Consider the following 57,671-nt stretch of genomic DNA (forward strand, 5'->3'; position numbering starts at 1 on the left):
TCATAAAATGAAGTTTGTTGTGTGGATCGACGATCAGCATGCCTTTTGGCTCTTGATCAATCATTTCACGAAAAAGACGCTGTTCAGCTGTCGCCTCTTTATATAAACGATACATTTGTTTTGCTTGATGAAATGCTTCTTTGACCGATTCACGACCTGATGTAATGAGCATACTCTGCATTCCCAGCTCTTTAGCCGCTTTATCTGTAATGACATCTCCAAGCACAACCTGTGTCCCTTGATCTTGTAATTGTTTTAAGAGATCCCATACCTCTTCCTCTTGCTGCACTGTGTAAATATCAATTTTAATCCCGTATAATTCCCCAATGGTGCGGACACCTTGAGTGATATTTTCAAAACCCACGACCGCTTTTTTACCTTGATAATCTTTTATCAGCGTTAAGGCACGAAGCAAGTCGTACCCTGACACAGGGATATCCACTACTGGGATGTTCACATGTTTTTGAATGAGCGCAGCTGTTCCGCCCCGGCTCATAATGATATCCACCCCTTGAGCTTCTGCTTGTTCTGCGAGAGCAACACCGGACCGAAGATCTCCAACCACAAGCTGGAATGTGATATTTTCTTCTTCTTTGGCAAGGTCGATTAACACATCTCCCAACCCTTTATACGGCGCAACACCTAACACTTTGATATTCATGAAAAGGACCCCCATTTTTTATCTCTTCATCATGAGACATACCTTGAGGGAGTCCAGCCGATAGAGAATGGGGACAACCCTCCAAACATCAATTATAAATGAAGCAAATGAGGGTTACAATTCACCGGAAGTTGGGCTCTCTTGCAGTTAAGAAGTACGATTGACCCATTCTTCTGTCACACACACATATTTGATCGCCTGCCGATAATACGTAAACGCAATATGCAGCTTCCCGTCTTTTCCTTCCGTGATGGATGGATAAGAATACTCTCGATTTAGTTTATCCTTTGAATTGTTTGTCATCGCATATCCATCACCCACTTCAAGGTTACGTCTGATAGGCCATGTATGACCATTATCCTCAGAGAGCGCCAAAGTCATTGGTGCACGCGGTGTTCCCCAAAACGCTGGACGTGCTTCTGTATCAACCGCCGTTCGCGTATCGCCTTCATCCTCAATTTCATCGTATAAAGAAGCTCTTCTTTCTGTTTGCTCATCCGCATTGATATGATTGTAGACAAGGGCAAGATGCCCATTTTGGAGCACTGTAAATTGAATGGATGAATTATTATTGGGCAGCTCCGTCGCCTTTGGCTCAGACCATGTCCGTCCATGATCGACGGAACGGCTGACATAAATCGAATCAGCAAACCGGCTTCTAAAGAGGGCTATGAGGGAGCCGTCTGCACACTTTCCAATATTCATATGAACACAGCCCGTGCTGTTTGGTACAATGACCTCATCCCATGTCTTTCCTTGGTCGGAGGAAATCTTCACAGCACTGACATCCCGGTTCCCTGTCCATTTGACGCCTGGAATGGTCTTACAATAGAAGACTGGCAGCAGCCAATCTTGATTATCCAGTACAACAATCGGCTGACGTATAAACGTACCCGGCTGTTCAAACAAAGTATCAATCTCACCCCATGTCTCACCTCTATCCTCTGATAGCCGGTATCTCACGATGGCCGTATCTTGATTCCCAGACAGCTGTGCGGTATACAGCAGCCATAGCCTGCCATTTTCCTCTTGAAACAGAACTGGATTTTGTTCAGAGCGTGCAGGATCGTTTGATAACTTCACTGCCTCTGTCCACTTGTTACTTCCCCGTTTGAGTCTCGACATATAGATTGAGATATCAGGTATTCCCTCCTGCGTTCCGCCAAACCAAACACATAAAACATCTCCATTATCCAGCTCAAGTAGATTGGCCGCATGATTTTGCACGCAGTCTGTTGGCAGAAAGGCTTCTTTTCTCTCTGTATCTTGTTCGTTTTGTCGCAAAATTCCATCTATTTTTATCACAGTCTCTTCATTTGTCATGACAATTCTCCTTTCAATGATTGATCCTTTTTAGCAGGCGGACTGAAAAGTCGATCGATTACCAGCACAAGGAAAGGAATGATAATGGCAATATACATATTATCGATTCCGAATGGATTATCGAGTAAATACCAAACCGTCGTGGTAACACCTGAAGCAGCAAGGCCAATGGTCGCCCCTCTATTTGAATTAAAGTATGGCAAGTAAAAGCCCATTGCTGCTACAACTGCGATAGATGTTCGAAGCGCCCTAGTAAAAAAGGAAAGGGACAGCAGCTCCGGCGCAAGTGCCACTCCGACAAGAGGCACAATTCCAACGAGTACAGCCACGTACCTCGTGATTTTCATTCTCTGCTCTGGTGTTGGTTTCATTTTCGGTACATAAAAATCATCCATAATTAAGGTTGTCGTCGCAAGTGCAACCGTCGACACACCGACAAAGATGGATGCCACAAGCGATGTTGCCACAATGGCACTCAAAATTGGATTCATATGCTGTAAAAAGACAGGGAAGGCATAAATAGGATCAATGTCTGGATACAAATAACGTGCAGCTATGCCGATCACACCAATCGCAATGGCGAGCGGCAAACAAAGCAGAGCTGCATAAAGTGTTGATTTCTTTGCCTCACGCTCACTTTTCGACGAGGTGATTGCTTGAATAATAAACTGCGTAGCAAAGATGGCACCCATGTTTCCTATAAACCAAGCTCCAATTGTCCCCCATCCAATTGTCCCGTCCCATGTAAAGAAATGATCAGGCATCGTTTGTTTCATCGGTTCAAAGCCTTTTGTTAAGTAAAGCGCTACCCCCAGTGTAATTAAAATCCCTGCATATTTCACGGTCGAATGAAGGATCGTGACCCATGCAACCCCTTTCATTCCTCCGAATGTAAAATAAAATGTACTCACAACGGCTGTAATGATCGCACAAGTCATTAAAGGAAGCCCTAAAATGGATGCAATAGCAGCTGACCCACTTAAATAGTTTCCTAGATTCACAAGCAGTAATGCAGCAATCATAATAACAGAAACAACTAGCTTCGTTGATTTTCCAAACTTCTGATCAATAATACCCGAAATGGTGTACTGCCCTGTTCGATAAAATTTGCCTACTAAGAAAAAGGAAAAGATAAAAAAGGCGATAGCGACGGTCACAATAGACCATGAAGCAGAAAGCCCATGCGTAAAGGCAGATTCTGCAGTTCCAACAGTGGATTTCGTTCCAATGAATTCACTCATGAGCAAAATACCGACTACAATGGCTGGAAGTGACTTAGCAGCATTGTTAAATTCTGAATTGGATTTACTGCGGAAACGCATCGTCAGCCAAGTCGTAAATAGTATATAGAGAATAATGACGATCAAAATAAATGTGATGACAGAACTGCTTAAGACATTCATTTAAAATCCCCCTTTGTGTGCAAGCCGTGTGAAGCAACTTCTCATGTCCCATCCCAATGAAGCGTTAAGCGTCAAGCAGTTTCATGTATACCTGTTCAATTTCGGAAACAGACATTGGCTTTGGATTGTTGTCCATTAATCTCTTCACCTCTGAAGCTGCTTGAGCAAGTGCCGGTACATCCTCCTTGGACACGCCAAAAGCTTTGAGCTGCTGTGGAATCTGTAAATCCGCTGTCCATTCCTCAATTCGATGAATCACACGCTCTGCAAGCTCCTGCTTTGTGTGATCTCCCGTAAGTCCTATTGCTCTTGCCACATGTTCAAGCCGATCAATGATATGATCTGCATTAAAAGCAGTGACATGCGGAAGCAGCATGGAATTAGCAACACCATGAGAAATCTTGTATTTCCCCCCTAATGGATAAGCCATGGCGTGAACAGCCGCAGTTCCGGCACTTGTGAGCGCCATTCCCCCATACATTGCCCCAACAAGCATATTTTCTCTTGCCTTCATATGATCCCCGTGATGATACGCTTCCTGAATACTTCCTGAAATCAGCCGCATCGATTCCAGTGCAAACATATCACTAAATGGATTGGCTTTATTTGAAATATAAGATTCAAGCGCATGCGTAAAAGCATCCATACCTGTGGCTGCGGTAATAGATTTCGGCAAGTTGAGAGTAAGTGCTGGATCTAAGATGACAAGGTCTGGCAAAAGATGCGGACTAACCATTCCAATTTTCAGTTCCTTTTCTGGAAAAGTCACAATTGCATTTGGTGTCACCTCAGATCCCGTACCAGAGGTTGTCGGAATTAGAATCGTTGGCACTCCTCTTTTTTCCACAAGATTTGTGCCAACGAGAGCAGAAATCGGCTGATCGTTTTTCTTAAGAACAGCTAGAATTTTTGCAGCATCAAGGACACTCCCGCCACCAATGCCAATAATGGCGTCATGCTCTCCTTTTAAAAAGGTGTGGAATACGTCCTCGATATTTTCTTCTGTTGGTTCAGGTTTGATTTCTGTACTTATCTCACTTGCTATCCCCTTTTTCGCAAGTTCTCTTTTGATGTGATCTGCATAACCAAGTGATACGATAGATGGCTGCGTTAATATAAAAATGGATGTGAGTCCGCTAAGCCCTAAACTATCTAATTTCTCCCCAAGAAGGTCTAAAGAACCTGCGCCAGATACAATGTGTGATGCCGTCTGAAAGTGATAATGCGTGATCGTCATCTCTTCACTACTCCTTTGCCGCTTTTCCTTGTTTGCGATAATGCTCAACCATTTGTGCCACAGCTTCCAATGCCTCACCTGACAGCTCTTTTACAGGGCTTTTGGGCGGGCCAACCGGAATTCCATAAAGCTCTGCTGCCTTTTTCAAAGGTGCTGGTAATGTCCCTAAACCGAATGTTGCTCTTAATGGCTGCAGCTGCTTCTGGAAGTGCTCACTTTCGTCAAGCTTCCCTTTTTGAAAAGATTCATAGAGTCCAACGACAGTTTCAGGAAGTACATTTGCAGTTGCTGCGACCGCTCCTGCTCCGCCGAGTTTCAAGGTATCTAAAATGAGTGAATCCGTACCTGCAAGGACAACAAAATCTTCATCTTTTGTGACATCCAGATATGCCTTGATGTTTTCAATGTCTCCACTGCTATCTTTAATGCCTAGCACATTCGGCAGTGCACTGAGCCGCGCAACCGTCTCTGGTGCTAGAGTTACCCCTGTTCTCGATGGAATGTTATAAAGCAGAATCGGAATATTCACATTTTCCGATATATGGCGAAAATGCTCATACAGTTCTTCTTGGGTTGGTGCAACAAAGTAAGGTGTAATGATAGACAGAACATCTACCCCTAGATCTGCCAGTTTGTTTGACAGCCTGATGGTTGCCTCCGTACTATTTTCACCTGCTCCAATGAATACCGGCACTCGTCTGCCAGCAGCCTTCACGACAGTTTCAGCAATTTGAAGCTTTTCTTCCTCTGAAAACAAATGAAACTCTCCATTTGTGCCTAAAGCAAAGATGCCGTGTACACCTGACTCGATCAAACGATTCACTAATTGCGTTGCCACTTCAGGATGAAAATGTTCTTCCTCAGTAAGCGGTGTCAAAATAGCTGGTATAATCCCTTGAATGTTCAAATGATCCTCCCTTTCCAACATGTTGCATTTTTAAACAAATCATATTTTAAGCGCTTTCATGTTATTTATTATAAAAGGATTATGATTTAATTAGCAACACTTTTTTTGATTTTTCACTATAATCCGTCCATTTCTTATAAAGCTGCTGATGTTTTCAACAAAAAAAGCGAACCATTTTGGTTCACTTTTGAATGGCATTCAACGTTTGAAGAATCCTTTGTACCTTATGTTCTAATCTTTCGTGTAAATGGTCAGCATCTTCCGTTTCTTGCGTATTGGGTGCAGCAATACAAAGATAATGGATTGGAATGCTTGTTTCTTGCTTGATGATGTGCATAAGCTGCCCCATAAGCTGAACAGCTGCGCCGTCTGCTAAAGATCGTTTCAGGATAAGCCAAATGGTCAACGCTTCCTGCTGAAGCATGCCGTAAAGAATCATATCGTCTTCGGCGTCTTCTGCGGCAAATTGTGCTAATCCGTTAGCTTGCTCGAAAAACAGCATATCTTCAGCTGACTCTAGCTGCTCATGAAGCGTCTTCGTCCCCGTTCCGATAGACCTTTTCCAAAAGAACCCGCCGTTTTTCTTATGGGAAGAAAGGGTGCGGAGAGGCTGATTAATGGAAAACGTCATTCCTTCTGAGCCATATGTCCTCCAGCCATCCGCTATGTTTACAATTGATGCTTTAGAAGGGGCTGCAGGCTCAATCATCAGCTGAGGGTTATCCCTAAATGGATGCTGGAGCGGTGTCACATTTGTTTCATACACACGGTTGATTCGTTCAGAGGTCAAGACGTGATGCGGCAGTCCTAACATGTCTGTCTTTCCTTCACGAAGCAGCAGCAGCCGATCACAATACAAACTAGCGATGTTCACATCATGGAATACGCCAATGACCGTTAACCTAGCGGAAGCAGTTTCTTCTTTAATTAAATCTAGCAAATCTTTTTGATAGGCTAAATCAAGGAAACTCGTTGGTTCATCCAGCAATAAATATTCAGGCTGCTGCGCCAATGCCTGTGCTAAATACACACGCTGCTGTTCTCCTCCGCTTAACTCATGGATGGATTGATTCTTAAACTGTGCAACACCCGTTTGTTCCATTACTTTGCTGACGACCTGCACATCTTCTTGCGTGACAGATTGCAGCCACCCTTTTTGATATGGATAACGGCCAAATTGGACGGTTTCTTCCACCGTAAATGAAAAAGCTTGGTCCGTTTTCTGCGGCAGAACTGCCATCTTTTGCGCAAGCACCTTTGGCTGATAGGATTGAATAAGGTGACCGCCAAGACGTACTTCACCGCTCATAGGCGCTAAAATCCCTGCCATCATTTTAAGAAGGGTCGTCTTACCGCTCCCGTTTGGACCGAGTATACCGAGAAATTCTCCTTGCTTTACTTCAAGATGAATGCCGCGAATGATCTCTTTCTCTCCATATCCACCTCTGATTTCCTTCACTTGAATCATACGTGCGACCCCCCTATATATTTACGAATGAGAATGATGCCAAATACAGGTGCACCAATTAACGCAGTAATGATGCCAATCGGTAATTCAGTCGGCTCAATGATGGTACGGGATAACACATCAGCTAATACAAGAAAGGAAGCACCGTTCAGCATAGACAAAGGCAGCAGATGCCGATGATCCGTGATAGTTAAGAGTCGGATAAAATGCGGAATCACAAGTCCTACAAAACCGATCGTCCCTGATACCGCTACTGCACTTCCGGTCAGGATCGAGCCCGCCAGCAGCACAATATATTTGCTCCTTTTCACATGTACGCCTAATAGCTTTGCCTTCTCCTCGCCATACGTCATCACATTCAAATCTCGCCCCATCAACATTAACGCAAAGGTCCCAATAAGAAAGAAAGGAAGAAAAAGCACAATATAACGCCAGCCCCTCATGGACACACTGCCAAGCAGCCAATGAATGATCTCTTTTAGATCATCACCTGTTAAAGCAATCATCAATGAAATGAGCGCACCCAAAAAAGAACTAAAAATCACTCCTGTCAAAATTAAAGAAGAGATGCTCATCCCCCGATGAACAAGACGCGCAAAAAACAGAACAAGACAGAGGGTCACAAGTGCTGTGATCATACTGAATAATGGCAGTGTGAAACTGCCAAAAAGCGGGAGCTGCAAGCTGAAAAACAGGGTCGCTACGGCTCCAACTGATGCCCCTTGAGATACCCCCAGCGTATAAGGGTCAGCGAGAGGATTTTTTAATAAACCTTGAAAAGCTGCACCAGATAACGCAAGTGCTGCTCCGACTAATGCCGCTAATATGACCCTTGGCAGCCGAATGTTCATCATAATATTGCGATCGATAGAATCAATGGTTCCAAACTGCACGCCGAATAATTCATGAACAAATATACGAAGAATAGAAGGAATGGGAATCCCTAAGCTTCCAAAGGAGATTCCCATTCCAATGCTCATCACAAGAAGTAAAACACTGAGTGTATATGTGATGGTCAATTTATTTGAACGTATCAGGATAGACGTTTTTCGCAAGAGCCTCGACTCCTTCAACCAATCGCGGTCCCGGTCTTGATGCGAGATCCGTATTCAATTGAAAGACTTGTTTTTCTTTCACTGCTTTCATTGCATTCCAGCCGTCTCTTTTTTTCAAATCAGCTAAGCTGGAACCATCAATTGTCACGATGACATCAGGATTTCGCTTGATGATCGATTCTTCCGTCATTTGCACCCAGCCAGTTTGATCGCCTGCAGCATTTTTGGCATGGATAACAGAAAGCATTTCATCCATAAATGTATTTTTACCAGTTGTATAGATTTCAGGTGCACCTGACACTTCGACAAAGACTGTTTTTTGCTTATCTTTCGAAATCCCCTCTGCTTGTTTCTTGATGTCATCCAGCTTTGTTTTCATTTCGTCTACAAGTTTTGTTGATGCTTCTTTCACGCCAGCTGCTTCACCGATCATATTGATTGATTTGTACACATCCTTAAAGGACGTTGCATCATTTACAGTCAGCACTTGGATCCCTGCATCTTCAAGCTGTTTAAATCCATTTTTTGATCCCATCTGAGATGCATGTGCTAAGACAAGATCTGGTTTTAAGGAAATGACCTTCTCGACATTGAATTCAAGTCCGCCAATTTTCTCTACCTTTTCGACTTCCTTTGGATAATTGTCAAAGTCTGATCGTCCAACCATTTTATCTCCAAGACCGAGTGCATAAGCAACCTCCGTATTACTTGGAATTAACGAAACAATTCGTTTAGGCTGTTCTTTGATTTCGACTGTTTTGCCAGCTGCATCTTTTATTGATACTGGAAATGCCGCAGTGGCCGTTTCTTTATTTTGTGACCCTTTTGCTTTGTGATCTGTCTCAGCGCCTGCACATCCTGCTAAAACACCCATCACAAGCAATAACGATAGCCAAATAGCTGTTAACTTTTTCATGAGTGAACCCCCTGTTTATGTACTGCTTAACGAAATCTCTTTCGTCAATTCTTTTCTAATTTCGGGAATATTATACTACAGTGCAGATAGGTTGTATATGTGATTTCTAAAAGCGTCTTTTCTGTTCATAAAACAAAAAAACAGCCTCTAAAAAGACTGTTTTTCACTCTTCAATAAATTGATTTGTTCTCCATTGATGACGACTTTCTGAAAAGCAGGAGAAACGGCATGCTCTAAAGATAAGGGATACGCCACATCATCTATGACACAATCTTTCATTTTAAAATGTGTCACAGGAGAATGTGCGTATGCGGCTATTTTCACACCATATCGTCCGCCGCTGCTTTTGAGTCCTTCTACTTCAATATGACGTACAACAGGACGGTGCGAACCAGCATCTCCTTCCTCATACATCATGTCGATACAGACCACTTCATGCTTTAGAGTTTTGACTGTATTGTTTTTAAAATAAATATGTTCAATGGTGCCGCCCCTGACAGAGTTGGTTTTAATACGCAGTGCGCGGTCAAGGTTCGGACTGTCCATGACATTATCTTCTGCATAAACATACTTTACCCCGCCAGAAATCTCGCTCCCAATCGTCACACCGCCGTGTCCATCCCGCATCTCATTTCTACGAATGACAATGTTTTCAGATGGAATCCCGATTCTCCGTCCATCCTCGTTTCTGCCCGATTTGATGGCAATACAATCATCTCCGTTATCAAAATAACAATCTTCAATGAGCACATTCCGGCAAGACTCCGGATTGACACCATCTGTGTTTGGTCCATGCCCAATGATTTTAACGCCGCGGACGATGACGTTATGACTTAACACAGGATGAATTTGCCACATCGGTGAATCCTTCACTGTCACTCCTTCGATTAGAACATGCTGACATTGGTATGGCTGAATAAAGCTCGACCTTAAATAATGACCTTCTCCAAATACCCTTTCTTCTACCGGTATTCTCTTTTCCGCCATTTCAAACAAAAGCTGGCGATCCCGATCCTGAGAGGGCTGGCCGTTTGTTCCATACTTCCAAGGCCACCAATGATGCTCATCCCCTCTGCCATCGAGCGTTCCGGCTCCCGTAATAGCGATGTTTTCTGCATGATGTGCATAAATGAGAGGTGAATAATTATAAAGTTCAACCCCTTCATATCTTGTCAGTACAAGAGGCAGGTAATCCTTTAGGTCTTGGCTGAATGTCACATAGGCTTTCTCATGCAGATGAAGTTCTACATTGCTTTTCAATTCTAAAGCACCTGTCATAAATGTCCCTGCTGGGATCAGCACCCGTCCCCCTTTCAACCGATGCGCATCATCAATGGCAGACTGAATGGCATTTGTAGAAAGCTCTTGCCCTTCCGCATCTGCTCCATAATGCACCACATTCAATTCACGTTCTGGGAACTGCGGTGCTTTTATCTGCTTTAGCACTTGATCGATTCCGTTTACTTTCTTATTTTTCTTTCCTTGCTTTGCTAAACGAGCAATTCCGACTCCCGTTAGTACCGTTCCTGCTGTGATATACATCAAATCCCGTTTTTTAGACACTTTCTCATCCCCCAGTCGCCTTAAAGTGTGACACCTGTTTTGAAAATAGCCAGCTCTCTAAAATTGTTTTTTTCATGATTTAACAGCTTGCCGCTCGCCACATCAATGACAGTTGAAATGAATTTTTCTAACACAACATCTTCCGGTACATCCTCAAGCAGTTCTCCGGCATTAAAGTCAATCCAGTGCTTTTTTGTTTCATATAAGGCTGTGTTGGTCGAGATCTTCATTGTTGGCACAAATGTACCAAAGGGTGTCCCCCTGCCTGTTGTAAAAAGCACCATTTGACAACCCGAAGCAGCAAGTGCAGATGAAGCAACCAAATCATTACCAGGTGCACTTAATAGGTTCAATCCCTTTTGTTTCAGCAGTTCTCCATATTTCAATACATCTTTAATATCAGAAGTACCTGCTTTTTGTGTACAGCCAAGAGATTTATCCTCTAATGTCGAAATTCCACCTGCTTTATTTCCCGGGGAAGGATTTTCATATACCGGCTGTCGATGATCCATGAAGTATTGTTTAAAGTCATTGATCATTTGCACAATATTGTCGAAAGTCGCTTCTGATGCTGCTCTCTCCATTAAAATCGTTTCTGCTCCAAACATTTCGGGCACTTCTGTCAGCACCGTCGTGCCGCCTTGAGCAACAATAAAATCGGACAGTCTGCCTAAAAGCGGATTTGCTGTAATACCAGAGAATCCATCTGATCCTCCGCACTTCAAGCCAATTTTCAGCTCAGATAACGGAATGTCTTCACGATGATCTTCTTTCGCCGCATCATAAATTTCCTTGAGTAAAGCGACTCCCGTTTCTATCTCATCTCCTACTTCTTGGCTTCTTAAAAATTTCACCCTCGTACGGTCATATTCACCTAAAGTGGACTGAAAATCCTCAATATCATTGTTTTCACAGCCAAGTCCAAGAACGAGTACTCCTCCAGCATTAGGGTGCTTCACCGCATTTTGTAAAATGGTTTTGGTATTTTCATGATCGTCCCCAAGCTGTGAGCAGCCATAATTATGCTTTAATACAAGGGCTGTTTCAAAAGGATGGATGTTTCCACCCATTTCAGCAGTGAATATTTGGATCATTTGATCGGCGATACCATTCACGCATCCAACGGTAGGAACAATCCAAAGCTCATTGCGGATTCCGCTTCCGCCATTTTTTCGTTTATAACCTTTAAATGTAAGATTCGTTTTTTCATAGGGGTTTTCTGATAATGAAGGCTGGTATTCGTATTCTAGCTTGCCAGATAGATTGGTTTTGATATTATGCGTATGCACCCATTCTCCAGCAGAAATGGCAGGCACTGCATGACCAATGGGATAGCCATATTTGATAATATTTTCTTTTTGCTTGATATCAGCCAATGCAAACTTATGACCTTTACCGACGGTCTCTTTTAAGATAATCGTATGTCCTTGATGCTGCAGCTCCTCTCCTTGCTCCAGTCCTTTTAAAGCAATACCGACATTATCTGAAGGGTGGATGACAATAAAGTCTTTCATGATTTCTCCCCCTGACTTTCATATTGATGAGGCATCATTCGATGAACAGCCGCTCTCATCCCATGCGTCTGTATCAGGGTAAGCTGATCAGCTACAGCTTGACTCAATCCATTTATATCCGTTAAATCTCTGCCCCATAATGACTCACATGAAAGAATTTTCGCTGCAACTCCTTCATTAGAATGATTTTCCTCTTCCCATGCTTCCTTCATGAGCGTTAGCACAGTTTCATCATCCTTTCCCCTTCCTGCATGTGCTCTGTAGAAATAAATGAGACTGCTAAGTGAAAACACAAGTTTCATTGGCAGCTGTTTCTTTTGCTCGACATAATCAAGCAATGACGGAAGATTACGGGTTCGGAATTTGGACACCCCATTCAGCGCAATATCCATCAATTGATGCTTTACAAATGGATTACAAAAACGATCCCAAACGGATTGTGTATAAAGAAGAAGCTCATCTTCGGGGAGTTCAAGCCCTGGAAGAACTTCCTCCTCCAGCATACGCCGGATGAACGGACCAACATGCTCATCACTCACAGCCTCTTTTACAGTTTCTAAACCGCATGAATAAGCAATCGGCACCATCGCTGTATGTGCACCATTTAAAATTCGTACCTTGCTCATACGATAAGGCGCAATATCCTCTACAAAAAGGACATTTAATCCTGCTTCTTGAAAGGGAAGCTCCTTTTGCACAAAGGCAGGCGCTTCAATGACAAAAAGATGATAATATTCTGCCGTGACAAGCAATTCGTCGATATACCCATCCTCCTTTTGTACAACTTCAGCCGCTTCCTTAGAGAATCCTGGGACAATCCGGTCGACAAGTGTATTACAAAACGTGTTGGCTTCCTTAATCCATGTAATAAACGCAGGCGGCAGTTCCCACTCAGCTGCCATACTGATCACATATTCCTTCAATCGATCACCATTTTGTTCAACCAATTCACAAGGCAGAATGATCAGTCCTTTCTGCTCATCTCCAGCAAATGTTTTAAACCGGTGATACAAGAACGCTGTCAGCTTTCCTGGAAAACCGGCTTGAGGCCGATCCTCCAAACGATCTTCTTTTCTAAACACAAGTCCTGCCTCTGTCGTGTTTGAAAAGACAAAGCGAAGATTCGGGTTTTCCGCTACGTGTAAAAACTCCTCGTAATCCGTATACGTACTAATTCCTCTGCTAATCGATTGGATGATCATACGTTCATTCATTTGTTGCTGGTCATGATATCCCTGAATACATAATGTGTACAAGCCATCTTGTTCATTTAAGGCTGCCACCGATCCTTTTCGGGGAGGAACAACAACCGCTTTTCCTTTAAAATCTGTGCAGTCGTTCAGCTTCTGAATGTGCCAATTGATAAATCCTCGCATAAAATTTCCTTCGCCAATCTGCAAAATCGTTTCCGGATACTCAGGCGCCGAGTATATGGCTTTTGATAATCGTTTCAAATGGATTCCCCTTTCCAAGCAATATGCACACGTGAACATTTTTCTAAGAAGGTGCTGATTACTGCACCTTTTTAACTGAATCTCTGATCATCAGCTCTGTGTGGACATACACTTTTTCCATATGATCCTCTTCTTGCTCTTCACCGTTTATTACTGAAAGGATAGCTTCTGCTCCAAGTGCACACATTTTTTCAATCGGTTTTTTCACCGTTGTCAATGCAGGTGTGGTATAGGACGAAAAAGCAATATCATCAAAACCAATAATAGAAATATCACCTGGACACGTTTTGCCTTTTGCAAATAATGCATTCATTGCACCAATCGCCATGTCATCGTTTGAGCAAAAAAGCGCTGTTGGCGGATCATCAAGGGCCAGCAGCGATTCCATTGATTCGTAGCCGCTTTTCATATGATAATCACCTTTCATCATATATTCTTTTTTCATAGGTATTTGGTGATCAATTAACGCTTGCAGGAAACCAGCTTTTCTTTCTTGAGTTGATTTAAAGCCTTCTTTCCCTTCAATGATGGCGATTTGTTCATGACCTTGCTGAATGAAATGGTGTGCAGCCTGGTAAGCTCCTTGACTATCATCTGCTAATATATTCATGACCTCATGACTTTCTATACGGCGATTCAGCACAATGATGGGAATGCCCTGTTTCTTCACATGATGGATAAATGCTTCATCGTGCTCGCTTTGACTCATGAGCAAAATACCATCGTAGCGTTGTTTATGAATGGTTGTGTAATCGTGAAAGTCGTCAATTCCTCTTACAAAGAGATTATAATACTCTGTCATGACGCTATTGACACCTTTTAACGCATCCACAAAGAAGCTTGAAGATGTGCCTTCTGTTAAACTCGTAAAAAACAGACCAATTGTAAATGATTTTTGTGATACTAGGCCTCTCGCATGGACATTCGGTGAATAATTCAGCTGTTTTGCAATCGACAAAATCTTTTGTTTTGTCTTCTCTTTTATAAAAGGACTGTTATTCAAAGCCCTTGATACCGTGGTATGAGAGACGTTTGCCAATTTTGCTATGTCTTTAATTGTGACTGTCATGCTATTCCGCCTTTTATGATTTTTTACCATCTTATCATAAAACCGCTTTCAATTTCTTCATGTCATTTTGTTGTGCTTGAGCTGCTTTGCCCGGTCAAATTGGAAATACTGCCTGGCATTTTCATAGCTGATTTCTTTCACGATTCCCCCTAACAGTTCAAGATCATAAGGGGCTTCTCCTTTTTCTACCCAATCTCCGATGATATCGCAAAGCAGTCTTCGAAAATATTCATGCCTTGTATACGACAAAAAACTTCGCGAATCGGTCAGCATCCCAATGAAACGGCTGATCAGTCCAATGCTGGATAGAGCCATCATCTGCTCTGTCATCCCTTGTTTCGTATCATTAAACCACCAAGCTGTGCCGTGCTGGATCTTCCCAGGTATCGTCCCGTCTTGAAAGCTTCCAGCTAATGTTGAAATCACAACATTGTCCCGAGGATTCAAGGAATAGAGAATGGTTTTTGGCAGTGCCTGTTCTTGTTCTAAGCAGTCCAATATTCGGCAAAGCGGCTTGGCAATGTCTTCATCATTCATCGCATCATACCCTGTATCTGGCCCAAGCCGCTCAAACATTTTCGTATTGTTATTCCTAAGCGCATTGATATGAAGCTGCATCGCCCAGCCCCGCTCATAGTAAGCCTTACCTAACTGAATGAATGTTAGTGTTTTAAATTTGATCTTCTCTTTTTCCGTCAATGAATGCTCAGACATTCTTTTATGAAAGATGGCTTCCACTTCTTCTTCTGTCGTTTCTTCAAACGTCATTTCGTTAATGGCATGATCTGAGATCAGGCAGCCCTGTTCATGGAAAAAATCAATTCTTGCGAGGAGTGCTGTCAAAAAGTCTTGATAGGATTGTATTGAAGTAGATGAAGCCTCTGCCAGTTCGTGAACATACGCTGTAAATAGGTGATTCATTATATCGAGTGCCTTATCAGGCCTAAATCCGGGCAGTACTTGCACAGTGAATCCTTCTTCCCGCAGTTTTTGATGATAGTAAAGCGAATCGACTGGATCATCTGTTGTCACGACTGTTTCAACGTTCGATTTCACAATAAAGTCTCTTGCACCAAACCCCTCTCCTTGCAGCTTTTCATTTACTTTTTGCCAGATGATGTGTGCGGTTTTTTCGTTTAAAAGTTCTTCAACTCCAAAATATCGTCTCAGCTCTAAATGAGTCCAGTGATAGAGCGGGTTTCCAATGGTCATGGGAACGGTCTTCGCCCACGCCAGAAATTTCTCATAGTCTGAGGCATCCCCTGTGACGTGCGATTCTGGTATGCCATTTGCTCTCATGGCACGCCATTTGTAATGATCTCCGTAAAGCCATGCTTCGGTGATATTATGGAAGGATTTATTTTCATAGATTTCTTTGGGGCTTAAATGACAATGGTAATCTAGAATTGGAAGGTCCTTAGCAAACTCATGGTATAGCTTTTCCGCCGTTTGACTGTTGAGTAAAAACTGATCATCTAAAAAGGCTTTCATCAAACTCCCCCATCTCTCTTATAGATAAAAATAATTTGTTCACGTTAACAATTTTATTGTAATCGTTTACAAAATTGATTTCAATCCTAAAACAGGAAAAAACGATCTCCTTTAGAAAAGAAAATCGTTTTTTGGCTATTTTACAGGTGATGATTTTTTTAGGATAATCGCAATAGTTGTTCCAGTGCCTAGTTCACTTTCAACTTGAATGTCACCGTCATGCAGCAAGACAAGCTCTTTTGCTATCGCAAGTCCGAGTCCTGTTCCGTTCGTTGGATCATTTGTATTTGTCCCTCTGTAATAGCGATTAAATAGGTGATCCACCGTTTCCTGTACCATTCCGCGGCCATTGTCTTTCATTTCAATCCGAACTTCTTCATCTGTTTCAGATAAAACAGCTGTAATATGAGTGCCTTTTTCATTATGCTTCACTGCATTCGCCAGCAGGTTCTCAATCACTCGTCTGAACCAGGCTTTATCGATCTCAAATATGACACCATCTGTGTGATCTTCAAAGGAGCATGGATAATCCTCAGATAAGGAGCTTCTTGAAAACTCGTCCATAATGGCAGCTAAAAATTCACTGAGTTCAACCGGTTTCCGATTAATAGGCAGGGCACCATTCTTCAATCGGTACGTGAGGTTTAAATCTTCAATCAGTGTCGACATGTATTCTGATTTCTCACGAATCACCTGTCCCATTTCTATGACTTCTTCCTTGGACCATTGATATTGATTGGATTCAAGCATGAGTCCATAGCCGTAAATCGTACTTAGAGGCGTTTTCAAATCATGAGACAATCCTGCAATCCATTCTTCCCTTGTGGTTTGAATTTTTCTTCGGTTTGCTTCATTCTCTTTTAATGTAAGTGTAAGCTGCTCCATTGTTTTTAGGATATCCTCAAATAATCGGTATTCCCGTTTAATACGGCCTTTTTTATTTTTGCTGACTGGAACTCCCTTTCTATTTGTTGGTTCCTGCAATTTATTTCTAGATAAGAAAATCAGCCAGCGAATAATGTGATAAATTGGCAGTCCATAGCGGTACGAATACCATGATGTCATGACAATAATAATGGTGAGTGCAAGACCTGCATTTAAGATAGTTGTATATTGATTTAAAGCGTCTGTCTCTTTATCGTAAAGTTCGTCCGGGCTGTATACTTTATTTGGTACCGAAACAATAATATACAGGTTTTTATTCACTTTCATATAAGTCAGATCACTTCTAAACTCCCAAGGTTTCGATTGATACTTGAGCAGTTCAACATCTGTTACGTTATGTTTCAAATCGGTGTTGGCTCTAATGCCTTTTAAATATTTTCCTTCGTCATTGAACAAATGCACCGATCCATTCATTCTCTTCAAGAATTCTTTTGTTTCAACCGAGTATTGAGATAGTGCAGCCAAATTTTTCTCGTGCTGCTTCAGATAATTGGCTACCTTTGTACTGTTCGTTTTGAACCCATATAACACAATAAAGCTTTCTTGATCAATCTCAATTGGCCAGAAGTACATCTTATAATCTTTAAATTGTCTCTTTTCAAAGATCTTGATCATTTCATCCTTTTGATAGGATGTTGGAATGGTTTTAGGGCGATGATAACTATAAACGTTTTTCTTTTTCGAATCAATTACTTGCAGCCAGCCGTCTCGTTTTTCCACTGCTTGCTTGAGCTGATCGTCGGCTTCCATTTTTCCATCCTCATTAAAATAAAGCCAGCTCATGAGTGTATCTCCATCAGCTTTTGTTAAACCAGTTTCGGTCATGTTCTTGTAGTATTTATTTAAATATAAGTTCTCAGAGAACGTATTCCCAATCATCAAAATGGCAATCACAATAAACATTTGTCCGACAAAGTGAAAGAAAAGTTTTGCTCGTAAATTCATAAATTATTGAAGAACCTTTGCAGGGTGCGGTATAAATTTATATCCCATACCACGGATCGTCACAATATATTCTGGCTGACTCGGATCTAATTCAATCTTTTCTCTCAGCTTTCGAATATGAACCATGACAGTGTTGTTATCACCATATGATGGGACGCCCCATACTTTCTCATAGATTTGATCTTTTGAAAGAACCACATTCGGATGATCACAAAAGTACTTCAGCAAAGAAAGAAGCTGAGCAGAACATGCCGTCACCTCTCCTCTTACTTTCAATTCGGCTGCATGAGGATGATAGGAGAAATGGGCATAATGATATTGGCTTTGAGTGTCTTCTTGCTCCTCCTGTAAGGAGATATATGTTCGGTTTAGGTGAGCCTTAATTCTAGCCACTAGCTCAAGCGGGTTAAATGGCTTCGTGATGTAATCGTCTGCCCCCTGCGCAAAGCCCGTCAGTTTATCGACATCAGACGTTCTTGCAGTTAAATAGAAAATGGGCGCTTTCGTTAATTTTCTGATTTCAGGCAGAACGTCAAAGCCAGACTTACCGGGCATCATCACATCTAGAAGTAAAAGGTGGATATCCTCATTTTTGACAACATCTAATGCTTCATCTGCATGGTAGGCTTTATAAATATGCCTGAATCCTTCTTTTTTTAATACGCGTTCAACCATTTTTACAATTGCTTCTTCGTCATCTGCAATCAATATTTTTGCTGTTTCCACGCATCTCTTTCCTTTCTAGCTATGATCTCTAACCGTATATTACCATTGTCTAAAGTAAAAAAGTACCTCTTTTCTACATAAAAGCGAAAAAATATGCACTAGAGAAAATGGAAGCACTAGGAAGTGTCAGACATGCAAAAAAACCCGGCAGCTGCACCGGGTTCCTTTACATCTATTATCCATTCACAGCTTCTAGCTTTCGTTCATGATTCATAAGGTCATAGGTTAAACAGATCGGCTTATTCGTTCTAGGATCAAGCACAATTTCTGCATCAATATGGAATACCTGACTGAGCACTTCTTTGGTCATGACCTCATGAGGCGTACCATCTTTTATGACTTTCCCTTGATTGAGGGCAATCATGTAGTGTGAAAAACGCGCCGCATGATTCAAATCATGGATGACCATCAACACCGTTCGGCCCTGCTCTCTATTTAAGCGTTCTAACAGCTGAAGAATCTCGAGCTGATGTGCAAGATCCAAATACGTCGTAGGTTCATCTAATAGGAGCAGCTCTGTTTCCTGGGCAAGTGCCATCGCAATCCATACACGCTGACGCTGTCCGCCGGAAAGTGCTTCAATTGGCCGATCATGAAAAGCAATCATTCCCGTTTCCTCAAGTGCCCACCTAATGATTCGTTTATCTTCATTCGATAGACGGCCAAACCCATTTTGATGCGGGAAACGTCCATATGACACGAGCTCATACACTGTCAATCCACTTGGTGCTTCGGGTGTTTGCGGTAAGATCGCCATTTGTTTTGAAATTTCTTTTGTCGGCGTCTCATGGATAGCCTGGCCATTTAAGTAAACAGCTCCTCGATTGGATTTCATAATACGAGACATCGTTTTTAAAATGGTTGATTTCCCGCAGCCATTCGGTCCAATCAGTGTTGTCACCTTGCCTTTTGGGATACTGACATTCAAATCTTCTACAATCAAACGGTCTTGATAACCGATACAAAGCTTTTCTGTTTCGAGCGATTTCATATGTTGTCTCTCCTTCCTCATTAGTTCGATTTCATCAATAAGTAAATGAAGTAAGGTGCGCCTAAAGCAGAAACGACAAGGCCAACTGGCACTTCTGATGGTGCAAGGATGACGCGGCCAATTGTATCTGCCAGTAATAATAACAGCGCGCCAATCAGCGCGGAGGCCGGTATCATTCCTTGATGCTTTGGCCCAACAAGTTTTCTAGCCAAGTGCGGTGCGGCTAATCCTAGGAAAGAGATACTTCCCGCAACAGCAACACTCGCACCTGCTAATGCAACGGCAATCAGCATGAGAAGGCTTCTTTCTTTATGAACAGAAATGCCCAATCCATAGGACAGCTGATCACCTAAATTCATAATGTTTAAGTAGCGTGATCTGACAAGCGCTAATATAAGGAAAATCAGCATCCATGGCAGAACAGATAAGACGTACGTCCAGCTCGAGCCATAAATGCTTCCAGATAACCACACGATGGCTTGGTTAAAATCATTTGGACTCATTTTCAACTGGATGACCACAATTGCTGCTGAAAACGCAGCATTCACACCAATACCAGTTAAAATCAATCGAACAGGTGTGATGCCTTTTTTCCACGCTAACACATAGATGAGAAATGCAGCAAAGCCTGCACCTACGAACGCGAAAAGCGGCATTACAAAAATCGTAAAATCACCTAAATTTGTCATCGTGCCTTGAAATACAAAGATAAATAGCACAACGGCAAAGCCAGCACCGGCATTGACACCGAGAATACCTGGGTCAGCTAAACCATTTTGAGAAACACCTTGCCAAATCGCTCCTGATACAGCGATAGAAGCGCCGACAAGTAAAGCGATGACCATTCTTGGAAGCCTGAACTCGAATAATACGAGTTCATCCATTTCACTTCCGAATCCAAAAAGTGTTTTTAATGTATCCATCGGAGAGATCCGAATTTCTCCGGTATTTAAACTAATGAGAAACACAGCTACGATCGCGAAAAAGATCATGAGCATCGTTCGTTGATATTTCTTTTTCTTTGCTTGCTGCACCATTTCCATTTAAATCCCGCTCCTTTCACGTCTAGCTAAGTATAAGAAGAAAGGAACGCCTATAATCGCCGTAATGGCACCGACTGGCGTTTCAAATGGAGCGTTGACCAGCCTTGCAGCAATGTCTGCATAAATTAACAAAGTCGCCCCTAAAATAGCAGAGCATGGGATAATCCAGCGATAGTCCACACCGACCAAGAATCGAGTGACATGAGGGATCACAAGCCCATTAAAACCAATAGAGCCTGCTACTGACACGGCAGCACCCGTTAAAAGAATAACAACCAATATACCAAGCACCTTGACCGTTTTTGTATACTGTCCAAGCCCTTTCGCAAGTTCTTCACCTAAGCTCAAAACCGTAATCGAACGGGCAAGGATCATTGCAATGATTAGTCCTGCAATGGCAACTGGAATGATGATTTGAATGTTGCTCCAATTCACACCTGCCACTCCGCCAGCATACCAAAAGCTCATATCTTGAGCGACGTCAAAACGGATGGCAATGGCTGAGGAGATGGAGCTCAAAAGTGCTCCAACCGCTGTACCAGCTAGTGCGAGCTTTACAGGGGTCAGCCCCCCTTTTGACATAGTACCGACACCAAATACAATAGAGGCACCGAGTGCGGCTCCAACAAATGACCAAAGAATTAATGTAAAAGAAGATTGGCCAGGGAAAAATGCTAATGCAATGGCAATCGCAAATGCGGAGCCATTTGTCACCCCCATAATCTCAGGTGACGCCAGCGCATTTCTTGTCATTCCTTGCATAATGGCTCCTGATACGGCTAAAAAGGCACCGACGAGGGCAGCTCCAACTGTACGCGGCAGCCTCAATTCCCGAATGATTTGATGTGAAGTTTGATGTGGATCAAAATGAAAAACGGCTTCCCATACAGTCTTTAGATGAATGTTTGCCGCTCCTAATGATACTGATAAAAAAAGACCAAATGCTAAAGCGATCATTCCTATGATGATTACAGCTGCTGTTCCAAAAGGCTTCGTGACAATATCGATCGTATCATCGCTGGCTGGCAGCTGTTTATTCAATTGTGAGCCCAAAACCAGTCTCTTCCTTTCCGTACATATCTATTCTCTATTAGTGATAATGATTATCAATCTCGAAGTCTAGTATATCACTTTCTTTTCTTTTTGAAATCACTGTTCTGATAAATTTCTTTATTTTCAGCAAAAAACTGTGAGAATTTCATCATTTTTCTTTTGGTACTAAATGAACCGATGCATTTTTGTTCCTATCATGTTACGATAAAAGTGAAAATGAGAATCATTATCAAGAAAAAGTGAATAGGAGAACATTTTGTGAAAAAACGAACTGGATTTCTTTTGATTTCTTTATCCATCCTTATGATCTTTACAGCCGCTTGCGGCAGCACTTCAAATAAACAATCTGCAGCGAAAAAGAATGACATGATCACATATCAGGACGCCAAAGGTGAAGTGAAGCTTCCGAAAAATCCGAAACGAATTGTGCTTCTTGCAGAAAGCTATTACGGGGACCTCGTCACACTCGGCAAGACGCCGGTTGCTGCAACATCACCCATCTTTAAAAACCCTTTTTATAAAGGGAAAACAGATGGAGTGAAAAATCTCGGAAGGACCCCATCAGTCGAAAAGGTAGCCGCTTTGAAGCCAGATATGATTATTGCTTGGGGAGAAGATGAGAAGTTTGATCAATACAAAAAAATCGCCCCAACTGTAGCGGTTAAATACAACCAATATTCCTTCAAAGACCAGCTAAAAGAATTCGGTAAAATGACAGGTACACCAAAAAAAGCAACAGAATGGATCACGAAATGGGATACCAAAATTGCTGGGGTGAAACCAAAGGTAACAAAAGCTGTCGGCAGCAAAACGGTTTCGATCGTATCACCATTTGATAAAGGCATTTATATCTTTGGAAACACCTTTGGCCGCGGGGGCGAAATCATTTACGACGAGCTGAAATTAAAAGCACCGAAGGCCGTCAAAAAAGAAGCGATTGACAGTGGTGTCGGCTATGCAAACATTTCTCTTGAGAAGCTGCCAGAATTCGCAGGCGACTATATTTTCACAGGTCCATGGAGCGGCTCAAAAAGTAATGGTGACCAAGTGTACCAAAGCAGCATTTGGACCTCACTTCCTGCCGTCAAAAATAAACATGTATTTGAAATAGATCCAGTCGGTTACTTCTTTAATGACCCAGTGTCACTAGAAGGTCAGCTAGAGTTCATTGTGGACCGATTGACATCTGCATCATAAAAAAACGTTTCTCCATTTCTGGAGAAACGTCTTCCTTATCTTATACCGCTTCTTTGGCAAATCCTTTTGACATGAGTGGATAAAGCAAAATACCCACTAAGAATAGACCGATTCCAAGACCAAAAGTTTTCAAGTCGGCTGTTCCTGAAATAATAACCCAAGCTGAATATACCATCGCAACAAGTGCAATGATACCGTCTCTTGTTCGATTTCCTTTTTGAAGCTCATATGTGTCACCTTGCATGATGACCTTAAAGCTGTAGATAGAAGACACACTATACGGAATAAGATACGCAAGTGTCGCTGATGTGGTTAAAAAGGTAAAAGCTTCATTAATTGTACGTGACATCACAGAGAAGATAAACAGCTGTGACATAATATTTGTAACAGTCAAAGCGAAAGCTGGGCTTCCTTTTTTGTTTGTTTTTGCAAATACTGCTGGAAAATCACCAGCCTTTGCTGCTTGATACGGTACTTCTGAACCAAGTAAAATCCAGCCAAGCATCGAACCAAACAAACAAATAATCGCCAGCAGTGCCATGACAATTCCGCCAGCTGGCCCAATAATAAGCTGAAGCACATCCACAAATGGTTTGTCAGAGCCTTGCAATTGATCATGCGGAAGAACGCCCATTGTAATCAATGTGATAATCATGTAGATCGAAAGTGCGATTAAAAGACCTGTAATCGTCGCACGTTTCACATCACGCTGTGAGGATGCTCTTCCTGATAAAATGACAGCTGATTCAATCCCAATAAATGCCCATAGTGTGGAAATAGCTGCATGATGAATTTGGCCTCCAAGTCCGAGCACTCCTTCCCCGCCTGTTTCAACCGGGAAGTAATAATGTTCAAATAATGCCGTTTGAAATGCAAATAATCCCGCCACAATAAAAAGGACGAATCCAAGCACTTTCGAAAAGGTCGTAATAAAATTCAATTTACTTGCAGCACTTAAGCTAGTGATTAAAATGGTATGTGTTCCCCATAAAAGAAGGGTACATACGATAAACGTCATGAGCTGGCCAAGTGTGACCGCTTCTTTTCCAAAGGTAAAAACTTCAGTCTTCACGGTGAGAATAGGGAAAAAAGTCGTTAAATACCCAGCAAGGCTTGTAATAATTGCGACATTACTAATCCAGCTTGCCACCCAATATCCCCAAACCATTGTAAAACCGGCCGCTTTCCCTTTTTTCGGATCTTTAAAAAGCGCCCTTGCATAACTTTGTGGTCCAGCCGTCAGCTGCGGCTTATGAATGGACAAATGCCCAAATACAAGTGCAATCATCAGCACACCGCCGCCTGTGACAAGCCATGCCATCGTCACCCCTAAAGGACTGGCGTGCTGGGCAAGCGTACTTGGCAGCATAAAGATGCCTGAACCTACCATATTTCCGACGACAAAAGCCGTCAATAACCAAAAACCCCATTTTTTTGTCTGTTCCATTTCCGTACCTCCGTTTTATTCACTTTGGACCAGACCCGGCAGTATCTTCATTGATATATTTGTGAAGCAATGACTTGCATTCTTTATGTTCATCATGGATTACTTATTCACAGCATACCCTTATTTTTGTTACGCAGAACATAAAAAAAAGCCTGAACAAAAGTCCATGCTTTTCAAAACATACACCTTGATCTCCGGATAGCCCTCCACGCTTCAAAGACGTGGCAGTCCTGCATTTATTCAATGCAGACCCAGCATAAAGAAAGTTGGAGCTCTCTTTACACTTCGGCGCTGATGCCTTTTTTCTCATGATCTACGATTCCATCTCTCCTATGAGTGACTCATCATCCGCGCAACCTCTACCTCACTGAGACATAGCGTGAGGATTTCTATCATTTTTACTACACGAAGGTTATCAAACATTCTCACATCTGTCAAAGGGAAAAACATAGAAAAAAGGCAGAGAACGGTTTCTCTGCCCTCTACCTGCTTATTGTTGGTTGTTTTTCTTCTGTTGTACAGCTTCCTGAAGCGGATCGCCTGCTAGCTCTTTACTTGCTTCCTCTAACAGCTGATCTACCTGCTGATGGTTTTTCTCACTTTTCGCCTTTTTATCCTTTTGGAAAAATGACATCGCTGTTTCCTCCCTTTTCATAAAATGCGGTTGCCTGTTTAATTTGTGCTACAGCGCTTAGCATTATACAAGGAAAGAAGCTCAATCATCATGAAAGGTCTGTCTCATTTTTTGCAAGTACGACAGAAAGGTTTTTAAATCTTCCTCTGTGAAGTCTGACATCATATGCTGAATCACTTTTCCGAAAAGACGTGTATGCTTTTCATAAATGGCCATCCCTTTTTCCGTGACTTCTAAACGGACAAGTGACGAATCGTCCTTGTCCCGCTCTCTTTGAATATAACCCTGCTCACATAATTTATTGAGTGCAATAGAGGCTGCACCAGGGTTTAAAGAGAGTCTTTGCTTCAGCTCTTCGGCATGTGATACTTTGCCTTGTATCAAAATAGAAAGAGCATATATCTGCGGAGGCGTGATGTCTTTCTCTAACTCAAGTAACTTGCGGTTTAATTTACGGCTGACTTCATAATGTACAAGAACAATTTCTTTTAAAATGTCTGCATTACCCATCCGAATCGCATCCTTATCGTTAGTATCAACATGACTTCCTCCTTATTATAACCCTTTTGGCCTCTTTTTCTTTAGAAATAAGCCTTGCTGAATGAATCCACCCTTGATATAGTGAGTACTTGAACTAAAGATAGAACAGGAGTACGCATCATGACAGGAAAAACACACATCATGGGCGGAATTGCCGCCTCCACAGCCGTTGCCTACTATTATGGATTCGACCCAGTGACGATGGCTGCTGCTGGATCAGCTGGTGCCCTGGTCCCTGACCTTTGCCATACAAAAAGTAAAATCGGCAGAAAATTCCCGCTGCTCTCGGCACTGATCAGCAGTGTGTTCGGTCATCGCACGTTTACACATAGTTTATTATTTTTGCTGATCATTTATTTTCTAGCGACAACATACATTCCAAATGACAGCCTAAGTATCGGTTTACTAGTCGGAATGGCAAGCCATCTCATCCTGGACGCAGGAACAGTGAACGGGATTAAATTTTTATTTCCAGCTTCCATTAAAGTGCGTCTTCCCTTCTATGTCAAAACAGGCAGCGCAGGAGAACAAGTCGTACTGGCTGCTCTCACCGTCGTTACCTGCTATTACATCGCCGTCATCTGCGGCATATCCATCCCATTCTAATGAATCAAAAAGAGTTTTCCGAAAAACACAGGATATGAATTGATCATTCCTCATTTTTTTAGTAGGTTTAAGATAAGTGTTTTTGCCTTGCAGCTGAATACAGAATGGTGAGGAGCTACATACATGAAAGCGTTTTTCAAAGATCACTGGTTTTTAGTGTACTCCATCCTCTTCATGTGGATGAAAACATACATCATTTATCAATTCGGATTTCACATACGAACGGCCAATCTGTTTCATGAATGGCTGCTTTTGATCAATCCACTTAGCTTTTTGCTCCCTTTGTTTGGGATTGCTCTTTTTTTAAATGAAAAGAAGCAAAAGATTTTTTTATTGACCGCAAATTTGATTTTGACGGCGATTCTCATAGCGAATACGATCTTTTATGGATTTTATATTGACTTCATTACGATCCCTGTATTATTCCAAGCGAAAAACATGGGAGATATGGGCAGCAGTATGACAGAATTGTTCCACCCGCTGTTTTTGCTGATGCTCATTGATTTCGTGGTACTGGCGTGGCTGTTAAAGCGTAAACCTTTAGCGCCAAAAGCCTCCTTCAAGACGATCAAAACATATTATGCCGTGTGCTGCAGCTTTCTATTGTTTCATGTCAGTTCAGCCATGATGGATCATCCCCGCTTTCTGACAAGCTCTTATGATCGAGAAGTGATTGTACGAAACCTTGGGCTGTTCCAGTTCCACCTGTATGACGGCGCTGCCCAAACAGCGCGTCTTGGACAAAAAGCCTTTGCAGATGAAGATACACTTTCAACCGTAGCAAACTACACAAAGGCTGATTATAGTGCACCAAACGACGAGTACTTTGGACTTGCTAAAGGCAAGAACGTAGTGTTCATTTCACTCGAATCAACACAGCAATTTGTCGTTGATCAAAAGGTGAATGGACAATACATCACCCCCTTTTTAAATCAACTCGCTAAAAAGAGTTTTTATTTTGATGAATTTTATCAGCAGACTGAGCAAGGGAAGACGTCGGATTCAGAGTTTATTGTCGCAAATTCCCTCTATCCATCTAGCAGCGGCGCTGTCTTTTTCACAGCGAGTGACAACGAATATGACACGTTATACAAGCAGTTGAAAAAAGAGAACTATCAATCCGTCCAATTTCATGCGAATAATAAAACGTTTTGGAATCGTGATGTGATGTATAAATCGTTTGGAATTGACCGTTTTTATGATGTCGATTCGTATCAGGTCAATGAACAGAATTCAACTGGCTGGGGCTTAAAGGATATCGACTTCTTTGACCAATCCATTGATTATTTAAAAAAGTTGAAGGCGCCTTATTACAGCACGTTCATTACCTTGACCAATCACTTTCCATTTGAAATCGATCCAAAGGATCAGTTGATTGATGAATATGATTCGTCCAGTGCCATTTTAAACCGCTATGTGACGACTGTCCGCTATCAGGATGAAGCCATTAAGACATTTTTTGAACGTATGAAAGAAGAAGGACTGTATGACAATACAATGTTTGTTCTCATGGGGGATCACTATGGCATCTCCGAGGCACATCATCAGGCAATGGCGGAGCTGCTCAAAAAAGATGAAATCACACCGTTTGATGCTGTGAAATTGCAGCGGGTCCCATTTTTGATTTACATTCCGGGAGTCACAGATCAAGCACCGCAGACAATTTCTGAAACAGCTGGGCAAATCGACGTGAAACCGACACTCCTGCATTTACTCGGTATTGAAACGAAGGATGCCATTCAATTTGGCAATGATTTATTTTCAAACGAACGGACGCCTTTTGCTGTTTTGAGAAACGGGAATTTTATTACAGATGATTATCTCTATACAAAGAACACCTGCTATGATCAAAAAACAAAAGAACCTGTTGAACAGGATGAGGTGTGTCAGCCTTATATCGAAAAAGCCAATAAAGAGCTTTCCTTATCAGACAAAGTGATCAATGGGAATTTGCTCCGTTTTTATCAGCATTAAAAGTCGCCTTCTGGCGGCTTTTTCTTTTCTCTTTTTACTGAAAGCCTATGAATGGTCAAATAAGTTTGCTTATAATAAAGGATACAGATGATATTGAATAATAAGAGGTGTGAACATGAAGTTGAAGTATGCGTTCTTCGCCTTCATCGCCATCTGTTTGCTCCTGAGCGGGTGTCAAACAGAGATGAAGCCATCGGATACAAGCAAAAAAACAGAGATTGTCATTTCAGCTGCGGCAAGTCTTCAGGATGCACTAAAGGAAATTGAATCCACCTATAATGATGAGCATCCGAATGTGACATTAACAAATAATTTCGGGTCATCCGGCACATTGAAGCAGCAAATTGCGCAAGGGGCAAAGGCGGATCTCTTTTTCTCTGCAGCTGAAGCGCCCTTTGATGAGCTTGTGCAATCTGGAGACATCGATCAACATTTTATCAAGGATGCTATCCAAAATGAGCTTGTACTCATTGTGCCAAAAGATCACTCTTCCTCTATTAAAAGCTTTCATGATGTCCAGCACATAAAAGGTAAGATTGCTCTTGGCACACCTGAATCCGTTCCTGCTGGTACATACGGCAAAGAGATTTTCACAAAGCTGAACATCTGGGATCAAGTGAAAAAGAACACTGTGTACGGCAAGGATGTGCGGCAGGTTTTAAGCTACGTAGAAACAGGAAATGTGGAAGCCGGTGTTGTGTATAAGACAGATGCCCTCGTTTCCAAAAAAGTAAAGATTGCAGCTGAAGCCAATCAGGACATGCACTCACCGATCATTTACCCAGTAGGGATCGTAAAAGGGACAGAACATTTAGAGGAAGTCAAGTCCTTTTTCCAATTTCTTCAATCAAAAGCAGCCAAATCCATTTTTAAAAAGTACGGCTTTCAAGTGACATAATGCCCATGCTGACTGAAGAATTCCTATCTCCCATTTGGCTGTCCGTGCAAGTTGCCGTTGTGAGCGGGCTGCTGGCAACTGTTTTTGGTACAATGATGGGCTATTGGATGGCGCGAACTTCATTTAAGGGAAAAATGATCGTAGAAACGCTTTTGATGATGCCGCTTGTCCTTCCGCCAACGGTTGTAGGGTTTTTATTGCTCGTCATATTCGGAAGGCATAGCTTGATCGGAGGCGTGATTGAATGGATCTTCCACCAGCCGGTCATTTTCACTTGGTGGGCGGCGGTAATTGCATCAACGGTTGTGGCATTCCCGCTTATGTATCAATCAGCAAAAGCCGGATTTTCAACCATTGAGTCAGATATTGAAGGGGCTGCAAAAGTAGATGGTGCTCATTCATTCCAAGTCTTTGCCTATATAACAGTACCACTTGCCCTGCCTTCTCTCTTGTCAGGCAGCGTCCTCAGCTTTGCTAGAGCCCTTGGAGAATTCGGGGCGACCTTAATGTTTGCCGGCAACATCCCAGGAAAAACGCAAACACTTCCAACCGCTATCTATGTGGCAATTGATTCTGGACGAATGGAGCTTGCTTGGGCTTGGACGATTTGTATTGTGATCCTATCTTTTATCATGCTCTTGGCTGTGCGCCGAAGCAGGACGTAAAAAATCCCTCTATGTGAGAATAGGGGGATTTATACTACATATTTACTTTGCCGTTTTACCATAGTATAAGTCAGCAAGGATGACAAGCAGATAAGCAATGAAATGCAGATTAGAATTGTGATTATATTCATCGGAATAGGCACAAATAATTGGTAGTTCCCTTTAAAAGAAAACAGATGCATAGCTAAGTTGGCGATCATGTTTTTTAAATCAAAGACACCTAAGTTAGGGATCAATAAAAAATAGACCATATAGATAACCACAGATAAAATAAAACTTCGACATAAACTACCTAAATAAAAAACAAGTGTACTAAATAACCAGCTTGTACATACAACAAACATTAATTGAAGCAGTATAGAATGTTCGGTACTATCTTTATATGTAAACAATTGAACAGATATATCTTTTGATATGACAAAATAAAAGATATGACTGACCATATATGAAATAAGAGAAAGAATAGGAATTAAAAATAGAATGATTACATAAAGAGACAGTTGCTTTGAAAACAAAACATCGTTCCACTGATATTGAACCGCTTTAATTTTCATCGTTTTATATTTCACATCATATGTCGCTAAATAGATCGCATATAAACCAAATACAAGTGGATAAAAGATAAAACCCATCCATTCTAAATTAGTTGAAATGGCTTGAGTTGGCTCCATCAAATGAAGTGATTGAATAAACTTCTCATAATCGTATTTTAAGACATTTTCTACGACTTCTCCTTCGGCACCTGCTAATTCTCCTTCTTCTATGTTAACTGGCATCGTCAAAGCCTTTTTTATATCAATACCGAGCTCCTTATATTCATTTTCTGTTTTTACATATTGGGCATAGTTTGATTTTGTTGTTTCATATTGGGCATATACATTCCATAATGAAATCAGCATTAATGGAATAAACAAGATAAGAAATGTTTTAGCATAATGTTGATATAAAAGCTCTTTTTTCATTAATTTAAAGATATGTTTGATAAATGTCACCCAAATCCTCTCCTTTTTCCTGAAAGTCATGGATTTGAATCATTGATTTGTCTTTTAAAATAAACAATTCATCAACAATAGATGAATAAAATTCAAACTGATGACCTGTAGCTATAATGGTCATGTCTTTAGACCACTTCTTAATCATTGCTTTTAATTCCATCATTGTTCCATAATCTAAACCATTTGATATCTCATCTAAGAACAAATAAGTTGGTTTTGTTAATGCAATCAATATAAAACTCAATTTCTTTTTTTGGCCATAAGAGTAATGTTTGACCTTCTTTTTGAGGATCTCATGTGGTAGATATTCCCTTGCCAGTGTATCACACTTTTTTTGGTCAAAAGGGCTATTTAACAATAATCGTATATTTTGATAACCGTTTAGATTCAAATAGAGTGGGGAATCATCATACATGACCTGAATTTCATTCCTTACTTGATCAATTGGCTGATGATTATACAAGATCTCCCCTTCACACTGTTCTAACTGGAGTAAACATTTCATAAAAGTTGTTTTACCGGATCCATTCTTTCCCATGATGAAATTTATTTTTTGATGTTTTATTTGAACATGTAAATCTTCAAATACAGGCTGATGTCGATATGTTTTTGTCAATCCTTTTACATGGATCATTTTCCAAAAACTCCTCTTACTATTTTTTGAGATTATTTATAATATTTAAACAGCGCTACTATGATTTGTAAATAGTTCTTAAGCAGCGCCTTTTCTATTAATCTATCATATTAATCCCAACCATGTTTCCCTTTTCCATTAACCCAAACTCGATCTGTAAAAGAGTTACTCACAAAGGTAACATCTCCCCACGGAGTGGGTGTTCCAAATTTAAGAGTTGTTTTATGTGCCCATTTATGAAGGTTAGATCCCTTATAGTATCTTTTAGAACCATTTTTCACCACTTTGTTAGGGAAGACATAGCCTGCATCTTGAGAACCAGAACTCGATTTGACTTTACCCGAAGAATATTTCCAATCAACATATGATTTTGACCATGCCATAAAGCTCCCTCTAGATGTGGTTAGTCTTTTCGCATATACTTTCGAAGCACTTGTAGACATCTCACCTTTATTCGTTTCCTTTATTGTTTGTACATACATGGTACTACTTGAATAATCTTCTTGAATTACTTTTTGCTCCTTTCTTAAATCAACATTTGTTGCTTTGGCAAATGTCGTTGGTAGGATCGTGGTGCCCAAAGTTAACGACAAGCCAAGAATGACTTTTTTCATATAATTAACCTCCTTTTATTTACAATTAATAATTTACCATATAATTCATTATCATCCCATAAATTTCATAATATTTAAAATAGATTTAAGGAGTTCTCTCCTTTTTCAAGATAACTTAGGATCATAGATTGTCTGTCATTAATAGAAAAAACACCTTTCCATTAGTCATAGAGGTGGTGTATCACTCCTACGCCTATCGAAAGGTGTTTTGATAATTATTCTATTTCTTTATTATTCAAACCCAACCGTCATCGTCTCTGGATTTGAGCCGACGCGTTCGTTATTGTTTAATGCATCGATTTTTTCCATGTCTTCTTTGGAAAGCTCGAAGTCAAAGATGTCTGCATTTTGTTTAATGCGTTCTTCATTGATTGATTTTGGAATTGTCACGACACCGCTTTGCAGATCCCAGCGCAAGATGACTTGAGCAACAGATTTGTTGTAGCGTGCAGCAATGTCTTTCAATACGTCATGATCTAATAGCTTCCCTTGCATCAGCGGAGACCATGCCTCAATTTGAATGCCTTTTTCCTTTGCATATTGACGCAGTTCAACAAGTGTCAGTTTCGGATGAAATTCAACTTGGTTCACAGCTGGAACAACCTCAGCATCTTTTAACAGCTCTTCTAAATGCTGAATGTAGAAATTGCTGACTCCAATGGCTCTGACTTTCCCGTCTTTATAAAGCTTCTCAAGTGCGCGCCATGTATCTTTAAATGTATCTGCATTTGGTCCAGGCCAATGAATCAAATAAAGGTCTAAGTAATCAAGACCTAATCGGTTTAAGCTTGCGTCAAACGCTTCAAGCGCTTTGTCATAGCCTTGATCTGTGTTCCATACTTTAGACGTAATAAATAAGTCTTCTCGTTTCACGCCAGATTCTTTAATCGCTTTTCCTACGCCTGTCTCATTTTTATAAACAGCTGCCGTATCAATGCTGCGATATCCGTTTCGTATGGCTGCTTTTACGGCATCTACTACTTGATTGCCGTCCTCCACTTTGAATACACCTAAACCAAACCAAGGCATTTCGACTCCGTTATTCAGTGTTACGGTATCATTCAAGCTTTTGACCATTTTAACAACCACCTTTTTTATAGATTCCATCTCTTTCATTATCTCATGTTGTGCTTCAAAACTCTATTATCAGGCGTTTCTCTTCGCTTCGACGGCTAAGAGCAGCGCACCTGTCATGCCAGCCTTGTCCTCAAGTCCAGGGGAGACAATGTATGTATCAAACGGCGGCAGGTCCACATAATCATTGACATAAGCAGCCAGCTTCTCTCGAATGAGTGGGAATAGCTGCTTTTGCTTCATGACGCCTCCGCCCATGATGATGCGCTCTGGGCTTAAAATGAGTGAGTACTGCATAAGCGCCTGCGCTAAATAATCTGCTTCAAGTGCCCAAACCGCTTCTTCCTGCGTAAGCTCTTTGGCGGGTTTTCCCCACCTTTTCTCAATCGCTGGTCCAGCTGCCAGTCCTTCTAAACAATTTCCATGTGCCGGACAGACACCTGCAAACGAATCCGATTCATCCTGTCTGATAAGGATATGTCCCATCTCAGGATGTGAATGGCCGTGTAAAAGCTCATTTTTCACAACAGCTCCCGCACCAATGCCTGTACCGACTGTGATATACAAACAGCTGCTTAGCCCTTTGGCTGCCCCTTTTGTTAATTCACCTAGTGCCGCGGCATTGACATCGGTTGTAAAAGATACGGGGACACCTAATTGCTTCTCAAGCTCAGGAATGAACGGATAATGCTTCCACTCCACTTTTGGCGTGTTCATGATATAACCGTATGAAGGATCATCCTTTTGAACACAAATGGGTCCAAAGGAGCCAACCCCTAATGCTGCAATGTCATGCTGCTCGAAAAATGGAATGAGCTTCTGTATTGTTATCTCTGGATGCTCTGTCGGAATCGTCATTTCCTCTAAGATGTCTCCATGCTCATTGCCGATTGCACAACAAAATTTTGTACCCCCAGCTTCAATTGCTCCATAATAGGCCATCATTGATCTCCCCCTGCTCGTCTCTTTCTTCATCATAAAACATGGGGGAGAAGATGACAACATCACGTATTAGTGAGCAGAACAGCCTCCATGTCATTGATATACTCCCTTAAATGATGGGCAATATCACGATTGATCTCACCATCTTCATATAAGGTTTGAATTTCATTTCGAATCGACTGTACAGCTTGGAAGTTAAGCTCTTTTTTCTTCCGGTCAAATGAACGGTCTTTTTGCTGGAAGAAGCTTGGACCGTGTTCACAGCGGAAAATCACTTGGTTGTAAAAACCAATCACTTGGTGGCACGTTTGTTTGTTTTCATCTGTCATATGCTGTTTGATCGAGTCTACCGCAGCTTCAGCCGTTTTCTTACGGATTTGTTTGTACGAGTCCTCTTTTTCTAAAATACCGTTTGAAATGTGCTGATTCGGCCGCCATAATTGCAGCCATTGAAGCAAGCGGAGAAACTTCACCTTTGAAAAACGAATTTTGAATGAGTTTGAGTACAGCATTTCCAGCTCATGAAATCTCTCTTGCAGCTCATAAGCTTCTTCCTTGTCAATTTTCTCTTCTTCAATTAATTGTTGAAGTTTCATCTGCTCTGCTTTGATACCATGCAGTCTGATTTTTCGCTCTTGTTTTCTCATCCCGAATTGGTATGGTTCACGCTGGATATTTCTCAGCTTCATTCGGTAATCATTGATGAGTGCAAGGGATACTTCCCTGTTGTCCTCATTCATCCCCTCTTTTAACGTTTTAATCGCGCTTCTCAGCAGTTTTCGTTTCGCATGCTGAATCTTTGTATCCAAGTCCACGTCGACTTGTTTGTCTTTTTTCTCAGATAAAAGAGGCAGTAACACACTGGCTATAATGAGTGTACATAAGATGACGCCTGCTGCGAGGAAGATAATCAAGTGCCGCTCTGGAAATGGTGATCCGTCCGCGAGCGTAAATGGGATAGAGAAGGCACCTGCTAATGTCACAGCCCCGCGGACACCAGAGAATGTCATGAGCATCGAGGCGCGAAACTTCGGCTTTTTCACATTTTGCTTTTTCGTTGCACTCCATTTCCCTGCCCAGAACAGCCATACCCATAAGAAGCGCAGCACCATGAGACAGAGCGTAATAATTAAGATGTAGCCAATCACCTGCATGTTATTAAAGGATTCATCTTGGAAAATGACTGTAGAAACATCCGGAATCTGCAATCCAAGTAAGACGAAAACAAGTCCGTTTAAAATAAATAAAATAATATTCCATGTGTTTGATGAAGCAATTTGCAGTTTGGCTAAATTCGCTTCCATTCGGTCTTGCTCAATGGCATGTGTCACACCGCCAGCCACAACGGCTAAAATTCCGGATACACCGATTTCTTCCGCTGCTAAATAAATCACAAATGGTGTAAGAATTTGTAGGATGATATGCATTGTGACATCGTCCATTCCTAAACGGCGGAGAAAATAGCGAAAACGAATGATAAAAAAGGATAGAATAAATCCAGTCAATAAACCGCCTGCGGCAATCAGTATAAAACTAAAGGATGCCTGAGCAATTGAAAAGGCTCCTGTCACCGTTGCAGCAATGGCAAATTTAAAGGCGACAAGTCCTGATGCATCGTTCATCAGCCCTTCTCCTTCCAGCAGTCTCATGATGCCCTTTGGCATATTCACACGGCTGGATAAAGCACTTACTGCCACCACATCTGTCGGTGATAAAATTGCTGCAAGCGCAAATGCGGCTGGAAGCGGTATGCTTGGAATCATCCAATGAATGGTATATCCCGCTACAATGACGGTCGCAAACACTAAACCAAGCGCTAGAAGAAGAATCGGTGCTCTTAATTTCCATAGCTCGTCCCTTGGGGTACGCTTCCCGTCATTAAATAACAGCGGCGCAATAAATAGAACGAAGAAGAGTTCAGGATTTAAAGAAATATGTAAACCTGAAGGAAAAGCTGCCACCAATATTCCTAAGCCCACTTGAATTAGCGGAACGGGAATAAAGGGGACAAAACGATTGATAATATTAGATGCTGCAATGAGTGCCAGTAGTACGAGCACTGCCAAAAAAATCTCCACTAGTACATGTCCCTCCTATGTATATCTTTCGTCAAGTTTTGCTTACATGCAAAGATGTGTTCATTTCATCATCCATCCGATCAGAAGTGCTTTTTTAGTATTCCGCAAAAAGTGAAACCAACACATAACAATCCATCTAGGCAAAAAAAGGCTGAATCTAGATATTCAGCCTGCTGACAAAATTTTCATCATATGTATTGTTCAAATGATGAACAAAAGACCCTGTTTTTATTTTACACGAAAACTCCATCATCTGCTGATATTCAGCTCTTATTAAACACAAAAAAAGAGCGGAATCGCCCTTTTTCCGTTTTACCCTTTATTTAAAAAATAAGACCTGGCGGGAAGGCGCCATTTGAATAAGTAGGAACAAACCCTGCATGCGACGAGGATGACAAACAGCAGATATAAAGCAAGCTCTCCTTGCGCTAAGCCGAGTCCGACGAATAAGCCGCCAAGGGCTGCCCATACGGCGTAGATCTCTGCTTTTAGCACAAGCGGCTTTCGTCCTGCTAATAAATCACGCACAATTCCGCCGCCGCTTCCAGTCAAAATGGCTGCCACAATGACTGCACTGAGCGGGAGTTCTCTTTGCACAGCAAATAATGCGCCTTGAATCGCAAACGCTGCTAAACCGATCGCATCCGAGAAATTTCCCCATGTGCTCCAGTGCTTGAGCAAAAGCTTTGGAAAAAGAAACACAATCGTAATGGATACAAGGGCAATCGTAAACATTTTGCCCTGTGACCATAAGGCAGACACCGGCAGACCAATTAATAAATTCCGAATCGCTCCACCGCCAAATGCTGTCACAATCCCTAAAATGTACACACCAAGAATATCGTACTCTTCCTCCATTGCCACAATCGCACCACTAATAGCGAATGCGACAATGCCAATGATACTTAAGACTTCCCATGCCATTTTCCGCTTATCTCCTTACCTTTATCTGATTATCTAACACTACTCCATTAATGTATATCTGACACAGGTGAAAAGCAATACAAATTTTCTTTAAATTTTATCTTTTTGCAAAAATAAAAACAGCCCGCTTATAAGCAGGCTATCTCTTTCAATCTTCTTTTGCATTTAACAGCAGCATACTAATGATGATGAGAATAAATGCAATAAGGGCTAGTAGTGGAATGGTGATAAAACCAAACCAGTTCAAATAATCAACGGAACAAGGAATACCGCTCAGGCAAGGGCGAATCGATGCAAAGCCAGGTATCTTTTGTTCCATATAATGATAGATAGAAAAACAAGCGCCAATTACAGCCAAAGGCAGAACGTAATATTTCACTTTCACATCGCCTCTGAATGTCGCAATTCCAAGTAAAAGCACGAGCGGGTACATGAAAATGCGCTGAAACCAGCACATATCGCATGGGATAAACTTCTTTACTTCACTTAAATACAGGCTGCTCATCGTCGCAACGATAGAAACGATCCAAGCACTGTATAAGTAAACAAGCTTATTCCTCATGATTTTTTCCCTTTGAGCTCTTGATCAATTAATTCTTTGATTTCATCATAGTCATAAAAGTTTTCGACTTGTTTGTTGTTAATGAAAAGAGTTGGTGTTGCATTCACTTTATATTGTTTCACAAGCTGATCGTCTGTGTTCAGCTGCGGCTGATATGTTTTCTTTGATAGGTTATCTTTAAGCTTGTCCGTATCTATTTTTGTTGTCTTTTTCGCTAGCTCCGTCAGCTTAGCAGGCGTGACCCATTCTGCTTCACTATCTGGCTGTGCTTGATAGACAGCTTCATGAAATGCCCAAAAGTTTTTCGGATCTTCTTTCCACACTTCTTCAGAAGCTAGTGCCGCCAGCACTGCGCCATCTCCATGAACAGGAAGTGGCAAGTTAATAAACGAAAATGATACATCGCCTTTATCTATGTAGTCCGCTTTCAGCTTTGGGAAAATGTCTGTTTCAAATGATTTACATGATGGACATTTATAATCCCCAAACTCGACAATTTGTACGGCTGCGTTTTTATCTCCCATGACAGGCTGTCCTTTAATAGAAGGCTTACTGTCAACCGTTTGTGCTTCTTTGCTGTTGTTATTTCCAATGACGACGAATAATCCGATGAGAAGAGCTGCGATAATGGTTAAAATGACAGCAAATTTAATGGATGATGATTGATTATTTTTTTTACTCACATAAGCACCTACCTTATTTTTTCATTCCTTCAAAAGAAAAAGGATAATAGCTTAGAATAATGCCATTATCCAACTTCTTCTATTTTAACAAGAGGGGATTCATTATGAAAGATGGTATTCATGAATTTTTCCTAACAATTTTATTTCATTACCCTCATGGCATTTAAAACAGCGAGTACAGTCACACCGACATCCGAGAAGACGGCTTCCCACATGGTCGCAATACCAAATGCTCCGAGTAATAGGAAAACCCCTTTAACCCCAAGGGCAAATGCAATGTTCTGCCATACAATTCTTCTTGTTCGCTTAGCGACAGCGATGGCTTCTGCAACTTTTGACGGCTGGTCTGTCATAATGACGATATCAGCCGCTTCTACCGCTGCATCTGAACCAAGTCCGCCCATCGCAATTCCTATGTCTGCTCTTGCTAATACGGGTGTATCATTAATGCCGTCCCCAACAAATAATAATTTTTCTTGAGGCGCTTTAATCTGATCAATTTCTTCTAATTTCGTTACTTTATCCTGCGGCAATAATTCGGCATGTACTTCATCAATGCCAATTTGCTGGGCGACCGCTGTTCCGACTTGCTTGGCATCACCAGTCAGCATGACTGTTTGAATGCCAGAAGCTTTTAGAGCAGAGACGGCTTCAATTGCATCATCTTTTAATTCATCTGCAATCAAGATCGATCCGGCAAACTCACCATTAATGGCCATGTACACAACTGTTCCGCTTCGTTTTTCTTTTTCATACGAAATGCCTTCTCGTTCCATCAAGCGATGATTTCCCGCTAACACTTGGGAACCACTGATGGTTGCTTTAATTCCATGTCCCGCAATATCTTCATATGCTTCGATCTTGCTTTCATCAAGCGGCGAACCATATGCCGCTTTAATTGATTCAGCAATCGGATGTGAGGAATGAGCTTCTGCTAAAGCTGCAAAAGAAAGCAGCTCCTCTTCTGACCACTTGTCGCTCATTGTCACGATATTGGTCACCGTAAAGTTTCCTTTTGTGAGTGTGCCCGTCTTATCAAATACAGCATAGCTCACAGAGTTTAGTGCTTCTAGATAGTTACTGCCTTTTACAAGGATGCCTCGTTTAGAAGCTGCCCCAATTCCCCCGAAGAATCCTAATGGGATCGACACGACAAGCGCACAAGGACAAGAAATCACAAGGAAAACGAGTGCCCGGTAAACCCAGTCAGACAATTGAGCTGATGGAATGAGAAGCGGCGGCACAAAGGCAAGCAGCAATGCCAATACAACAACAGCCGGTGTGTAGTATTTTGCAAACTTTGTGATAAAGTTTTCTGTCTGTGCTTTTCGGCTGCTCGCATTTTCAACCAAATCTAAAATTTTCGTCACTGCCGATTCGCTTAGCCCCTTTTGCACTTCAATTTCAAGAATACCGTTTTGATTCACAAATCCTGCAAGAACTTCTTTCCCTGCTTCTACATCCCGCGGCACAGACTCACCTGTTAATGCGGAGGTATCCACAAGTGAAAATCCTTCAATAACGAGACCATCAAGCGGAATTTTTTCGCCTGGTTTCACGACGATACGGTCACCGACTTTTACTTCTTCCGGCTTCACTTTTTTCGTTTCATTTCCTACTTTGAGATTCGCATATTCAGGGCGAATATTCATTAATTCACTAATGGATCGTCTTGAACGATTCACTGCTGCCCCTTGGAACAGCTCTCCAATTTGGTAAAACAGCATCACTGCCAGTGCCTCTGGATATTGCTGAATCACAAAAGCGCCAGCTGTTGCAATGGTCATTAAGAAGTTTTCATCAAATACTTGGCCGCGCACGATATTTTTCAGCGCTTTAAAAACCACATCACCGCCGACTAGTAAATAAGCTGCGAAAAACATGATAAATTTCAGTAAGCCATCTTCTGGTATAAAATAAGCTGCTGTTCCAATGACTGCACCGCCAATTAATTTGAGCACAATCGCTTTTAAATTTTTTGTCCCATGATCATGATCGTGGTGATGTCCTTCTTCTTTTGGTGATACACTCACATGAGGTTCGATGGACTGAACCGTTTTTTCAATACGCTTTGACATCGTTTCTTGCTTATCTGCATGTGTGACAGTCAATGTCCCTGTCGCAAAATTAACGGAACAAGCTTCAACGCCATCCATTTTGCTGACACCTGTTTCAATTTTACGTGCACAGTTTCCACAATCAAGACCGCTTAATACGTATTCATCCTTCATTTTTTTCATGTTCTCACCTTTTTTCTATATGATAAGTAACGTTCCCTGGATCGATGAAACCTATTAAAAACCAAAAACTTTATATATGAGCATATATTCATATATTGGATTACCTTTATTATATGAGGAGTTCTTGTCTTCTGTCAATCATTTCTGAAGAAATCATTGGTTTTTTGTGTCCTATTCTGTCACACGGATTTCCAAAAAACCAAGCTCATGTCCTCCGCTCCCCGCATAACATAAAAACGATCATTTTGCAGTTTTTCTCTTTACAAAAGAAGGACAGACGCTTAGAATAAAATAAAAGTTTCCCTAAGGAAACAAATTAGCATTAGAGAATCATTTCATCCTTTAGTCAAAATTATTTAATATATGCATATATCTTTAGGAAGTGCAATGATGATTGAAAGGGGCCGCAAGAGATGTCAAATGCTTTAACAATCGACCGTCTTCATGTCTCATATCACGGACAGGATGCATTAGAGAATGTCTCTCTTTCCATACAGGAAGGGACAATGACAGGAATCATCGGTCCAAATGGTGCTGGTAAATCGACGTTACTCAAGGCATGTTTGGATCTCATTGAAAAAGACCAAGGGGATATTCGTTTTTTTGAACAGCCCTTTAAACAAGTCAGAAAACAGATCGCCTATGTACCGCAGAGAAATGATTTAGATTGGACGTTTCCGATTCATGTACTGGATACCGTACTACTTGGAACATATCCGAAGCTCGGACTAATCAAACGTCCAAAAAAAGAAGACCGGGCATATGCGTATCACTGTTTAGAAAAAGTCGGGATGCAGGACTTTGCCAAAAGACAAATCGGTGAGTTATCCGGCGGACAGCAGCAGCGTGTCTTCCTTGCAAGGGCACTTGCTCAAAACGCACAGCTCTTCTGTTTGGATGAACCATTTGTCGGAATTGATATGGCAAGTGAAGAAACGATGGTTCGCATTTTGAAGGAATTACGAAATGAAGGGAAAACCATTTTGGTTGTCCATCACGATTTGAGTAAGGCAGATGATTATTTCAGCCATCTTGTTCTGTTAAATAAAAAACTCATCAAATCAGGGCCTGTACACGACATCCTTCGCCCAGAGATCATGCTGGAAGCATATGAAACACAGCTGCCATTCTTAAAATCAGCAGGAGGAGACGTGTAATGGAATTTTTAACCGGACTCTTTGAATATGCTTTTTTACAAAAAGCGCTATTTACATCTGTCATGGTAGGCATCATTTGCGGTGTTATCGGCTGCTTTATCATTTTACGCGGCATGGCCCTGATGGGAGACGCCATTTCACACGCCGTACTGCCAGGGGTCGCGATCTCTTATATGCTTGGAATTAACTTTTTCTTTGGGGCTGTTTTAACTGGCGTGTTAACAGCAATTGGGATCGGTTATGTGAGTCAAAACAGCCGCATAAAAAATGATTCTGCCATCGGCATTGTCTTTACAGCCTTTTTCTCAATCGGGATTATTTTGATCACATTTTTGAAAAGTTCAAGTGATCTATATCATATTCTATTTGGAAACGTTCTAGCTGTTCGATCATCTGATATGTGGATTACACTGGGAATCGGTATTTTCATTTTGCTAGCCGTCATTGTTTTCTACAAGGAACTGCTCATTAGTTCATTTGATCCGGTGATTTCTTCGGTTTACGGTTTGCCGAATCGTATGATTCATTATTTTCTCATGACCTTATTGACCCTTGTGACCGTTGCATCACTGCAAACCGTTGGGATTATTCTTGTCGTTGCCATGCTGATCACGCCGGCAGCCACCGCTTATCTCTTAACGGACCGGCTCTGGATCATGATTTATTTATCTGCTTTTTTCGGTGCTGTTTCTGCTGTCGTAGGTCTTGGGCTTAGCTTTACGTATAACTTGTCATCAGGCGCTTCCATCGTGCTGGTCGCGACCATTTTATTCGGCAGTGCCTTTATCTTTTCACCAAAGCAAGGCATTCTATGGAAATCATTAAAATCTAAACGAAAACGAACGCACTTAAAAAAGGAAGCGTCTATGTAAAAGGAGGACATTTATGAAGAAGGTATTTGCTATCCGTTTGACCGCAGTATTCATTGCCCTTATGATCATCGCAGGCTGTTCGACCAAGCAAAGTAATTCCGGTAAAGATGACGGCACATTAAAAGTTGTCACGACCTACTCCATTCTTTATGACATTGTGAAGGAAGTAGGCGGGCAGCATGTCTCTATTCACAGCATTGTTCCTATTGGTACAGATCCACACGAATTTGACCCACTGCCAAAGGATGTTCAGTATACGACGGATGCAGACCTTGTTCTATATAATGGCTTGAACCTTGAAACAGGGAACGGCTGGTTTCAAAAGCTGCTTGAATCGAGCGGCAAGGACGGGGATGATGCCCCTGTAGCCGAGCTGAGTAAAGGCGTCAAAGTGAAGCATTTATCCTCAAAAGGCCTTGAAAGCCAGCAGGACCCGCACGCATGGCTGAATGTCGAGAATGGGATCCTTTATGCCCAAAATGCCCGAGATGCGCTCATTCAAGCGGACCCTGAACATAAAGAGGATTACGAAAAAAATGCAGAAGCCTATATCAAAAAGCTTCAAGCTCTTCACGATGAAGCTAAAGACAAGTTTGATCAGCTGCCAAAAGATAAAAAGCTCCTTGTCACAAGTGAAGGGGCATTCAAATATTTTGCAGAGGCGTATGGATTGAAAGCCGGCTACATTTGGGAGATCAACACAGAAAGTGAAGGAACACCAGGACAAATGAAGCGCATTATTCATTTTGTCAAAGATCATCAAGTTCCTGCACTCTTTCTTGAAACAAGTGTTGATAAACGCAGCCTTGAAAGCCTCTCTGAGGAAACCGGGGTTCCGATCAAAGGAAAAGTCTTCACTGACTCTATTGGAAAAGAAGGCGAAGATGGAGACAGCTACTATAAGATGATGAAATGGAATATCGACACCATTTACAAAGGGCTGTCATCATAAGAAAAGACAGGTGGAGTGAATCCGCCTGTCTTTTTTGTCAGCCTGTTATATTTTCTGGATGTTTTTTCGGCCAAATGACGTAGCTGATGCTAATGATGAAATCAATCGTTAAGATCATCCCCCATGTATTGACAAGCTGCAGCAGCGCTTCCGTCCGCTCTGGTGCTTGGATGAGATAGGTCAATCCATATAACAGCCCCGCTCCAATAACATAAGAAATGAAATGCCGCGCCCAGCCGACCATTTCATACACAGACCGCTCTTTCCCGTACTTTGGTTTTCCCTTTGGCTTAGGACCTCCTGCAAATCGATAGGCAAACCTAGCATCTGCCCATTTCACCATTTGATGTCCGAAGGCAAGGCTCACACCAATATAAACAGCCGCAAGCCCGTGGATAACACTCGCCACAGCCCCTTGCCTTAAATCTATATAAGTAGCCGCAAGAAGGATGAGATCTAAAACCGGCGTACAGACAAGAAAAAAAGCACCCCACTTTTTCTGTTTAAACACATAACGAAGCGTTAAGCCCATTAGAATAAACAGCCAAAAACCAATTTCACATGCCACAATCAATAACCCGACCAATTTCTCCACATCCTTTTTAATACGATTGTATTAAATAAAAAATAACACATCTGTGTTAAAAAAACAACAGCTATGCTAAAATCAATGTATGCCAAAAATCGTCGATCACCATAAACAAAAACAAAAGGTCGCTCAAGCTGCAATGAGAGTGATTAAACAAGAGGGATTGGAAAACGCTTCTGTACGAAAAATAGCAGTCGAAGCTGGAATTTCAGCCGGCTCTATGCGTCATTATTTTTCCACACAGCAAGAGTTATTTCTCTTCTCTATGAATTTAATTCAGGAAAGAGTCAAGGAGCGGATTACAGGGCTTGCATTAAACGGTTCAACGGAGGAAAATGTCCTCACTTTATTGGAGCAGCTTCTTCCACTTGATGAAGAACGAAAATTTGAAATGGAGGTGTGGCAGGCTTTTACAGTCAAGGCGCTGACTGAACCAGATCTACAGCCGCTCAATGCAAAGATGTATGACGAGCTTTTCCAAACGGTGCAATATTGTTTAACGAAATTGAAAGAGGATGGGCTGCTGCTAACTGATATCGATCTTTTATTAGAAACTGAGCGGCTTTATGCGGTCATCAATGGGCTTGCATTGAATGGAATCGTGCAGCCCGAACGTATACCGCCTCAGCTCATACGCTCCGTACTGCAGATGCACCTGCAATCCATCACAAAAAAAGACATGTCTCCTTAATTGGAGAGCATGTCTTTTTTTAATCTTCCATAAAAATACGTTTCGCTTCGTAATAAAGCACCTGCACAAATTTCTTCACATTGATGCGGGTGTGTTCTTCTCTTCCGCTCATCTCTTTCGTCAATTCACTCATTTTTTTTCGTACGATGGTGAAATCGAAAAATTTAGATGCGTAATTTTCAAACGTTGGATGAGAAAAATCGGTTAGCCCAAGTGATGCGATGTGCTTTAATGATTGGTTGATCGCACGTCTTACCCGCTGTTCGGCTGCCTTTGCTTCTCTTGCGATGTCTGCCGATGTATAGGGCTCACCTAACTTATCCTCCGTAATCCCAGTGAAAATGATCTTTAAAGAAGGAAAGGAATCATGATGATCAGCATGCAGCGATAAATACTGGTCTATAAACAGAATCATATCTAATAAATCTTTAGACCCCTTCTCCCCAACAATACCAAGCTCCGCCAGCAAAAACTGCCCCGCCTCTGCAAGACTTTTCCCCCGCTGCTTCGTTTTCGTCTGACCGCGCTGCTGAAATTGCATGACCGATTTGAGTGAGTGCTGAATATTTTCAATTGAATGCTCTAAATGAAGACGTTCAATCATGAGATGGAGAACACTTAAGACCTCTACACGATTGATCGGCTTTGTCACATAATATTCGACGCCAAGCGTATACGCCTGTCCGATTAATTCCTTTGTTTCAACCTGTGACAGCATTAAGTATTTTCCATGAAACTCATCCTTGATCGCTCGAATCGTTTCAAGCCCGTCTCTTTCCGGCATCAATAGATCAATACATAAGATATCAATGTGCAAATCATTTAAGTAGCTGGCTGTTAACTCTGCGCCATCCTCTGCTTCCCCGGCCACAATGCCAAGCTCTTCATCTTCAATGAGCTGTGCCAGTGAAGAACGAACGGCTTCATCATCATCAACAATAAAAAATCTCATCTCCCAATCCCCTCTTTTCTACTGACTTGATCTACTGGTATCGTTAATGTGAAAATCGTTTGTTCATTTGGGATACTCTTCATCTCAACACTTCCGCCAAGCTTCTCCGCTGTATCCTTTACATAGGCAAGCCCGATACCGCTCGATGGATTCCCAGCCTGATCGTATTTTAAAGTGAAGCCCGGTTTAAAAATCACATGATGATTACGTTCTTTAATGCCGGGTCCGTTGTCACTGATTTGAAAAATCACGCGGTTTTCTTTCCGTGAAATAGAAAGTGACACTTCTCCTTCTACAGGAATGGCTTCCACAGCGTTGGATACGATGTTATTTAACAAAGATAGAATGGTATACACGTGATAGGCGGGATGCTGCCCATCTTCATCATAATGAAAGACGATGTTTTTTTTAAGAGATTCTGCATAATTTTCATGAATGCGAATGACAAGCCCAGCGATATGAGAAGGACTCTCATAAGCCTGGAAGTTTTCCTCATGAATCAGCTTTGATAAGGCAGAAAAAATCCGCTGGTTATCCTTTTTGATTTCATGCACCTCTCCTGCAATCTGCAAGGCGGTTTTACCGAGCTTTTTCAAATCCAATGATTCCACATCCTTTGCGTGGTGAAGGGATTGATACAATTGATAGGATGTGGCTGTAATGTGCTCAGCATGTGCGAGTGTTTTATGAAAATATGTAGATTCTGTGTAAAGGTTAGACAGAAGCATCAGCAGATGTTCCTTTTCTTTTTTCATCTGACGCTCTCTCGCCTGCTCTTCATATAAGCGAATCATTGTATAACAAGCCAATACGAAAAAGCTTCTGAAAATCGCCAAAACAAATAATTGGAACAGCGTCCTCACCGTTAAAATTTCATCCATCGTGCCTCGAAGTGCGATGATTTCAAGAACGCTTGCGCACAGCTCCATGACGATGCCTGTTGCTCCAATCAGCCATGGCTGATCGCGGAAACGTCTGACCTTCAATAAATAAAAGAGTGTGCCATAGACAACATAATAAAGCAGGGAAGGAAATCTTAATGAAACTGCCTCTTCCAGCGGAAGATGCCCTGTCACAGTTGTATCAAGCAGCACGCGAAACACAAAAACAGATATCCCAGCGATAATGCCGCTTGTCCATGCCGGAAATCTTTTCATTTGAAGCAGGATAAAGAAAAAGACAACGGTTCCAAAGCTGACCCGAAAGCTGTCCTCAAACGGATAAAATTTAAACTCTCCGCCAATCGGCGTCAGTACAATGAGCAGCACAATTAAATAAGGCTCTGTATTCAGCCATTTTTTCAGTAGATTCAAACGCAGTCACATCCCTAATAATTGACGATAGTATACTATGTGAGCTAAAGAAAAACAAACCTCCATGAAAAAGCGCACACCGGAACTTTGCCGGTGTGCGCTTCTCATGATGCCGCTTAATCTTCTAAACGATCCTTTTCTAAAAGTGATGCGCCAGCAATACCTGGTTTTGTCATTTCAAAAGGATTTAAGATGACATCAAGCTCTTCCTCTGTTAACACATCATTTTGCAGACAAAGCTCACGTACAGATGCGCCTGTAAGGATGGCTTCTCTTGCAATTCGTGCAGCCGCTTCATAACCAATGTGCGGGTTCACCGCCGTCATGACACCGGCACTTTTTTCTACATATTCTTTTAATCTAGATTCATCTGCTTTTAGGTCACGCAAGCAGTTGTCCACGAAAGACTCGAATACATTTTTCATCATGCTGAGAGATTGAAGCAGGTTGAACACTAACACTGGTTCCATAACGTTCAGTTCAAGCTGGCCAGCCTCTGATGCAAGACAGATTGTGTGATCGTTCCCAATGACTTGGAATGCCACTTGGTTCATGACCTCAGGCATAACTGGGTTGACTTTCCCTGGCATGATGGATGAACCTGGCTGTCTCGGCGGCAGGTGCAGCTCACCAAAGCCTGCTCTTGGCCCTGAAGCCATCAGACGAATATCGTTCGCCATTTTGGACATGTTCATCATACATACTTTAAGTGCAGCCGATACTTCTGTATAAGCATCCGTATTTTGCGTTGCATCGACTAAGTCTTCAGCACCAACTAACGGTAATCCGCTAATGTCAGATAGGTAGCCAACCACTTGGCGAATATATTTAGGATCTGCATTCAATCCAGTTCCGACTGCTGTTGCCCCCATATTGACTTCATATAAATGCTGTCTAGACTGCTTGATACGTTTAATATCACGAGCAAGAACTTTTGCATACGCACTAAACTCTTGTCCAAGTCTGATTGGAACAGCGTCCTGAAGATGTGTGCGTCCCATTTTGATGACATGATCGAATTCCTGCGCTTTTTCGGTCATGACTTGATGCATGTTTTCCATCGTATAAAGTAGTTTTTCAATCATATTCAATGTTGAAATATGAATCGCTGTTGGGAAAACGTCGTTTGTTGACTGCGACATGTTCACATGCGTGTTTGGACTTAGCTCAGTATAAGCGCCTTTTTCCTTTCCTAGTAGTTCAAGCGCTCTGTTTGCAATGACTTCATTGGCATTCATATTCATTGAAGTGCCAGCCCCGCCTTGAATTGGATCAACAATAAATTGATTGTTCCATTTTCCTTCGATGACCTCATCTGCTGCTTGAACAATTTTTTCTCCAAGACCAGAATATAGCCGCTGTGTATCCATATTTGCAAGTGCGGCTGCCTTTTTGACAATCCCTAATGCTTTGATGAGTTCCTCATGAATACGGTAGCCTGTAATTGGAAAGTTCTCCACTGCACGTAATGTTTGAATTCCATAATATGCTTGAGTGTCTACTTCCTTTTCACCTAGAAAGTCTCGTTCGATTCGAACTTGCTTGTCCTGTAGCTTCGTCATTTGAAAAGATCTCCTTTTTTACGCTGCTTTTGTTTGTTGTTTTAATTCCTCAATATACTTCTTCGATTTCTCTTGATCAAATACTTTTTCCCACTTAGACATGACAATGGCTGCAAGTGAGTTACCAAATACGTTCACTGTTGTACGAACCATGTCAAGAAGTCGGTCGATCCCAACGATGAAGGCAAGTCCTTCAAGCGGCAGTCCCATAGCACCAAGAGTTGTGATGACAACAACAATTGATGCACCTGGTACACCAGCCATTCCTTTAGATGTCAGCATTAAAATTAATAGTAACGTAATTTGCTCATAGATGGAAAGCGGCATGCCGTACATTTGTGCAACAAATATCGCAGCAATGGATTGATAGATGGCACTTCCATCTAAGTTAAAGGTGTAGCCTGTTGGAATAACGAACGACGTGATCGCTTTCGGGCAGCCGAACTTCTCCATTTTGTCCATTAATCTAGGCAGTACAGCTTCTGAACTTGCTGTTGAGAATGCAAGAATGATTTCTTCTTTTAATACTTTAAATAGTGTAAAGACGCTTGTTCCAGCCATTTTCGCAATAATGCCAAGTACAACAATGACGAAGAATGCCATTGTACCGTAAACGACAAGTACCAGTTTGCCTAGCGGGAGAAGCGCTCCGACCCCGAATTTGATCACCGTCACACTGATGAGCGCGAATACACCAAATGGTGCAAACTTCATCACTTTATTGGTCACCCAGAACATCGCTTCGAGTATACCTTCAAAGAATCCTAATACTGGTTTTCCTTTGTCTCCAACTGCGGCAATTCCTAATCCGAATAAGACTGTAAAGAAGATGGTTGGTAATAAATCACCTTCTGCAATGGATTGGAAAACGTTTGTCGGTACAAGATGCACCAGCGTTTCAGAGAAAGTCGCTTTTTCAGAAGAAGCCTTAGATGTCTCTTCATATTTAGAGATATCGCCTTTCTCCATGTTGCTCATATCAATTCCTGTACCAGGATGGAACAAGTTTGCTGCAAGCAGTCCAACTGCTAATGCAATCGTTGTCACAATCTCGAAGTAAAGAATGGTTTTTCCACCGAGTCTTCCGATCGTTTTCATATCTCCAACACCTGCAACTGCTACAATCAATGCAGCAATAACAATTGGAAGAACGATCATTTTAATTAAATGGATGAATATATCGCCAATCGGCGTTAACACATTAATAACGGTTTCATTTTGATAAAACAGCGCTCCCACGACAACACCCAGAACAAGTGCAATGAGTATTTGAGAAGCTAACCCTAACTTTTTCATACGTGAACCCCCTTTTTTTGATAACGCTTTCTTTGTTGCTTAATCGCATCTTAACGACGAACCTACAAAAAACGACAAAAAGGAACAAAAAGAAGTGAATTTTTTATGAAAAATCTTTAAAAAGGTGGGTTTTTCCACAATATTGTAAAAAAAAGACTTCGCTTTTGGCGAAGTCTCAGAATATATAGACAACGTGATAGAAAACCTTTGCAGTCTAGGAAGGACGAGTACCGGCGCGGAGCGAATTTGACATTCGTGAGCACCGGCACGCAGGCCTGACACCGAATGCGAGGGTTTGTCTACACGCTGAGACTTTGCTTTTGGCGAAGTCTTAATGATTTTGCATCTGTTCACTTGGTGGATGTTGATTTGGAAAAAATTCATCATAAATCGTATATCCAATAAGCACAAGAGCAACATAGAACAATGCACTAACGGTCCAAATCCATTTGACATTCAGCTTCATTCTGCCACTCCCTCTCTAACTGGCTTCAATCGCTGCAATTTGAGCGCATTCAGCACAACGGACACGGAGCTAAAGGCCATCGCCGCTCCTGCAAGCCATGGTGCAAGGAAACCAAATGCAGCGATCGGTATCCCAATACAGTTATAGGCAAGCGCCCAAAATAGGTTTTGTTTAATGTTTCTCATTGTTTTTTGACTAAATTCCAGCGCATCTGCAATGGCATGGAGATCTCCCGTCATGAGCGTAATATCTGCTGCTTCCATGGCAACGTCTGTCCCTGTTCCCACAGCCATCCCAATATTCGCTGTTGCAAGAGCTGGGGCATCATTGATACCGTCTCCGACCATGGCGACTTTCTTTCCCTGTTCCTGAAGCGCTGCAATGTGAGCCGCTTTTTCTTCTGGCAGCACTTCAGCAATGACATGATCAATGCCCGCCTGTTTCGCAATCGCCTCTGCTGTTAGTTTATTATCACCTGTCATCATCACAACGTGAATCCCCTGCTCTTTTAGACGAGCGATGGCTTGTGGAGAGGATGATTTGATTGTATCTGCGACCGCGACAATGCCGGCGACTTCGCCGTCAATCGCAACAAGCATAGCCGTTTTCCCTTGCTCCTCCAGCATTGTGACAGATGCTTCAATTTGCTCATATCGGATATGATGTTTCTGTAATAGCTTACGCGTTCCAATCAAAAGCTTGTGTCCTGCTGCCTTTGCTTCAATTCCATGACCTGGATTTGCTTGGAACGCTTCAACCTCGACCGCTTCAAGACCTCGTTCCTTCATACCGTCTGTGATCGCCCGGGCAAGCGGGTGTTCCGACTGCTGTTCTGCCGAGCCTGCTAGCTGCAGCAGCGTATCTTCTGTCCAGTTGGCATATGCCAGTACATCTGTCAGACTAGGCTCTCCTTTTGTCACAGTCCCTGTTTTATCTAACACGACCGTGTCGAGTGATTGAGTCACTTCTAAATGCTCTCCGCCTTTAAACAGAATGCCCGATTCAGCCGCACGGCCGCTGCCAGCCATAATAGAGGTTGGTGTCGCAAGGCCGAGCGCACACGGACATGCGATGACAATGACGGCTATAAAGGTTTCAAGTGCTGACGTCACATTTCCTGGATCAACAAAGAAAAACCATATGAGGAATGTGAGCACAGCAATTCCTACAACAATAGGAACAAATATCCCTGATATTTGATCTGCCATTCTTTGAATCGGTGCCTTTGAGCCCTGCGCTTGTTCTACGACTCGGATAATCTGTGAAAGCGCGGTCTCTTTCCCGACTTTAGTCGCTTTTATTTTGATGAATCCATTTTTATTGATCGTTGCCCCAATGACCATATCTCCTGCTGTTTTATCAACAGGCAGACTTTCTCCTGTAATCATGGACTCATCTATTGCGGTTGTCCCCTCTATGATTTCTCCATCTACCGGCACTTTTTCCCCGGGTTTGACAAACACAAGATCATTCACTTTCACGTCAGAAATAGGCACAGTCATCTGTTTGCCATCCCGCTCGATAACCGCTTCTTTCGCCTGTAAGCCCATCAGCTTTTGAATCGCTTCTGATGATCTTCCTTTCGCTCTTGCTTCCATTAATTTTCCGAGCACGATCAACGTAATGAGGACAGCACTTGTTTCATAATAGAGGGCTGCCTCATGTGTGCCTTGTACCGCTGACTGAATGCTTTCATATAAACTATAGAAAAACGCGGCAGATGTCCCAAGTGCGACAAGAACATCCATGTTGGGACTTTTATTTCTTAAAGCCTTATACGCACCTACATAAAAGGGCCAGCCGACTATGAACTGCACCGGCGCTGCTAACGCCAGCTGTACCCATGGATTCATAAACGCTTCTGGCAGCCAAATAAAGGACGTAAAAGAAAAATGGCTGACCATTGCCCAAAGAAGCGGCAGTGATAAAATCATCGAGAATAAAAAGCGTGCCGTTTGCTTTTCTATTGCAGCTTGCCGGTGATCTTTTTTTCCTTCCTCCGCTTGATCTGCATCTGGTTCTATTAAAGAATACCCAATAGACTGCACCGCATCTTTTATGTCATTTGTAGACGTTTGGCCCGGATGATATGTGACCTGAAGTGTCTCAAGGGCAAAGTTTACAGACCCGTGATCGACACCGTCCATTCGGTTAATTTTTTTCTCGATTCGGTTTGCACAAGCTGCACAGGTCATTCCCTCTATATCAAATTCTGCTTGCTCCATCACCACATCATAGCCAAGAGATTGAACTTTCCGCTTCAAATCATCTGGTGTTAGCTGCTCTGCCTCATAAATGATATGAGAAGTTTCAAGCGCCAAATTCACACTGGCATCCTCCACACCTTCCAGCCTATTCAATCCCTTTTCGATGCGGCCTGCACAGGCAGCACAGGTCATCCCCGTAATTTGAAAATCAATTTCCTTTTTCATTGATCTCACCTCTCCACATACTCCATGGGGGTATTATATTTTGAAAAAAATACGTGCTGTTTTGCAGCACGTATACTTATTTATACAACATCATATCCCTGTTCCTCAATCACATCGGAGATACGGTGTAACGTGACTTGATCCGGGTGAAATGAAACCTCCACCTGTCCTTTGTCTAAATGGACTTTCACAGATTCAACACCTGCTAATTCTCCTACATTTCCTTCGACTGCTTTCACGCAATGTCCGCAAGACATGCCCTGCACTTGAAGTGTTGCTTGTTCCACTTCTCATCGCCTCCATCAATCATTTTCTACAATTTACTATACCCTAGTAGGGTATCAATGTAAACATAAATGCTACGATTTTGTCAGTTTCGTAAAGACCGTCATTAACTCTTCAATGGCTTCATCCCCATTGCCGCTCTTGATAGCATCTGCAACACAATGATGTGTATGCTTTTCCATCAAATGAAGACTGACTTTTTTCAAAGCCGCATTGACTGCGGAGATTTGATTTACAACATCTATACAGTAACGATCGTTTTCAATCATTTGCTGAATCCCGCGAACTTGTCCTTCCACTCGTTTCAAGCGATTGATCAATTGATCCTTTTCCTTTTCGGCTCTAGGCGAAGCCATATGTCTTTCTTCATGTTCTGTCATGTGATCACCTTTTTTCCATTATGACTTGTCTTTACCTAAATTAAAGCATATCTCCACCGGAAAAGGCAAAGATATGCTGAGCACCGCATATAAAGCGTTGTTTGTCCTAATTTGTTAATTGTTCGATATCCTGCAAAAGATTGATAGATTGTTGAAGCTGTTTCATCAATCCCTGCTGATCCTCCAGTATGGCGGCAGCATCGATATCGCCTGCTTTCAATTGCTGTATATACGTTTGAATCTCCTCTGACAGCACTTTATTTTTTTCAATGATTTGTGCATGAAGGTCTTCTGCCATTTTTGGCACTGTGACGTCATTAAAATCTTGAATATCTGCCTTCAATGATTCAAGCTGCTGCGTTAATTCTGCCTTTTTGGCGGCGTTTTGTACAGCTTCTTCAGCGAGCTTTGGAAATTCCTCTGTAAATTGCTGAATGTCCGTCACATAGTCATTCGCCTCAGTAACATATGTTGTTGTATCGTTGACCTGATCAAGCAAGCCGGAGCACCCGCTTCATACAAGCATTCCGGAAAACAGGCAAGCCATTACGTATTTTTTCAAGATCGATCATCCTTTCATCTGTCGGATTAAAAGCATCATTTGTTCCGCTTCCCTATCACACAGATGCAAAAAGACCTTAAAAATAGCCAGACCTTTGCCTCATGTGTGATAGGCAAAGGTCTGGCTAACATTGTTCATGCCGGAATGGCCGAGAAACAACGGATGTTTCTGTAATGACGACCAAACCGTAAAAGCTACTCCCCTTTAGGAAACCGGTTCAAATGTTATGTTTATCATATCGAATGTCAGGACAACAGTCAATTCGGAAGATCCTGCTCTTGATACAGCACATGGCCCTTACCAGTTGATGCGTAAATCCGGTTCCTTCCTTGGCGTTTTGACATATACAAGGCCTGATCCGCTTCAAATAGAAGTGTCTCTAATACACAAAGATCATTGGCTGTATGAGCAATTCCAAAGCTCGCTGTCACTCGCACTTTTTCCTCATCATTCGTAAAGAAACTCACTTCAAACGAATGTCTGATTTGTTCCGCAATATGACAAGCCTCTTTAAATGACTGATGCGGCAGACAAATGGCAAACTCTTCTCCTCCATATCGTCCAAATAAATCATCCATTTGTAAATGCTGCTGACAAATAGAGACAACATGACGAAGCGCTTCATCCCCGATATGATGTCCGTGTGTGTCATTGATTTGTTTAAAGAAATCAATATCAAACAGCATAACAGCCGTATCCTGTGCATCCTCTTCCAGGATCATCTGCGTTCGTTCGATGAAAGAAGAACGATTGAAAATATTCGTCAAACCATCGATATACGCACGACGCTCCAGCTCTTCCTGCAGCAAACGCTGCTCTGTTACATCACTGATCACAATTTGCCTGCCCTCAACCTCTCCTCTTCTATTAAATAGCGACGAAGCAGTTAGATGATAATAATAGGACTGGTCTTTTTCCTTTTTCCACATTAAATCATATTGCGAATGATCCTGCGGAGAGCGCAGCCATTGAATGAACGCTGAATCTTTGATGATTGCTGAGAAAATATCGTCGATTTTATGGCCAATTCCCTTTTTATTCGCAAGTGCTGGAATGATCAATGCAGCAGCGGGATTGTAATCAATGAGTGTCCGATATCGATCTAAAATCAGAACCCCTTCAGACATATGCTCAAACACACGCTCCATTGCTATGGGAGACAGCTTAAAGAGCTGGAACGACATAATTACCCATAAATAGAGTGCGTTGGTGATAAACATCACCACAGGAACCGGATCAATATGAAAAGGAGTGACGCCTAATAAATAAATAAAAGAAGTCAAAATTGGTAATGAGATTCCCACTAACAGTACGAGAATCTGCTTTAAATATTCTTTTTTTGTGACACGTAAAAACCAAAGCAGCATAAAAATAGCAAGCACCGAACAGCCAAACGTATAAACGCCATGAATGATATACCAATAGCCAATCGTAAAATCAGCCAATAAAAACCCATCTACTGGATTCATCGTGATGCTTCGATAAAAGAGTGAATGTAAAGAGTTGGTGAACACCATAATGGTTGTGAGAGTTGGAATCAATAAGATGAGAAGCACGCGGCGCTTTGTGAAATATTGATGGAATCCCGTAAATTGCAGCACAATCAACAGACTGAGCGGTGCAATAAACGGAAGACCTATGTATTGAAAACAAACCCAGAACATGATTTCTCCAGGGGTACGAGCCAATAATTCAAACGTATGCCCAAAGATATAAATCGCAGTTGCTCCAGACATGTACATAAACAATTGACAGCCAATATATCGATGGCGGTTTGCATGAGCAATGATTGATAATATCACGGACAGAATGCCAGAAACACTCATGATCACAATAAAATGTAAAACAATCGAATCCATGTAAACGCCCCAATTTCAGTTATTTAGAACTAGTCTAATCTTACTATATATGAGGACGTCACAAATGGGAAGATGTGATTTTGAATTGGTTGGAGGTTTTTTGTAAAATTTCAGGCGTCATCGGTTCGTGATTCCTTATATTTTCACTACTTTTTGCTTAATTTGAGGGAGAAGTATGTTGCGTTCGGAGAAATATCTGTACAATGTGGGGATGAATGGAGAGGAGACTCGAAAGGAATATGACTTTTTGAATGATTATGACGGGGCTGTTTATACTGATTCTTTTAGAAAAACCGTTTAAAAAGAGAAGTTCTGGATTGTTATTTTTGATCAGTTATTTACTGCTGATTGCGGTTTATGTGATTCAGACAACGTTTGTAAAACTTATGCCGGATGGATTTTTGATGATGATTGCGGTGGTTGTCGTTTTTCCTTTGTTTGTTCGGTTGGTGCAGTCTTCTTTGAGAAACCGTACATAATAAAAGAGATGCCAGATCTGACATCTCTTTTTCTGCTCTGAACCAAGTTCGGTTTATGATCCTTTAAGAGGTTCCAGCATTATTTTTCTAAATCAAGGTTTTGAATTATCTTTTGTTGTATTTTTAGCTTTCTCATCTTCAATTTTACTAACCTCTGCTTTTGCAAGAACCATCTCTTCTAATGCTTTCTTCATCCTAGAATCTATGAAATTCAAATCATCACCGTCTACCTTATCTTGCTTGGCAACCTTTAAAATATCTTTGAAAATCGGCTCTAAGTTGTCATCTGTTTTCACTAAGTAACTATTTACCTTTTTATACGTATCTGGAACTTTGTTTTCATTTTCTTTGGCTTCGTTAAGTAATTCTCGCAGACTATCAATTTTCTTCTCAAGTTCACTAGCCCATTCTTTATCATAAACATCATCCATTGGAACTAATGAAAAAAAGAAAGGCATAATTCTATCTTCAAAACGTTTTAAATACCCCTTATACCATGCAGCATATTCTTTATCGGTCATCTTTTCAATTTTTTCTTGTTTTACCGGCGTTTTATTTGACGATGAACCGTTTGCTGCTTCATTTTTACCGCATGCTGTGCTCAGCATCAATGTAAATACTAGAAGAAATATTGAAAGCATTGTCCTTTTGTTTGTCTTCATGTGTGAATTACTCCTTATCCTTTGAGACTTTTTCTACTTCGTCATCGGCTTTGGCTGTTTGATCGTATGCTTTGTCGAGTCTTTTCGAAATGTTATTCAGTGATTCAAGATCAAGATTTTCAAGTGCTTTCGGTGTTTCTTCTACGGCATATTGATATCCTTTGTTTGCTTTTAGCAAATACTCATGTGCTTTTTTATAAGCACCAGGAACGTTTTTCTTTTCATTACCCTCATCAATGACTTTTTGTACATCAAAAAGTGACTTCTCGACAGATCCAAGCCATTCATCATTACCTGCATCAATTGCCACCATCTTTTTAGCAAACGCAAACATTGTGTCTTCAATATCACTTCTGTAATTCTCATACCACTCGGCGTATTCTTTTTCTGCCTTTTGATTGCTGCACGCTGTACCGAATACCATCAGCACGGCAAGCATAATCATCGTGGCGAATAGTGATTTAGTCTTTACTTTGTTCACTGAGATAAACTCCTTCTGCATTCCTGCTGTTATTTTCAGGCCTTAAGTTTAATAAATTCACCCACTAATATATGGTGTAACATCCCTACATTTCATCGGTTAAAAGATGGTTATATTTAGCTATTCATTCAAATTATTAGTAAAAAATTCGCATTTGGCTTTTCTGTTAAAAAATTAAAAAAGCATAAAAAAAACGCTATCAATAGCGTC

The 57,671-nt window shown here is 41.6% G+C and carries 54 protein-coding genes and 1 riboswitch (1 of these 55 cut by a window edge); of the genes, 10 read left to right on the forward strand and 44 right to left on the reverse strand.

Features of this window, described 5'->3' with window-relative positions; genetic code table 11:
- The 18 genes from M1D81_RS15800 to M1D81_RS15885 all read right to left on the reverse strand — a co-directional run.
- Positions 1–661, reverse strand: the beginning of a protein-coding gene (locus M1D81_RS15800) for a PrpR N-terminal domain-containing protein (RefSeq protein WP_456266415.1). The gene continues 1,121 nt to the left of window position 1, outside the view; 661 of the gene's 1,782 nt are visible here — the first part of the coding sequence; the start codon lies at positions 659–661; its stop codon lies beyond the left edge, outside the window.
- Between the two features lie 147 nt (positions 662–808).
- Positions 809–1,984 (reverse strand): sialidase family protein, encoded by a 1,176-nt coding sequence (locus tag M1D81_RS15805; protein WP_456266414.1) that lies wholly within the window; start codon positions 1,982–1,984, stop codon positions 809–811.
- The gene (locus M1D81_RS15810) at positions 1,981–3,387 is read right to left on the reverse strand and encodes a sodium:solute symporter family protein (RefSeq protein ID WP_456266413.1); all 1,407 of its coding nucleotides are present in this window, start codon (positions 3,385–3,387) and stop codon (positions 1,981–1,983) included. Before M1D81_RS15810 ends, M1D81_RS15805 begins: the two co-directional genes overlap by 4 nt.
- A gap of 64 nt (positions 3,388–3,451) precedes the next feature.
- Positions 3,452–4,624 carry an iron-containing alcohol dehydrogenase gene (locus tag M1D81_RS15815; protein ID WP_456266412.1) on the reverse strand — a complete coding sequence of 391 codons (1,173 nt, stop codon included), beginning with the start codon at positions 4,622–4,624 and terminating at the stop codon, positions 3,452–3,454.
- Positions 4,625–4,631: 7 nt separating this feature from the next.
- Positions 4,632–5,531 carry a 4-hydroxy-tetrahydrodipicolinate synthase gene (dapA, locus tag M1D81_RS15820; protein WP_456266411.1) on the reverse strand — a complete coding sequence of 300 codons (900 nt, stop codon included), beginning with the start codon at positions 5,529–5,531 and terminating at the stop codon, positions 4,632–4,634.
- Between the two features lie 181 nt (positions 5,532–5,712).
- Positions 5,713–6,999 (reverse strand): ABC transporter ATP-binding protein, encoded by a 1,287-nt coding sequence (locus tag M1D81_RS15825; protein WP_456266410.1) that lies wholly within the window; start codon positions 6,997–6,999, stop codon positions 5,713–5,715.
- Entirely contained in the window at positions 6,996–8,054 is a 1,059-nt protein-coding gene (locus M1D81_RS15830) for a FecCD family ABC transporter permease (protein ID WP_456266409.1), read from the reverse strand. Before M1D81_RS15830 ends, M1D81_RS15825 begins: the two co-directional genes overlap by 4 nt.
- Positions 8,020–8,970 (reverse strand): ABC transporter substrate-binding protein, encoded by a 951-nt coding sequence (locus M1D81_RS15835; protein ID WP_456266408.1) that lies wholly within the window; start codon positions 8,968–8,970, stop codon positions 8,020–8,022. The genes M1D81_RS15830 and M1D81_RS15835 overlap by 35 nt, the downstream gene beginning before the upstream one ends.
- Positions 8,971–9,117: 147 nt before the next feature.
- Entirely contained in the window at positions 9,118–10,533 is a 1,416-nt protein-coding gene (locus M1D81_RS15840) for a glycoside hydrolase family 28 protein (protein WP_456266407.1), read from the reverse strand.
- 20 nt (positions 10,534–10,553) lie between these two features.
- The gene (locus tag M1D81_RS15845) at positions 10,554–12,047 is read right to left on the reverse strand and encodes a UxaA family hydrolase (RefSeq protein WP_456266406.1); all 1,494 of its coding nucleotides are present in this window, start codon (positions 12,045–12,047) and stop codon (positions 10,554–10,556) included.
- A complete protein-coding gene (locus tag M1D81_RS15850) occupies positions 12,044–13,501 on the reverse strand; it encodes a tagaturonate reductase (RefSeq protein WP_456266405.1) in 1,458 nt (485 codons plus the stop codon). Before M1D81_RS15850 ends, M1D81_RS15845 begins: the two co-directional genes overlap by 4 nt.
- Before the next feature lie 58 nt (positions 13,502–13,559).
- Positions 13,560–14,570, reverse strand: coding sequence for a LacI family DNA-binding transcriptional regulator (locus tag M1D81_RS15855; protein ID WP_456266404.1), 1,011 nt, complete (start codon positions 14,568–14,570; stop codon positions 13,560–13,562).
- 57 nt (positions 14,571–14,627) lie between these two features.
- Positions 14,628–16,061 (reverse strand): glucuronate isomerase, encoded by a 1,434-nt coding sequence (uxaC, locus tag M1D81_RS15860; protein WP_456266403.1) that lies wholly within the window; start codon positions 16,059–16,061, stop codon positions 14,628–14,630.
- A gap of 135 nt (positions 16,062–16,196) precedes the next feature.
- Entirely contained in the window at positions 16,197–17,951 is a 1,755-nt protein-coding gene (locus tag M1D81_RS15865; protein ID WP_456266402.1) for a sensor histidine kinase, read from the reverse strand.
- Between the two features lie 3 nt (positions 17,952–17,954).
- The gene (locus M1D81_RS15870; RefSeq protein WP_456266401.1) at positions 17,955–18,677 is read right to left on the reverse strand and encodes a response regulator; all 723 of its coding nucleotides are present in this window, start codon (positions 18,675–18,677) and stop codon (positions 17,955–17,957) included.
- Between the two features lie 175 nt (positions 18,678–18,852).
- Positions 18,853–19,668 carry an ABC transporter ATP-binding protein gene (locus tag M1D81_RS15875; protein ID WP_048237424.1) on the reverse strand — a complete coding sequence of 272 codons (816 nt, stop codon included), beginning with the start codon at positions 19,666–19,668 and terminating at the stop codon, positions 18,853–18,855.
- A 20-nt stretch (positions 19,669–19,688) separates the two neighbouring features.
- Complete coding sequence (locus M1D81_RS15880; protein ID WP_456266400.1) at positions 19,689–20,711, reverse strand: FecCD family ABC transporter permease; 1,023 nt, start codon at positions 20,709–20,711, stop codon at positions 19,689–19,691.
- The gene (locus tag M1D81_RS15885; RefSeq protein WP_456266399.1) at positions 20,712–21,764 is read right to left on the reverse strand and encodes a FecCD family ABC transporter permease; all 1,053 of its coding nucleotides are present in this window, start codon (positions 21,762–21,764) and stop codon (positions 20,712–20,714) included.
- A gap of 258 nt (positions 21,765–22,022) precedes the next feature.
- Between M1D81_RS15885 and M1D81_RS15890 the strand changes: the two genes are divergently transcribed.
- Positions 22,023–22,961 (forward strand): iron-hydroxamate ABC transporter substrate-binding protein, encoded by a 939-nt coding sequence (locus M1D81_RS15890; RefSeq protein ID WP_456266398.1) that lies wholly within the window; start codon positions 22,023–22,025, stop codon positions 22,959–22,961.
- Positions 22,962–23,001: 40 nt separating this feature from the next.
- On the opposite strand, the gene M1D81_RS15895 is transcribed toward M1D81_RS15890, so the two are convergent.
- The 3 genes from M1D81_RS15895 to M1D81_RS15905 form a co-directional block, all read right to left on the reverse strand.
- Positions 23,002–24,408, reverse strand: a complete 1,407-nt coding sequence (locus M1D81_RS15895; protein ID WP_456266397.1) for an amino acid permease — start codon at positions 24,406–24,408, stop codon at positions 23,002–23,004.
- A gap of 191 nt (positions 24,409–24,599) precedes the next feature.
- Positions 24,600–24,778, reverse strand: a riboswitch (Lysine riboswitch).
- A 120-nt stretch (positions 24,779–24,898) separates the two neighbouring features.
- Positions 24,899–25,042 carry a small acid-soluble spore protein SspJ gene (gene sspJ / locus M1D81_RS15900; protein WP_456266396.1) on the reverse strand — a complete coding sequence of 48 codons (144 nt, stop codon included), beginning with the start codon at positions 25,040–25,042 and terminating at the stop codon, positions 24,899–24,901.
- Between the two features lie 81 nt (positions 25,043–25,123).
- Positions 25,124–25,552, reverse strand: coding sequence for a MarR family winged helix-turn-helix transcriptional regulator (locus tag M1D81_RS15905; protein WP_456266395.1), 429 nt, complete (start codon positions 25,550–25,552; stop codon positions 25,124–25,126).
- A 150-nt stretch (positions 25,553–25,702) separates the two neighbouring features.
- Here M1D81_RS15905 and M1D81_RS15910 point away from each other — a divergent pair, with 150 nt between their 5' ends.
- The 4 genes from M1D81_RS15910 (at position 25,703) to modB (ending at position 29,725) form a co-directional block, all read left to right on the forward strand.
- Positions 25,703–26,188, forward strand: a complete 486-nt coding sequence (locus tag M1D81_RS15910) for a metal-dependent hydrolase (RefSeq protein ID WP_456266394.1) — start codon at positions 25,703–25,705, stop codon at positions 26,186–26,188.
- Between the two features lie 123 nt (positions 26,189–26,311).
- The gene (locus M1D81_RS15915; protein WP_456266393.1) at positions 26,312–28,162 is read left to right on the forward strand and encodes an LTA synthase family protein; all 1,851 of its coding nucleotides are present in this window, start codon (positions 26,312–26,314) and stop codon (positions 28,160–28,162) included.
- Positions 28,163–28,277: 115 nt separating this feature from the next.
- On the forward strand, positions 28,278–29,060 hold the full coding sequence (gene modA / locus M1D81_RS15920; RefSeq protein ID WP_456266392.1) for a molybdate ABC transporter substrate-binding protein: 783 nt from the start codon (positions 28,278–28,280) through the stop codon (positions 29,058–29,060).
- Positions 29,060–29,725 carry a molybdate ABC transporter permease subunit gene (modB, locus tag M1D81_RS15925; RefSeq protein WP_456266391.1) on the forward strand — a complete coding sequence of 222 codons (666 nt, stop codon included), beginning with the start codon at positions 29,060–29,062 and terminating at the stop codon, positions 29,723–29,725. Before modA ends, modB begins: the two co-directional genes overlap by 1 nt.
- 29 nt (positions 29,726–29,754) lie before the next feature.
- Here the strand turns inward: modB and M1D81_RS15930 are convergent, their stop codons facing one another.
- From M1D81_RS15930 to M1D81_RS15975, 10 genes are all read right to left on the reverse strand, one after another.
- A complete protein-coding gene (locus M1D81_RS15930; RefSeq protein WP_456266390.1) occupies positions 29,755–30,717 on the reverse strand; it encodes an ABC transporter permease in 963 nt (320 codons plus the stop codon).
- A complete protein-coding gene (locus M1D81_RS15935) occupies positions 30,692–31,354 on the reverse strand; it encodes an ATP-binding cassette domain-containing protein (RefSeq protein ID WP_456266389.1) in 663 nt (220 codons plus the stop codon). Before M1D81_RS15935 ends, M1D81_RS15930 begins: the two co-directional genes overlap by 26 nt.
- Positions 31,355–31,464: 110 nt before the next feature.
- On the reverse strand, positions 31,465–31,968 hold the full coding sequence (locus tag M1D81_RS15940) for a hypothetical protein (RefSeq protein WP_456266388.1): 504 nt from the start codon (positions 31,966–31,968) through the stop codon (positions 31,465–31,467).
- 231 nt (positions 31,969–32,199) lie between these two features.
- The gene (locus M1D81_RS15945; protein ID WP_039181397.1) at positions 32,200–33,045 is read right to left on the reverse strand and encodes an aldo/keto reductase; all 846 of its coding nucleotides are present in this window, start codon (positions 33,043–33,045) and stop codon (positions 32,200–32,202) included.
- A 69-nt stretch (positions 33,046–33,114) separates the two neighbouring features.
- Positions 33,115–33,984 carry an ROK family protein gene (locus M1D81_RS15950; RefSeq protein ID WP_456267100.1) on the reverse strand — a complete coding sequence of 290 codons (870 nt, stop codon included), beginning with the start codon at positions 33,982–33,984 and terminating at the stop codon, positions 33,115–33,117.
- A 62-nt stretch (positions 33,985–34,046) separates the two neighbouring features.
- Complete coding sequence (locus tag M1D81_RS15955) at positions 34,047–36,062, reverse strand: Na+/H+ antiporter (protein ID WP_456266387.1); 2,016 nt, start codon at positions 36,060–36,062, stop codon at positions 34,047–34,049.
- 312 nt (positions 36,063–36,374) lie between these two features.
- A complete protein-coding gene (locus M1D81_RS15960) occupies positions 36,375–36,986 on the reverse strand; it encodes a trimeric intracellular cation channel family protein (RefSeq protein WP_456266386.1) in 612 nt (203 codons plus the stop codon).
- 148 nt (positions 36,987–37,134) lie between these two features.
- Positions 37,135–37,548, reverse strand: a complete 414-nt coding sequence (locus M1D81_RS15965) for a disulfide oxidoreductase (RefSeq protein ID WP_041107782.1) — start codon at positions 37,546–37,548, stop codon at positions 37,135–37,137.
- The gene (locus M1D81_RS15970) at positions 37,545–38,231 is read right to left on the reverse strand and encodes a DsbA family protein (RefSeq protein WP_456266385.1); all 687 of its coding nucleotides are present in this window, start codon (positions 38,229–38,231) and stop codon (positions 37,545–37,547) included. The genes M1D81_RS15965 and M1D81_RS15970 overlap by 4 nt, the downstream gene beginning before the upstream one ends.
- A 140-nt stretch (positions 38,232–38,371) precedes the next feature.
- Complete coding sequence (locus tag M1D81_RS15975) at positions 38,372–40,471, reverse strand: heavy metal translocating P-type ATPase (RefSeq protein ID WP_456266384.1); 2,100 nt, start codon at positions 40,469–40,471, stop codon at positions 38,372–38,374.
- Between the two features lie 413 nt (positions 40,472–40,884).
- Between M1D81_RS15975 and M1D81_RS15980 the strand changes: the two genes are divergently transcribed.
- The 3 genes from M1D81_RS15980 to M1D81_RS15990 are packed head-to-tail and all read left to right on the forward strand — an operon-like array spanning position 40,885 to position 43,452.
- Positions 40,885–41,628 (forward strand): metal ABC transporter ATP-binding protein, encoded by a 744-nt coding sequence (locus M1D81_RS15980; RefSeq protein ID WP_456266383.1) that lies wholly within the window; start codon positions 40,885–40,887, stop codon positions 41,626–41,628.
- Complete coding sequence (locus tag M1D81_RS15985) at positions 41,628–42,500, forward strand: metal ABC transporter permease (protein WP_456266382.1); 873 nt, start codon at positions 41,628–41,630, stop codon at positions 42,498–42,500. Before M1D81_RS15980 ends, M1D81_RS15985 begins: the two co-directional genes overlap by 1 nt.
- Before the next feature lie 13 nt (positions 42,501–42,513).
- Complete coding sequence (locus tag M1D81_RS15990) at positions 42,514–43,452, forward strand: metal ABC transporter substrate-binding protein (RefSeq protein WP_024423469.1); 939 nt, start codon at positions 42,514–42,516, stop codon at positions 43,450–43,452.
- A gap of 37 nt (positions 43,453–43,489) precedes the next feature.
- Here the strand turns inward: M1D81_RS15990 and M1D81_RS15995 are convergent, their stop codons facing one another.
- A complete protein-coding gene (locus tag M1D81_RS15995) occupies positions 43,490–44,038 on the reverse strand; it encodes a hypothetical protein (RefSeq protein ID WP_456266381.1) in 549 nt (182 codons plus the stop codon).
- Positions 44,039–44,126: 88 nt separating this feature from the next.
- Between M1D81_RS15995 and M1D81_RS16000 the strand changes: the two genes are divergently transcribed.
- The gene (locus M1D81_RS16000) at positions 44,127–44,732 is read left to right on the forward strand and encodes a TetR/AcrR family transcriptional regulator (RefSeq protein WP_456266380.1); all 606 of its coding nucleotides are present in this window, start codon (positions 44,127–44,129) and stop codon (positions 44,730–44,732) included.
- A 19-nt stretch (positions 44,733–44,751) separates the two neighbouring features.
- Here the strand turns inward: M1D81_RS16000 and M1D81_RS16005 are convergent, their stop codons facing one another.
- The 10 genes from M1D81_RS16005 to M1D81_RS16050 form a co-directional block, all read right to left on the reverse strand.
- Positions 44,752–45,684 carry a response regulator gene (locus tag M1D81_RS16005; protein WP_456266379.1) on the reverse strand — a complete coding sequence of 311 codons (933 nt, stop codon included), beginning with the start codon at positions 45,682–45,684 and terminating at the stop codon, positions 44,752–44,754.
- Positions 45,681–46,997, reverse strand: a complete 1,317-nt coding sequence (locus M1D81_RS16010; protein ID WP_456266378.1) for a sensor histidine kinase — start codon at positions 46,995–46,997, stop codon at positions 45,681–45,683. The genes M1D81_RS16005 and M1D81_RS16010 overlap by 4 nt, the downstream gene beginning before the upstream one ends.
- A 116-nt stretch (positions 46,998–47,113) precedes the next feature.
- A complete protein-coding gene (gene aspA, locus M1D81_RS16015) occupies positions 47,114–48,559 on the reverse strand; it encodes an aspartate ammonia-lyase (RefSeq protein WP_024426050.1) in 1,446 nt (481 codons plus the stop codon).
- Positions 48,560–48,577: 18 nt separating this feature from the next.
- On the reverse strand, positions 48,578–49,855 hold the full coding sequence (locus M1D81_RS16020) for a cation:dicarboxylate symporter family transporter (RefSeq protein ID WP_024426051.1): 1,278 nt from the start codon (positions 49,853–49,855) through the stop codon (positions 48,578–48,580).
- Positions 49,856–50,186: 331 nt separating this feature from the next.
- Positions 50,187–50,321 (reverse strand): hypothetical protein, encoded by a 135-nt coding sequence (locus M1D81_RS16025; protein ID WP_456266377.1) that lies wholly within the window; start codon positions 50,319–50,321, stop codon positions 50,187–50,189.
- Positions 50,318–52,753 (reverse strand): heavy metal translocating P-type ATPase, encoded by a 2,436-nt coding sequence (locus M1D81_RS16030; protein WP_456266376.1) that lies wholly within the window; start codon positions 52,751–52,753, stop codon positions 50,318–50,320. Before M1D81_RS16030 ends, M1D81_RS16025 begins: the two co-directional genes overlap by 4 nt.
- Before the next feature lie 80 nt (positions 52,754–52,833).
- Positions 52,834–53,040, reverse strand: a complete 207-nt coding sequence (gene copZ / locus M1D81_RS16035; RefSeq protein ID WP_024423475.1) for a copper chaperone CopZ — start codon at positions 53,038–53,040, stop codon at positions 52,834–52,836.
- 72 nt (positions 53,041–53,112) lie between these two features.
- The gene (locus M1D81_RS16040) at positions 53,113–53,418 is read right to left on the reverse strand and encodes a metal-sensing transcriptional repressor (protein ID WP_012011272.1); all 306 of its coding nucleotides are present in this window, start codon (positions 53,416–53,418) and stop codon (positions 53,113–53,115) included.
- 106 nt (positions 53,419–53,524) lie between these two features.
- The gene (locus tag M1D81_RS16045; RefSeq protein WP_456266375.1) at positions 53,525–53,917 is read right to left on the reverse strand and encodes a DUF6376 family protein; all 393 of its coding nucleotides are present in this window, start codon (positions 53,915–53,917) and stop codon (positions 53,525–53,527) included.
- Between the two features lie 320 nt (positions 53,918–54,237).
- Positions 54,238–55,839 (reverse strand): histidine kinase N-terminal 7TM domain-containing diguanylate cyclase, encoded by a 1,602-nt coding sequence (locus tag M1D81_RS16050; RefSeq protein ID WP_456266374.1) that lies wholly within the window; start codon positions 55,837–55,839, stop codon positions 54,238–54,240.
- A 317-nt stretch (positions 55,840–56,156) separates the two neighbouring features.
- On the opposite strand from M1D81_RS16050, the gene M1D81_RS16055 reads away from it, so the two are divergent.
- Positions 56,157–56,318, forward strand: coding sequence for a hypothetical protein (locus M1D81_RS16055; RefSeq protein WP_456266373.1), 162 nt, complete (start codon positions 56,157–56,159; stop codon positions 56,316–56,318).
- 92 nt (positions 56,319–56,410) lie between these two features.
- Here M1D81_RS16055 and M1D81_RS16060 read toward each other — a convergent pair whose 3' ends face one another.
- Positions 56,411–56,980, reverse strand: coding sequence for a hypothetical protein (locus M1D81_RS16060; protein WP_034623883.1), 570 nt, complete (start codon positions 56,978–56,980; stop codon positions 56,411–56,413).
- 7 nt (positions 56,981–56,987) lie between these two features.
- On the reverse strand, positions 56,988–57,461 hold the full coding sequence (locus tag M1D81_RS16065; protein WP_456266372.1) for a hypothetical protein: 474 nt from the start codon (positions 57,459–57,461) through the stop codon (positions 56,988–56,990).
- Positions 57,462–57,671: the final 210 nt, after the last annotated feature.

Source organism: Bacillus sp. JZ105, from assembly GCF_053903125.1.

Excerpts from the sequence above, each read along its gene's own strand:
- M1D81_RS16025 (WP_456266377.1), bottom strand. The coding sequence starts at position 50,321 with ATGAAGCTGAATGTCAAATGGATTTGGACCGTTAGTGCATTGTTCTAT.
- M1D81_RS15935 (WP_456266389.1), bottom strand. The coding sequence starts at position 31,354 with ATGATCCATGTAAAAGGATTGACAAAAACATATCGACATCAGCCTGTA.
- M1D81_RS15960 (WP_456266386.1), bottom strand. The coding sequence starts at position 36,986 with ATGGCATGGGAAGTCTTAAGTATCATTGGCATTGTCGCATTCGCTATT.
- M1D81_RS16020 (WP_024426051.1), bottom strand. The coding sequence starts at position 49,855 with ATGAAAAAGTTAGGGTTAGCTTCTCAAATACTCATTGCACTTGTTCTG.
- M1D81_RS15985 (WP_456266382.1), top strand. The coding sequence starts at position 41,628 with ATGGAATTTTTAACCGGACTCTTTGAATATGCTTTTTTACAAAAAGCG.
- M1D81_RS15875 (WP_048237424.1), bottom strand. The coding sequence starts at position 19,668 with ATGAAATCGCTCGAAACAGAAAAGCTTTGTATCGGTTATCAAGACCGT.
- M1D81_RS15835 (WP_456266408.1), bottom strand. The coding sequence starts at position 8,970 with ATGAAAAAGTTAACAGCTATTTGGCTATCGTTATTGCTTGTGATGGGT.
- modA (WP_456266392.1), top strand. The coding sequence starts at position 28,278 with ATGAAGTTGAAGTATGCGTTCTTCGCCTTCATCGCCATCTGTTTGCTC.
- M1D81_RS15880 (WP_456266400.1), bottom strand. The coding sequence starts at position 20,711 with ATGGAAATGGTGCAGCAAGCAAAGAAAAAGAAATATCAACGAACGATG.
- M1D81_RS15965 (WP_041107782.1), bottom strand. The coding sequence starts at position 37,548 with ATGAGGAATAAGCTTGTTTACTTATACAGTGCTTGGATCGTTTCTATC.
- M1D81_RS16005 (WP_456266379.1), bottom strand. The coding sequence starts at position 45,684 with ATGAGATTTTTTATTGTTGATGATGATGAAGCCGTTCGTTCTTCACTG.
- M1D81_RS15815 (WP_456266412.1), bottom strand. The coding sequence starts at position 4,624 with ATGACGATCACGCATTATCACTTTCAGACGGCATCACACATTGTATCT.
- M1D81_RS15905 (WP_456266395.1), bottom strand. The coding sequence starts at position 25,552 with ATGGGTAATGCAGACATTTTAAAAGAAATTGTTCTTGTACATTATGAA.
- sspJ (WP_456266396.1), bottom strand. The coding sequence starts at position 25,042 with ATGTCATTTTTCCAAAAGGATAAAAAGGCGAAAAGTGAGAAAAACCAT.
- modB (WP_456266391.1), top strand. The coding sequence starts at position 29,060 with ATGCCCATGCTGACTGAAGAATTCCTATCTCCCATTTGGCTGTCCGTG.
- M1D81_RS16000 (WP_456266380.1), top strand. The coding sequence starts at position 44,127 with ATGCCAAAAATCGTCGATCACCATAAACAAAAACAAAAGGTCGCTCAA.
- M1D81_RS15940 (WP_456266388.1), bottom strand. The coding sequence starts at position 31,968 with ATGAAAAAAGTCATTCTTGGCTTGTCGTTAACTTTGGGCACCACGATC.
- M1D81_RS16050 (WP_456266374.1), bottom strand. The coding sequence starts at position 55,839 with ATGGATTCGATTGTTTTACATTTTATTGTGATCATGAGTGTTTCTGGC.
- M1D81_RS15910 (WP_456266394.1), top strand. The coding sequence starts at position 25,703 with ATGACAGGAAAAACACACATCATGGGCGGAATTGCCGCCTCCACAGCC.
- M1D81_RS15945 (WP_039181397.1), bottom strand. The coding sequence starts at position 33,045 with ATGGTCAAAAGCTTGAATGATACCGTAACACTGAATAACGGAGTCGAA.
- M1D81_RS15855 (WP_456266404.1), bottom strand. The coding sequence starts at position 14,570 with ATGACAGTCACAATTAAAGACATAGCAAAATTGGCAAACGTCTCTCAT.
- M1D81_RS15895 (WP_456266397.1), bottom strand. The coding sequence starts at position 24,408 with ATGGAACAGACAAAAAAATGGGGTTTTTGGTTATTGACGGCTTTTGTC.
- M1D81_RS16060 (WP_034623883.1), bottom strand. The coding sequence starts at position 56,980 with ATGAAGACAAACAAAAGGACAATGCTTTCAATATTTCTTCTAGTATTT.
- M1D81_RS15975 (WP_456266384.1), bottom strand. The coding sequence starts at position 40,471 with ATGAAAAAAATGAAGGATGAATACGTATTAAGCGGTCTTGATTGTGGA.
- M1D81_RS15845 (WP_456266406.1), bottom strand. The coding sequence starts at position 12,047 with ATGAAAGACTTTATTGTCATCCACCCTTCAGATAATGTCGGTATTGCT.
- M1D81_RS15915 (WP_456266393.1), top strand. The coding sequence starts at position 26,312 with ATGAAAGCGTTTTTCAAAGATCACTGGTTTTTAGTGTACTCCATCCTC.
- M1D81_RS15990 (WP_024423469.1), top strand. The coding sequence starts at position 42,514 with ATGAAGAAGGTATTTGCTATCCGTTTGACCGCAGTATTCATTGCCCTT.
- aspA (WP_024426050.1), bottom strand. The coding sequence starts at position 48,559 with ATGACGAAGCTACAGGACAAGCAAGTTCGAATCGAACGAGACTTTCTA.
- M1D81_RS15825 (WP_456266410.1), bottom strand. The coding sequence starts at position 6,999 with ATGATTCAAGTGAAGGAAATCAGAGGTGGATATGGAGAGAAAGAGATC.
- M1D81_RS15865 (WP_456266402.1), bottom strand. The coding sequence starts at position 17,951 with ATGAATTTACGAGCAAAACTTTTCTTTCACTTTGTCGGACAAATGTTT.
- M1D81_RS15950 (WP_456267100.1), bottom strand. The coding sequence starts at position 33,984 with ATGGCCTATTATGGAGCAATTGAAGCTGGGGGTACAAAATTTTGTTGT.
- M1D81_RS15810 (WP_456266413.1), bottom strand. The coding sequence starts at position 3,387 with ATGAATGTCTTAAGCAGTTCTGTCATCACATTTATTTTGATCGTCATT.
- M1D81_RS15805 (WP_456266414.1), bottom strand. The coding sequence starts at position 1,984 with ATGACAAATGAAGAGACTGTGATAAAAATAGATGGAATTTTGCGACAA.
- M1D81_RS15980 (WP_456266383.1), top strand. The coding sequence starts at position 40,885 with ATGTCAAATGCTTTAACAATCGACCGTCTTCATGTCTCATATCACGGA.
- M1D81_RS16040 (WP_012011272.1), bottom strand. The coding sequence starts at position 53,418 with ATGACAGAACATGAAGAAAGACATATGGCTTCGCCTAGAGCCGAAAAG.
- uxaC (WP_456266403.1), bottom strand. The coding sequence starts at position 16,061 with ATGAAAGCCTTTTTAGATGATCAGTTTTTACTCAACAGTCAAACGGCG.
- M1D81_RS16030 (WP_456266376.1), bottom strand. The coding sequence starts at position 52,753 with ATGAAAAAGGAAATTGATTTTCAAATTACGGGGATGACCTGTGCTGCC.